31 protein-coding genes and 1 other RNA gene (1 of these 32 running past the window's edge) are annotated in these 57,671 nt (G+C 33.3%); 16 read left to right on the forward strand and 16 right to left on the reverse strand.

The genetic code is table 11. From position 1 onward, the window contains the following. Nucleotides 1–548: 548 nt before the first annotated feature. The 10 genes from Q4Q35_RS04360 (at nt 549) to Q4Q35_RS04405 (ending at nt 29,429) form a co-directional block, all read left to right on the forward strand. On the forward strand, nt 549–995 hold the full coding sequence (locus Q4Q35_RS04360) for a hypothetical protein (RefSeq protein ID WP_303276719.1): 447 nt from the start codon (nt 549–551) through the stop codon (nt 993–995). A gap of 424 nt (nt 996–1,419) precedes the next feature. Next, on the forward strand, nt 1,420–2,727 hold the full coding sequence (locus tag Q4Q35_RS04365; RefSeq protein ID WP_303276720.1) for a beta-helix domain-containing protein: 1,308 nt from the start codon (nt 1,420–1,422) through the stop codon (nt 2,725–2,727). Nucleotides 2,728–2,927: 200 nt separating this feature from the next. Beyond that, nucleotides 2,928–4,373 (forward strand): T9SS type B sorting domain-containing protein, encoded by a 1,446-nt coding sequence (locus Q4Q35_RS04370; protein ID WP_303276721.1) that lies wholly within the window; start codon nt 2,928–2,930, stop codon nt 4,371–4,373. Nucleotide 4,374: 1 nt separating this feature from the next. Further along, complete coding sequence (locus Q4Q35_RS04375) at nt 4,375–7,227, forward strand: PorP/SprF family type IX secretion system membrane protein (protein ID WP_303276722.1); 2,853 nt, start codon at nt 4,375–4,377, stop codon at nt 7,225–7,227. Between the two features lie 94 nt (nt 7,228–7,321). Continuing rightward, entirely contained in the window at nt 7,322–20,518 is a 13,197-nt protein-coding gene (locus Q4Q35_RS04380) for a T9SS type B sorting domain-containing protein (RefSeq protein WP_303276723.1), read from the forward strand. A 33-nt stretch (nt 20,519–20,551) separates the two neighbouring features. Beyond that, nucleotides 20,552–21,538 carry a PorP/SprF family type IX secretion system membrane protein gene (locus Q4Q35_RS04385; protein WP_303276724.1) on the forward strand — a complete coding sequence of 329 codons (987 nt, stop codon included), beginning with the start codon at nt 20,552–20,554 and terminating at the stop codon, nt 21,536–21,538. Nucleotides 21,539–21,968: 430 nt separating this feature from the next. After that, nucleotides 21,969–24,833, forward strand: a complete 2,865-nt coding sequence (locus Q4Q35_RS04390) for a M16 family metallopeptidase (RefSeq protein WP_303276725.1) — start codon at nt 21,969–21,971, stop codon at nt 24,831–24,833. Between the two features lie 181 nt (nt 24,834–25,014). After that, complete coding sequence (locus Q4Q35_RS04395) at nt 25,015–27,501, forward strand: protein-disulfide reductase DsbD family protein (protein ID WP_303276726.1); 2,487 nt, start codon at nt 25,015–25,017, stop codon at nt 27,499–27,501. Continuing rightward, nucleotides 27,501–29,012, forward strand: a complete 1,512-nt coding sequence (locus tag Q4Q35_RS04400; protein ID WP_303276727.1) for an aminotransferase class V-fold PLP-dependent enzyme — start codon at nt 27,501–27,503, stop codon at nt 29,010–29,012. Before Q4Q35_RS04395 ends, Q4Q35_RS04400 begins: the two co-directional genes overlap by 1 nt. Before the next feature lie 114 nt (nt 29,013–29,126). Next, nucleotides 29,127–29,429 carry a GIY-YIG nuclease family protein gene (locus tag Q4Q35_RS04405; RefSeq protein ID WP_303276728.1) on the forward strand — a complete coding sequence of 101 codons (303 nt, stop codon included), beginning with the start codon at nt 29,127–29,129 and terminating at the stop codon, nt 29,427–29,429. A 124-nt stretch (nt 29,430–29,553) separates the two neighbouring features. On the opposite strand, the gene Q4Q35_RS04410 is transcribed toward Q4Q35_RS04405, so the two are convergent. After that, a complete protein-coding gene (locus tag Q4Q35_RS04410) occupies nt 29,554–30,591 on the reverse strand; it encodes a glutaminyl-peptide cyclotransferase (RefSeq protein WP_303276729.1) in 1,038 nt (345 codons plus the stop codon). A gap of 88 nt (nt 30,592–30,679) precedes the next feature. Here Q4Q35_RS04410 and ffs point away from each other — a divergent pair. Both ffs and Q4Q35_RS04420 read left to right on the forward strand, forming a co-directional pair. Next, nucleotides 30,680–30,778: signal recognition particle sRNA small type (gene ffs, locus Q4Q35_RS04415), an RNA gene on the forward strand. Nucleotides 30,779–30,907: 129 nt separating this feature from the next. Continuing rightward, nucleotides 30,908–31,711 carry an SDR family oxidoreductase gene (locus tag Q4Q35_RS04420; protein ID WP_303276730.1) on the forward strand — a complete coding sequence of 268 codons (804 nt, stop codon included), beginning with the start codon at nt 30,908–30,910 and terminating at the stop codon, nt 31,709–31,711. 36 nt (nt 31,712–31,747) lie between these two features. Here the strand turns inward: Q4Q35_RS04420 and Q4Q35_RS04425 are convergent, their stop codons facing one another. Further along, nucleotides 31,748–33,169, reverse strand: coding sequence for a TlpA family protein disulfide reductase (locus tag Q4Q35_RS04425; protein ID WP_303276731.1), 1,422 nt, complete (start codon nt 33,167–33,169; stop codon nt 31,748–31,750). 286 nt (nt 33,170–33,455) lie between these two features. On the opposite strand from Q4Q35_RS04425, the gene Q4Q35_RS04430 reads away from it, so the two are divergent. Both Q4Q35_RS04430 and Q4Q35_RS04435 read left to right on the forward strand, forming a co-directional pair. After that, nucleotides 33,456–35,081, forward strand: a complete 1,626-nt coding sequence (locus Q4Q35_RS04430) for an ABC-F family ATP-binding cassette domain-containing protein (protein WP_303276732.1) — start codon at nt 33,456–33,458, stop codon at nt 35,079–35,081. 42 nt (nt 35,082–35,123) lie between these two features. Further along, the gene (locus Q4Q35_RS04435) at nt 35,124–35,528 is read left to right on the forward strand and encodes a DUF3995 domain-containing protein (protein WP_303276733.1); all 405 of its coding nucleotides are present in this window, start codon (nt 35,124–35,126) and stop codon (nt 35,526–35,528) included. Between the two features lie 19 nt (nt 35,529–35,547). Here the strand turns inward: Q4Q35_RS04435 and Q4Q35_RS04440 are convergent, their stop codons facing one another. Then, a complete protein-coding gene (locus Q4Q35_RS04440; protein ID WP_303276734.1) occupies nt 35,548–35,787 on the reverse strand; it encodes a putative signal transducing protein in 240 nt (79 codons plus the stop codon). A 293-nt stretch (nt 35,788–36,080) separates the two neighbouring features. Between Q4Q35_RS04440 and Q4Q35_RS04445 the strand changes: the two genes are divergently transcribed. Then, complete coding sequence (locus Q4Q35_RS04445) at nt 36,081–36,857, forward strand: phage tail-like protein (protein WP_303276735.1); 777 nt, start codon at nt 36,081–36,083, stop codon at nt 36,855–36,857. A 181-nt stretch (nt 36,858–37,038) separates the two neighbouring features. Here the strand turns inward: Q4Q35_RS04445 and Q4Q35_RS04450 are convergent, their stop codons facing one another. From Q4Q35_RS04450 to uvrA, 10 genes are all read right to left on the reverse strand, one after another. Continuing rightward, complete coding sequence (locus Q4Q35_RS04450; RefSeq protein ID WP_303276736.1) at nt 37,039–37,911, reverse strand: phosphatase PAP2 family protein; 873 nt, start codon at nt 37,909–37,911, stop codon at nt 37,039–37,041. Beyond that, entirely contained in the window at nt 37,895–40,321 is a 2,427-nt protein-coding gene (gene pheT / locus Q4Q35_RS04455; protein ID WP_303276737.1) for a phenylalanine--tRNA ligase subunit beta, read from the reverse strand. The genes Q4Q35_RS04450 and pheT overlap by 17 nt, the downstream gene beginning before the upstream one ends. A gap of 218 nt (nt 40,322–40,539) precedes the next feature. Continuing rightward, on the reverse strand, nt 40,540–41,454 hold the full coding sequence (locus tag Q4Q35_RS04460; RefSeq protein ID WP_303276738.1) for a helix-turn-helix domain-containing protein: 915 nt from the start codon (nt 41,452–41,454) through the stop codon (nt 40,540–40,542). 14 nt (nt 41,455–41,468) lie between these two features. Next, entirely contained in the window at nt 41,469–42,230 is a 762-nt protein-coding gene (locus tag Q4Q35_RS04465) for an SDR family oxidoreductase (protein ID WP_303276739.1), read from the reverse strand. 97 nt (nt 42,231–42,327) lie between these two features. Continuing rightward, nucleotides 42,328–43,215, reverse strand: a complete 888-nt coding sequence (locus Q4Q35_RS04470) for a dienelactone hydrolase family protein (RefSeq protein ID WP_303276740.1) — start codon at nt 43,213–43,215, stop codon at nt 42,328–42,330. A 244-nt stretch (nt 43,216–43,459) separates the two neighbouring features. Next, nucleotides 43,460–43,930 (reverse strand): hypothetical protein, encoded by a 471-nt coding sequence (locus Q4Q35_RS04475; RefSeq protein WP_303276741.1) that lies wholly within the window; start codon nt 43,928–43,930, stop codon nt 43,460–43,462. Between the two features lie 82 nt (nt 43,931–44,012). After that, complete coding sequence (locus tag Q4Q35_RS04480) at nt 44,013–46,424, reverse strand: alpha-ketoacid dehydrogenase subunit alpha/beta (RefSeq protein WP_303276742.1); 2,412 nt, start codon at nt 46,422–46,424, stop codon at nt 44,013–44,015. A 163-nt stretch (nt 46,425–46,587) separates the two neighbouring features. Next, entirely contained in the window at nt 46,588–49,419 is a 2,832-nt protein-coding gene (locus Q4Q35_RS04485; protein WP_303276743.1) for a gluzincin family metallopeptidase, read from the reverse strand. Between the two features lie 126 nt (nt 49,420–49,545). Continuing rightward, entirely contained in the window at nt 49,546–50,235 is a 690-nt protein-coding gene (locus Q4Q35_RS04490) for an LOG family protein (protein WP_303276744.1), read from the reverse strand. 156 nt (nt 50,236–50,391) lie between these two features. Then, entirely contained in the window at nt 50,392–53,223 is a 2,832-nt protein-coding gene (gene uvrA, locus Q4Q35_RS04495) for an excinuclease ABC subunit UvrA (RefSeq protein WP_303276745.1), read from the reverse strand. Between the two features lie 338 nt (nt 53,224–53,561). Here uvrA and Q4Q35_RS04500 point away from each other — a divergent pair, with 338 nt between their 5' ends. Next, a complete protein-coding gene (locus tag Q4Q35_RS04500) occupies nt 53,562–54,086 on the forward strand; it encodes a DUF8685 domain-containing protein (RefSeq protein WP_303276746.1) in 525 nt (174 codons plus the stop codon). A 54-nt stretch (nt 54,087–54,140) separates the two neighbouring features. Here Q4Q35_RS04500 and Q4Q35_RS04505 read toward each other — a convergent pair whose 3' ends face one another. The 3 genes from Q4Q35_RS04505 to ggt form a co-directional block, all read right to left on the reverse strand. Further along, entirely contained in the window at nt 54,141–55,454 is a 1,314-nt protein-coding gene (locus tag Q4Q35_RS04505; protein WP_303276747.1) for a phenylacetate--CoA ligase family protein, read from the reverse strand. A gap of 1 nt (nt 55,455) precedes the next feature. After that, nucleotides 55,456–56,175 carry a hypothetical protein gene (locus Q4Q35_RS04510; protein ID WP_303276748.1) on the reverse strand — a complete coding sequence of 240 codons (720 nt, stop codon included), beginning with the start codon at nt 56,173–56,175 and terminating at the stop codon, nt 55,456–55,458. Nucleotides 56,176–56,248: 73 nt separating this feature from the next. Continuing rightward, nucleotides 56,249–57,671 carry the 3' portion of a gamma-glutamyltransferase gene (gene ggt / locus Q4Q35_RS04515; protein ID WP_303276749.1) on the reverse strand. Its footprint extends 266 nt past the window's final position, so the window shows 1,423 of its 1,689 coding nt (coding positions 267–1,689); the start codon falls outside the window, past its right edge — the gene reads right to left on this strand; it ends in the stop codon at nt 56,249–56,251.

Consider the following 57,671-nt stretch of genomic DNA (forward strand, 5'->3'; position numbering starts at 1 on the left):
TGGCAGACTGAAAGTCTGCTTCGTGAAATATGGTAAAACTGAATTCGTGTGAATTCGTGAAATTCGTGTCAAAAGTTTTTAGAAGCTGAAAGCGACATGCACTAAAGTACATAGTTTTAACTCCATTTGAGACCAATAAAAGATTGTCAAAATATTATAGAAGGGACTTACAATATTATTAATAGAAAACAATAAAAGAAGAGTTTCGTCTTATACACATTAACTTTCAAAAGCAAATACAATAAGTTTAATATTTGCTTACCCCTTGCACCTTTCAACTAGAATTTTTTACAAATAACATGAGATACAAAAGGAATAACAAAATTTCTAAAGATAGCTATTTGTTATTTTTTTACAGTAAAAAGCTACAAAAAACAGTATTCAAACAGACCAATTATAATTTTTGTTACATTTTATTCAATTGTAACTCACTGCAATACCACACTTTTTTTAAAAATATAGGATAAAATGCAAAAAAATCGGTCAAAATGTTGTTTTTTAAGATAAATTGCATAGTTTTGTCATTAAGAATCAAGAAAATTTGTAAAATGAAAATAAAAATTATTTTATTTAGCTTTAGTTTATTTTTAATAACCGGAGCTAGTTTTGCCCAAAAAAAGGATGCTCCCAAAAGTATCATTAGTGATAAAGTACGTATAAGTAAATATCACGACAAAGATGAGTTAGACCGTATGCAAAAAGGACAATTGCTAGAGCTTTACATAGAGCGTATAAAGCTTCTGGTAAAAACATTGCCTTATATAGCATTCGCTACAAAACCTGGAGTTACAATGTCTACTTTAGGTATTCCAAATACAAAAGATAATAGATCTATTTTAGATGATGAGATTGAAGCCTCCGATGCTTTTCTGGAAACAACACTTAATTTCCAAAGGACCATGCTGCCATACTCAGATAAAAGTAATCTAATAGCAGCTATTATATTTTATGAAGATACAATGAAAGCAATACATCAATATAGTGAATTTCATTGATCTAGAATTGACTTAATATTTACTTATTGTTAAATAATTTATTAAAATATTTTAATAAATTATACAAAGTTTGATAAATTAAGCTAAAATATAATAAGTTTTCTATTGCATCTTTTTTTGTATAAGAATTAGAAGAATACTATAATAATTTGGACAAAATTATTATAGTGTTTTTTTTATTTCTATCCTCTAAATTTTCGATTTTTAAATAAAATGTTTCTGAATATACAAATCAGTATATATTAAAATTTTGGATATACAGAATACAGATAATATTTATGCATTATGTCGAACAATTTTGTAAGATAAAACCTATTTAAAAGTGTATTTCATCGAATATATTCGCTTTTTGTGGAATTTTGTTATAGATTAGTTGTAAATTTGAATATTGAAATTAAGTACAAGCTGATAATATAAAATCGTTATGAAAAAAATAACCTACATGATATGGATGCTTCTTTTGGTAATAGGAAGCTCATATGCGCAACAAGAAAAAGGAATAGTTGGTTCAGATAACTGGTTAGATAACTGGACAGATTTTAATCCTAAAACTGCAGACTATGGAGAACCTAGTCAAATACTAACAGGGAACATTACAAAAGACACTAAATTGTCTAAAAGAGACACATACCTATTAATGGGTAATGTTTTTGTTACAGACAGTGTTACACTTACAATAGAACCGGGAACTGTAATTATTGGAGATTTTCAATCAAAAGGAACTTTAACTATTAGTAAAGGAGCCAAGATAGTGGCAGAAGGATTAGAAACAGACCCTATCGTTTTTACTTCAAATAGAAGTGTGAAAAAAGCTGGCGATTGGGGTGGTATAATTATACTAGGTGAAGCTCCAACTAATAAATTTGGAAATTCTTCTATATCATCACTTTACGGAAACCTAGACTCATCTTCTTACAGATATACTAACTATGGAGGTACAAATACTAATAGTAATTCTGGTGTATTAAGGTATGTGAGAATAGAGTATGCAGGAAAAAAACTAAAAGATAGATCAAATTTCAGCGGATTATTATTAGCTAGTGTAGGAAACGAAACAGTATTAGAAAATGTAATGATTAGTTATTGCGCAGGAGATTCTTTTAGAATAATAGGAGGAGAAGCTAATTTAACAAAAGCAGTTTCTTATAGATCAAGCAAAAATGATTTTAAGTTCAATTATGGAGCACAATCTCAATTAACTAATTCATTAGCAATTAGAACACCATATATATCTAGTAGTAAAAAAGCTAGATGTTTAGAGATTCTTTCATATAGTAAAAAAGAAGAAATCGATTTTACAAAGAAAGGAACTACAGTACTTGCTAAAAACTTAACATTATTAAATAGCAGTAACGATTTAAACGAACATATTAAATTAGGCTTGATTAAAGAAGCTATTTTTATAGGAGAAAGCGCTTCGCTTGATATTAATAAAAGTGTTATTTCTGGTTTTAACCCAGCAGTAATACTAGATGATAAAATAATGATTAATCAAGAAAATTTAGAAAAAATAAAATTTGTTGATATGTATTTCAACAATTGTAATGGAAACATATTTAAAGAATACAATACTAATAATGAAGACTTAGAAAATTGGTATGGTAACAGATCTTTTTATAATGTGTATGCAAAAAGTCAAAATTCTGAAACGTTTATCGATATGAAGAGCGAAAAAAGACCAGACTTTAGATTGCGTATTAATAAAATAATTGCTGCTAATGGCAAAAATTAAATAGCATTGAAAGAAAAATAAATTTTATGATTTCTTTATAATAATAAATAATAGAAAGTTATTTTATTAAACCGATAAACAAACTTAACCAATCTCTCAACCAACAAATTATTATAAAAGTGATTTTGAATTCTGGTAATATAATTATTAGAGCGATAGTTGTTTTTAAAAGTTTTGTCAACTAAAGAGAATGATGTCGTATGCAAAATTTTACTATAACTAACATAATTGTCTTTATTTTTCTGTTCATAACGGGTAATGCTTGTGCGCAAATAGAAACACCTTCTTTAGGTTTTAGTCAAGCTTGTGCGAGTCCTATTTTCAATACGTATGGAGTATCGTTTTCATTTACCGGTTCAGAGTTGGGTGGTTCTAATCAATTTATAGTAGAACTATCTGATGAGACTGGAGACTTTTCGAATCCAACAGTACTTCATACAACGGCCGTTGGTGCCATTACCACATCACCGGCCATAATTAATGTTTCTATGCCAACTACAATAGCTGGCGAGGCATTTAGAATACGAATTAAAGGTACCGACCCAGTTGCAACGAGTGTACCCTCTATGGCTTTTCCAGCATATTACAAAATTCAGGATGAACCTTTTTCTATTAACAATTTAGTTTCAACAGGCGTGTATTGCTCCGGTGGTAGTTATTTACTAACTATAGATAATCCCGGAACAGGAGATAACGATTCGCCATTACAATACCCTTCACTCACATTCAATTGGTTTAGAGCAACAGGACCAACCACGGAAGTTTTTGTTGCTTCAGGACCAACTTTAGAAGTTAGTGACCCTGGAATATATTTTGTTGCAATAAATTATGGACCATGTACGTCAGTAAATACAAATACTTCAAATAAAGTAACAATAAGCGAAGCATCATCAGGAGGATCCAGTACTATAAGTTCCAGTTTAGGTAACCCATATTGTGCCAGCCAAGGTTTAACAACTTTAAGTACAGTTTCAGCTAATAGCTATCAATGGTTTAAAGATGGAAATGAAATTACAGGAGCTACAGATCAAACATATATAACAGATGAGTCTGGAACATACGCCGTAAATATTACTTTAAATGGTTGCTCAACAAGTGCATCAATCGATTTAGACGCCAATCAATTTACAAGTAGTATAGATGTTTCTGAAGCTCCGGCAGAAAATCTGATGCCACCTGAGGGGACCTTAATAGTGACTCTTACAGATACGGCAAATACGCCAGAATATGAATGGTACTTAAATGATGTTTTAATTGCTGGAGCAAATAGTGCAAGTTATGAAGCAACAGAAATTGGTAACTATAAAGCTGTTATTTCTCAAACGGTAGGATGTATATCGTCAAAAGAATTTCTTTTTACAATAGGCGAGACTTTTCCAAATGTTGAAAACATACCTAATTTAATAAGTCCGAATGGTGACGGTACAAATGATACTTGGGTAATTCCTCAAGCATATGTAAGCGGAACAAATGCAGAAGTTATAATAATAAGTTCTCAAGGAGAAATAGTACTACAAACTAATGATTATCTGAACAATTGGCCACAAGAAGAATTAAATTTTAAAGATGTAAACCCAGTTTACTACTATATAATAACAACTCAAGATAATAAAACACGAAAAGGATCAATAACAGTTGTAAAATAATATGAAAAAGTACCTGTTACATATCATTTTATTTTTTTGCTTTACGCAATTATTCAATTCTCAAGAAGGAGATGGAGTTGTTTCGTTTATATTACCTGTTAGAAATTCTTTAAAGTTTAATAGATATGCTATAAACCCAACCTTTAGTTTTGTAAGAGAACAAAATAAATATGTTAGTTTTAATAATAAGAGACAATGGGTACAATTTGATGATGCACCACAAACATATTTATTAAGTTATTCTGGAAGATTTAGAGAAAACATAGGAATTGGTGTTGGATTATTTCAACAAAATTATGGTGTATTAACTACCTTTGGAGGTGTTTTAAACTTTGCTTATAATGCTGTTTTAAACCGAGATAGCAACCTAACTTTTGGTATCAATCTGGGATTTTATAAAAGTGGGTTAAACGATGGTAAAATCATAACAAATTTCCCTGATCCGTCCTTAGAAAACATACCTTCAAATTCATTATTAACAGTAAACCCCGGAATAAATTACGGAACTGGTTTTGTAGATTTTGGCGTATCACTTAACAATATATTTCTATATAATTTGAATACATCAAAAATGGTTGAAGATGACCCGGAAAAAGGTGTTCAAGCACATGTTATGTACACGGGGTATGTAAATAGCCGCGATTTTTTTGATGAAAGTAAGTTTTCAGGTTTAATAAGGTCTGAATTCAAGAAAGAAAAAACCGTGATTTCCGGAATGGCTATGCTAACCGTTCCTAAAGGTATTTGGGCGCAAGCAGGTTATAATACATTATATGGTTTTTTTGGTGGTTTAGGCTTAAACATAAGTACCCAAATTTCTATAGAATACAGTTATGAAAAAGCTATGGGAGATTTATCCAATTTTGGAAGCTCTCATGATATTACTTTAGCTTATAAATTTAAAAATAGATACAGATATAGTTATAGTGGTGATGATGAAGAGGAGTCTATGATTATTCCTTCTAAGAGAACAAGACGAACTATAGCTAGGAGAAGAACACGTTCTAAGCCTTCTACAACAACTGTTGAAAGAAAAACAGCTGCACAAATAAAAGCAGAAGCCGATGCTAAAGCTAAGTTACTTGAAGAAACCAGAGCTAAAGAATTAGCAGAGAGACAAGCTAGAGTAGCTGCTACAGAGGCTGCAGCTAAAGCTAAAGCAGAGGAAGACGCACGATTAGCTGCCGAAGCTGCTGCCAAAGCCAAAGCCGAAGAAGATGCTAGATTAGCTGCCGAAGCCGCAGCCAAAACAAAAGCCGAAGAAGATGCTAGATTAGCTGCCGAAGCCGCAGCCAAAACAAAAGCAGAAGAGGATGCTAGATTAGCTGGAGAAGCCGCAGCCAAAGCCAAAGCCGAAGAGGATGCTAGATTAGCTGCCGAAGCTGCTGCCAAAGCCAAAGCCGAAGAAAATGCAAGATTAGCTGCCGAAGCTGCTGCCAAAGCCAAAGCCGAAGAAGACGCTAGATTAGCTGCCGAAGCTGCTGCCAAAGCCAAAGCAGAAGAGGATGCTAGATTAGCTGCAGAAGCTGCTGCCAAAGCCAAAGCCGAAGAAGATGCAAGATTAGCTGCCGAAGCTGCTGCCAAAGCCAAAGCCGATGAAGACGCTAGATTAGCTGCCGAAGCTGCTGCCAAAGCCAAAGCCGAAGAAGATGCAAGATTAGCTGCCGAAGCTGCTGCTAAAGCCAAAGCCGAAGAAGATGCAAGATTAGCTGCTGAAGCTGCTGCTAAAGCCAAAGCCGATGAAGACGCTAGATTAGCTGCCAAAGCTGCTGCCAAAGCCAAAGCTGAAGAAGATGCAAGATTAGCTGCCGAAGCTGCTGCCAAAGCCAAAGCCGAAGAGGATGCTAGATTAGCTGCCGAAGCTGCTGCCAAAGCCAAAGCCGAAGAAGACGCTAGATTAGCTGCCGAAGCTGCTGCTAAAGCCAAAGCCGAAGAGGATGCAAGATTAGCTGCCGAAGCTGCTGCTAAAGCAAAAGCTGAAGAAGAAGCTAGATTAGCTGCTGAAGCTGCTGCCAAAGCTAAAGCTGAAGAAGAAGCTGCAATTAAAACACCTGTAGATAATATTACTAAATCAATGAATGATTTATTAACAAGATTAGAAGAAACGGTAGCTAGCAGAAATCAAGACCTTAAGGATTTAAAAGAAGAAAATGATTTAGGAGAACAGGGCATTGTTACAGCTCCTAAACCTTTTAAAAGTATAAGCGCCGAAAATGCAGCGTTAGCATCCTTACAAACAGAACTTGAAGGTGTTATAAACACTCGAGATAAAGAAATTACAGCGTTAGAAAAACAATATAAAAACTCTATAGACCCAACTAAGTTAAAAACGTTAGATAGGTTAAAATTAGAACAAGCAGAGGCCTTAAAGTCGAGAGAAAATTTAATAGCAACATTAGAAAAAATTAAAGTAGCTACAGAAATAGAGAGAAAACGAAGAATTAAGCGTGCCGCTTATGATAATGCAGATGATAGATATTCAAAAGATATGGCAACATTAAATAGAATCAAACAAAGCACACCTGTAGGCTCAGTGCCTCCTAAAAAGGAAGATTTCGATTTTGGAGAAGAGCAAAGTAGTAACATACGAATTGTGAAAGATGTCAAGCATGCAGATAGTGGTTATTATTTAGTAGTTGCTGTACATAGCGATGTTGATAAAAGAGATGAATTTTTAAGAAAGGCAATATCTGCCGGACAATCAAACATTAACTTCTTTTATAATGAAAGTACAAGTCAATATTTTATTTATTATGAGAAGTTCGATAATATAGGACAAGCCACAAATGGTTTACAAGCTAAAGGAAGTAAGCCTTATAATGGAAAAATGTCTATGGTTAAAATAGAAAACTAAACATATATATGTAACAAAATTAATAAGCCTAGCTATTCTTTATCTGATAAATGACGCCCCATTGAGGATAAAGGAGCACCAAATATAAACTATCATGAAAAAACCTACTATTTTTAAAACCGAACTTATAGTTTTTCTGCTATTTTTCAGTTTACAATTGTTTGCCCAACAAGTACCATTTACCCCTAGATTTAATCAGGATATAAAAGGAGATATCTTATTAATTGGTAATAATATTTTAGGACCAAGCAATAACGCCTTCAATGATAACAGTGCATATAACAATGAGGTTAATATGCAATATATAGATATTGACGGAGACCCCACAACGTTCAGTTCGTCGAGTGCAGATTTGGAAATTCCTAATCCAAATTGTTACGAAATTATACATGCGGGTCTGTATTGGGGAGCTGTTACAGCAGATAGTTCGAGACCCATAACCGATATAAAATTTAGTGGTCCGTCAGGAGTATATAATGATATTGTAGGTACTGTTCTTTTTGATAATACAGGAGGAACATCTGTAGATGGTGGCAATAGTTTTCCTTATGCTTGTTATGCCGATGTTACAAACATAGTAAGAGGGATGGCAAGTACTATAGGAACGTATACAGTTGCTAATGTATCGTCAGCCCGAGGTGAAACAGATACTTTTAATCCAAGGAATGGTACTGGATATTCAGCAGGTTGGTCTTTATTTGTAGTTTATGAAGATCCGACATTAACAGGTAAATCGATTACCAGTTTTGATGGATTTAGTGCTATTAGTTCTTCTAACAATGCTAGCGATGATATCACGGTTTCAGGATTTAGAACAATCCCTACAGGACCAGTTAGAGCAAATTTTGCATTTGCTGCTTTAGAGGGAGATAAGCCTATTACTGGCGACCGTTTAAGAATTAATGGAACAAGATTATCTGCAACAGATCGTGGCAGAAATAACTTTTTTAATAGTTCGGTAACAGATTTAAGTGCCACGCCTGTTAATAACAGGAACCCTAATAGTACTAATACTTTAGGATTCGATACAGGGGTCATGGTAGTTCCCAATCCAACAAACACTGTAATAGCTAATGATGATACATCTGCGGTAGTTCGTTTAGAAACTGGAGGAGATACGTATTTTCCATATTTTTTCGCATTTGCTGTTGATATTATTGCACCTAATATAGTCTTAACAAAGACGGTTGAAGACCCTTTAGGAAATGATATTGGGGGTCAATTAGTAGGTCTTGGTGAAGAATTAAATTATGTTATTGGTTTTCAAAATACGGGGAATGATGATGCTATAGGCCTTACCATTAGGGATGTGCTCCCTGTAAATATCGAATTTGACTACCCTGCAGACATGGGCTTACTACCTTCGGGCGTTACGGTACAAAGTTATGACCCAATAGCTAGGGAAATTATTTTTGTTGTTGATGACTCTGTAGTCGAGGAAAATGATCCTGTACTGGAAATACGTTTTAAAGTGACAGTTGTGAGAGAATGTAGTCTGTTAAATAATGCATGTGACAATATTGTAAGTAATCAGGCATTTTCAGAATATGAAGGTAGGTTAGGTGGTCTAGTGATAGAAGACGAAGCCAGCTATAACACTAACACAGGCTGTTTACTTATACCAACAGCGACTAACTTTTTGGCAGATATAGATTGTACGTTTGAAGAAGATGTGATACTCTGTGGTAATAACGTCGAATTAACGGCTGGTGATGATTATGATTCATATTCATGGTCTACAAGCCCATCAGGAACCCCAGTTATAGGAACAGATCAATCTATAAGAGTTTCAACGCCAGGGACTTATTATGTTCGTAATACAGCAACAGCTCCTTGTCAATCTATCGATCAGATATTTAATGTCATTACTTTTGGTGCTGGAGTTACTAACCCGATAATCCCATTTGCAGATCAGGTCGTTACTTGTCCTAATGATGGGAAAGAATTACCTAACATATTTATGTGTGGGGCTACCGATACCAGGTTTATTGATACTAACATTACCGATGCAGACACCATAGTTTGGGAAAGACTGGATGAAACAAGTTGTACAGCCGTTAGTAACATTGATTGTGCGAACGAAGATCCTTCTTGTACATGGAATCAAGTAGCAACCGGACCTGATTATCTGATAGATACAGCAGGTCAATATAGATTGACGTTAAATTATACAGGAGGTTGTTTTAATCGGTTTTATTTTAATGTTTATGAAAACGTATTGGTGCCTACAGCGACACCAAGAGATATTATTTGTACAACACCAGGAGAAATAACTGTAGGAAATGTTCCGAGTGGCTATGAGTATAGTATTGATAATGTAACTTATCAAGCAAGTAATGTTTTTTCTATTCCTACAGCTGGTATTTATACTGTTTATGTTAGACAAATAGGTGTAACACCTAACCCTTGTGTCTTTACGGTACCAAATATTCAAATAAGAGAAAGAAATTTTACTGTTTCAACAGCCATTACACAACCTTTTTGTAATGGCGATCAGGGAAGTGTTTTAGTCGCTGCTAATGATGTGCTTCCACAATATTACTTTTCAATTTCAGATAGTGGTGGATTAATAAATAGCGTAGGCCCGATAATGGCTAATAATTATACGTTTTCAAATTTAAATCCAGGAGTATATACCATTGATGTATCAACAGACGATGGTTGTGTTTATACAGGGAATATAACAATAATTAACCCGCCGTTGTTAACAGCGACTTTAGCATTAACAAATCCTTTAACGAGTTGTCCGCCTACGCCTGCTCCAGATCCTGCTGATGACCCAATACCAGAAACTGGAGAAATTACAGTATATCCGGTAGGAGGTACAGCGCCTTATGTGTATTTTGTAAACAGTACAACTGAATTTCAATCTGCACCTGAAATTGAGGTATTAACCCCTGGAACATATAATATTAGAGTTGTAGATGTTAATAGCTGTTTTGTAGATTTATCGCTCGTAGTAGATCAAATACCGCTCCCTGATTTTAATATTACTAAAACCGATATTTTGTGTGCAGGTTCTGGTAATGTAGGAGAAATAAATATTAATGTTACGAATCCTAACGGAAATAGTTTACGATATAGTATAGATAATGGAGTAACATTCTTTAACTCACCTACTTTTACAGGGTTAGGTGTAGGTAGTTATGAAGTTGTGGTTGAACATACTGCAGGACCGGATGTTTGTGCTACGGCACCTCAAACTATAAGTATTGTAGAACTTTCAGCAATTACAGGAACAGCAACATTAACAACACCATATACGTGTACTACCAATGGCGAAATAACAGTTTCTGGAGTTTCGGGAGGTACGTCACCTTATACATATAGTATTGATGGAATTAATTTTCAATCCGGACTTACATTTTCAGGATTAACAGATGGTACTTATACAGTAACTATAAGAGATGCAAATAATTGTACGTTTGTAGCGCCACCTATAATTATAGATCCATTAGATCCACCAACAGATTTAACATTTAGTAGTACAGCTTTAACCTGTCCTTTAAATACATCAGATGTTACAATTACCGGAACCACCGGAGGTGTTGGAACGTTAGAATATCAAATAATAGCGCCGGCAGGATCAGCTACGCCATATCAAACATCAACTACTTTTTCAGGATTAGCACCAGGAACTTATACATTTCAAGTAAGAGATGCTAACGATTGTACATATAGTGAGTCTTATAATATAGCGCCTCTGCCACCATTAGCGGTAGTAGGACAATTAATAAATAATATTACTTGTGTAGGTGCTTCAGATGGAGCAGTTCGATTTACGGTTTCGGGAACAACAGGCTTTACTTATACGATTAATGCCGGAGCTTCAACACCGGGAACATCTCCTATCGACCTAACAGGTTTAGCAGCAGGAACGTATACTATTCTTGTAACAGATACAGCTACTAATTGTCAGGAAACAGCTTCTGTAACGGTAAATACACCGGCAATAGCGTTAAGTGTTACAGCTACAGAGTCTCCTATTACTTGTGATGTAGATGGAAGTGTTGTTATTAATGCCGTAGGAGGTTGGGGAGGTAACACCTATACACTTACACAACCAGATGCAACTGTTTTAGGACCTCAGGGAAGCAATACTTTTGCCGGTTTAACACAGGCAGGAACTTATACAGTTACGGTTACAGATGCGAATGGATGTACAGATACGGATACATTTACTTTAAGTACCCCAACACCACCAACGGCTTCTATAGATGTAACATCAGATTTATGTTATGATGTGACAAATGCAGCAACGCTTGTGGTAACAGCATCTGGCGGACAAACACCTTATGAATATAATATTAATGGCGGACCGTTTGGAACGAGTGATACGTTTGCTAATTTAACACCGGGAACTTATACTATTATAGTAAGAGATGCATATGGATGTACCGTTACTTTACCGGCACAAACTATTGCACCACAATTAACAGTAAGTACCGTTTTAACAAAAGATATAGATTGTACAATTACACCAGATGCTTTAATTACAGGTACTATTACTGGAGGTACAGCACCATATGATTACGAAGTATCCTTAAATAATGGTGCGTATGTATCAGGAGGTACAGGAACCCCGTTTAATCATTTAACGGCAACACCGGGAGATTACCGATTTAGAATAACCGATGCGCAAGGCTGTCAAGCAGAATCTAATGTGGTTACTGTTAACCCATCAATAAACCCAACAGCTACTGTTACTTCGGTAGATCCTACTTGTAATGGTAGTGCAGATGGTTCAGTACAGATAATACCAGCAGGAGGTACAGGGTCTTATACTTACAGCTTTAACGGAAGTGCTACTTTTATAGGAACATCATTATACACCGGGTTAAGTGCAGGTACATATACATACCAAGTAAGAGATAGTAATGAATGTCTCTTTAATGGTACGGTAACATTAACAGAACCTACAGCTTTAGCTGCAACACATTCAGTAACACCATTTAGTTGTAGTGTTACAAATACAAGCCAATCGGCAACAGTAACGGTAACAGCTACAGTAGGAACTGGTACTGCAGGATATCAATATAGTTTTAATGGATCTGGTTATAGTGCTACAAATACATTAACAGTAAATGATAATGGTTCAGATCAAACGATTAATTATTCAGTACGAGATGCACAAGGTTGTACTTTTAACAGTTCGGTTACGATAACAGCATTAAACCCACCTACATCTGGTACTATTACTAGTACCCCTGTTACATGTATAGCTACAACAAGTACAGTTACGGTAACTCAGGCAGGAGGAACTGGAGTAGGTACATTAACTTATGAAATTATAGCTCCAGCAGCTTCTGCAACTTCAAACGCTACAGGTGTTTTTGCAGGGTTGGCACCAGATACTTATATTTTTAGAGTAACAGATGCAGATGGTTGTTATTATGAAGAAACTTATACCGTAGATCCTGTAATAAATATTGCAGTTACAGGGCTATTGGTTAGTGATGTAAGCTGTAATGGAGGTAATGATGGTGCAGTAGATTTTACAGTGTCTGATTTTGCAGGGACGTACAGTTATACAATTAACGCAGGAACTGCAGTAACCGGTCAATCTGCTACAACAATTAATCAAACCGGATTAATTGCTGGTAGTTATACAATAATTGTAACAGATGAAACAACCGGATGTACAGACACATTTGCTGTAACAGTTAATGAACCAATAAATCCATTAACATTTACAGAAACCTCAACAAATATATTTTGTACTAATGATGAATCACAAATTACTGTTACAGCAGCAGGAGGGACACCAAATTATACCTATGCCGCTGTTATAAATGGTAATCCAGCACCCGGAGTTGGTGCTTATGATCCTAGTAATATTGTAACAGTTGATACAAATTCAGGTGCAGACCTTGTTTGGGATGTATATGTAAGAGATGCGAATGATTGTATTGAGATGAATACCGTTACTATTACTAACGATGCTTTACCTACAATAAACCCTGTTGCACAACAATGTTATACAGGTAGTCCTTTAAATATTACGTTAACAGGAACAACATTTAATGGTTCGGCAACCTATAGTATAGGAAGTAGTTTTCAAGCAAGTCCAAACTTTACAATAAGTACACCAGGTACTTATAATTTAACTATTCAAGATGATAATGGTTGTACTGCAACAACAACTTATACTGTTGAGCCACAATTGTTGGCAGATGCGCTTTTAACCAAAAATTTAACGTGTTCTTTACCAGTAGAAGCAACTATTGATGTAACGATATCTGGTGGAACAACTGCTTATACAACTTATCAGGTTTCTACAAATGGAGGAGCGACTTATTCAGCAGTTTTACCGGCACCAGTAGGCGCTTCTTTTACATATTCGACTGCTGTAGCAGGAACCTACCAGTTTAGAATTACAGATTCACAAGGTTGTACAGTAGAAACGAATGCTGTAACAGTAAGTACACCGGTAAATCCGGATATAACTGGTATAGCTCAAACACAAGCTATTTTATGTAATGCAGAATCAACTGCAACTATAGATATTACTATAGATACGACACAAGGGTTAGCTCCTTTTACTATAAATGTTAATAATGATACTACTACAACAAACTATGGTACGCAAACCAGTGGTTTACCAGCAGGAACCTATACTATAACTGTAACAGATGCTAATGGGTGTACAGATACCGATACTATTGTGATTAGTGAACCGGCTGCTATTAATACGACTTTTCATGCTGTACCTATTACTTGTTTTGGTAGTGGCATATCTAGCGGATCTATCGTAGTTGATGGTGTAACTGGAGGAACTGCACCTTATAATTATTATGTTACAGGAACGAATGGCTATTCTAACTCTGAACTTAATGCTACAGGTTCTATGTCTGTTAGTTTTGATGTCGTTGATTTTGGATTGTATCAAATTCTTATAGAGGATGACAACGGTTGTACTCAGTTAATTCAAGATGTATTAGTTGCATCTCCGCCAACCGATTTAGATATTAGTGTAAGCTCTCCACCAACACTTTGTTCTGCTGGAGGAACAGCTATAGTAACTATAGGGGGAACATTAACAGGAAATGGACCATACCATTTTGCTATTTATACAGGCCCGGGAATGACTTATACAGCTCCAACTGCTGCGCCATGGATAGATGAAGATGCACTCGGAAGTGAGACAGGAACGTTTAACAATTTATTACCGGGAGTAAGTTATACGTTTATTATTTATGATGAACTTACACAATGTTATTATTTTGAAACATCAACTGTTCCTGTTCCAACAAACTCTACGTTAACAACGAGTGCGATAGTTGAAAATAATATTACTTGTACAGGAAGTGCTGATGGAAATGTAAGCTTTGATATAACAAGTAGTTATCTGGCTACTACAAATGTTACCTATACAATATATGACTCACAAACATTAGTCGCTACGGCTATTTCCGGAACAGGAACAGTTCCTGCTAGCGGAACATTATCGGTGTCTAATTTGGGACCATTACCTGTTGGGAATTATTTTGTTTTAGTAGAAGAAGATCCGGGAGCTACTAATGCGGGATGTAGTGTTACAACAACAACATTTAGTATTACAGAATCGGTTGCTTTATTAACTATTAATGCTTCTGTTTCAGCAAATGCGAATTGTAATGATCTGGGTACTATTACCGCAATTGCACAGAATGGAACAGCACCTTATGAATATCAGGCCGTAGTGACAGGAGCACCTGTAGTGCCAGGTAACTGGGGGAGTGCAAATACGTTTAATTTAGCTGGTAGCATTACTTACGATATATATGTAAGAGATGCCTATGGTTGTGAACAGCTTCGTACTATAGCTTTACCAACCGATCCTATTCCAACAATAGATCCAGTAACACAGCAATGTTATGTAGGAAGCCCATTAAGTATCACCTTATCAGGAACAACATATAATGGAGCAGCGACATATAGTATAGGAGGTGCTTACCAAACAAGTCCAACATTTACAATAAATGCGCCAGGAACCTATACAGTTAGTATACAAGATGATAACGGTTGTATAGCTACAACGACTTACGATGTAGAACCTCAATTATTATTAAATGCTAATTTAACACAAGACTTAACATGTACGGTAGATGCTAGTATTACGATAACCCCTTCGGGAGGAACAGGAACATACGGAGCTTTAGAAGTTAGATTTAACAGTGGAGCGTTTGGTCCTGCAGCATCTCCTTATATAACCAGTACAGATGGAGACTATGAATTTAGAATTACAGATTCACAAGGATGTCAAGTGATATCTAATACCATTACAGTAACACCAAGAACAACACCAACACTTACAGAAGTGCATACGGATGTAAGTTGTAATGGAGGAGCAGATGGTAGTATCGTAATAACCGCAGCTAACGGAATATCACCATACCAATATAGTATTGATAACGGAGGAACGTTCCAGGCATCTAATGTATTTACGGGACTAAATGCAGCCGGAAGCCCTTATAATGTGGTCGTGAGAGATGCTAAAAATTGTGACTCAGCAATAACAATTGTAAATATTACAGAGCCTAACAATATTACAGGAACCTTAGATTTAACTCAAGGATTAACATGTGGTGTATCTAACGCAACACAAGATGCAATTTTAACAGTTACAGGAGCAACTGGGGGAACAGGGGCGTATACCTATAGTTTTGATGGTGGTTTAAATTTCACGTCAAATAATACGTATACAACTAATACTCCAGGACTAGTATCTGTTATAGTTAGAGACGCAAATGGATGTTTAAGTGGTGCAATAACACAAACAGTTCCAGTATTAGACCCACCAACAGATTTAGATTTCTTATCTACACCAATAACATGTTCAGCATTAACAACTAATGTTACTTTAACAACAACAGATGGAGTAGGTACATTATCCTATGCGATTTTATCGCCAGCAAGTGCTACAGGAAATATTACCGGAGCAGCTAGTGGAATATTTACAGGTTTAACCCCAGATATTTATTTATTTGAAGTAACTGATGCTAACGGTTGTACATACCAAGAGTCGTACACGATAGACCCAGTAACCAATATAACAGTAACAGGAGCATTGGGTAATGATGTTAGTTGTAATAGTGGCTCAAATGGAGCAGTAAATTTCACAGTTGGAAATTTTGCAGGAACATATAGCTATACTATTAATGCAGGTGTGCCAGTTGTAGCCCAATCGGCAACAACCATTAATTTAACAGGATTATCGACAGGAAATCAAATTATAGTTGTAACAGATGAAATAACAGATTGTACAGACACATTTACTGTATTTGTTGATGAACCAACCCAAGTAACGCTTACAGAGACAATAAATATAAACGCGAATTGTAACCTTAATGCCCAAGTAACGGTAGAAGCAAATGGAGGGACAACAGGTTACACTTATGCTTTTGTTCAGGATGGGGCTACCCCAGTAGCAGGAGATTATGGAAATAGCCCTAGTGCTGTTTTAGATCCAACTGTAAATACAGATTGGGATGTTTATGTACTAGATGCTAATGGGTGTCCAGCACAAATAGATGTTACTATTGCCACAGATGCATTGCCAACAGTAACAGTTCCGGCATTGGCTTCAAATCAATGTAACTTAAGTGGAGACCCATATACATTTACAATAGCAAGTAGTTCTGGAGTAGGGCCTTTAGAGTATTCTATAGGAACCGGTTTCCAATCTAGTGGAACGTTTACGGTTTCTGCACCAGGAACATATTTTGTAACAGTAAGAGATGATAATGGTTGTACAGCTGTTAGTCCGACTTCTGTAACTGTTTATGAGCCTTTAGGCATAACACCAACTATAACAGCGTTACCAACATGTTCTAATGATGATGGCGTTATTGTAATAAATGCTACAGGAGGATCAGGGCCAGGGTCTTATACCTATGCTATAAGTCCGAATCCAGCATCAATAAGTTTAGCCGGAAATGTATTTTCTGGTGTACCATCTGGAACTTATACTGTTACAATAACAGATGCAACGACAACATGTACAAATAATGTTTCAGTAACCTTATTGGCTGCTACACCAGTAACATTTACAACGTCTGTGGTAGATGTAAGTTGTAATGGTGGCAGCGATGGTGTAATAACTGTAAACTTACCTATAAGCAATGATAATCCAGTTTACACTTATGAGCTTATAGCACCTTCACCTATGGTGAGAGCTGCACAGACCTCAAATGTTTTTACTGGGTTAATAGAAGGAGATTATACAGTATTAGTAACTTCTGGTAGAGGGTGTTCTGACACTCAAGTAGTTAATGTTTCAGAACCTTCACTTTTAACAGTTACGGGAACAGCAACAGCATATACCTGTGCACCTGATAATTCTGTAAATACATCAACACTTACTATTACCGAAGGAGCAGGTACAGGAACTGCACTATATGCTTATAGTATTGATGGGACTAATTATTTCCCTACGAATACATTTGATATAATTGATACAGGAAGCCCACAGGTCATTAATATATTTGTAAGAGATGATAATGGATGTATAGCAACTAATACGGTTAATATTGCACCATTACCAACCTTAACGGCAGCTACAGTAGCTGTAGTAACACCTATAGATTGTGATGGAACTGGTTCGGTTGATATAACAGTTACTGGAGGTTCTGGTAACTTTGAATTCGTTATGTTACCAAGTGGTACGCCTCAGGCTTCAAATATATTTGCTATAACAGCTCCTGGAGATTACTATTTCCAAGTAAACGATTTAACTACGGGTTGTACTATAGCAACACCACGATTTACTGTAGCACCTTTCGATACGATTGATGCAGTAATAACTCCAACAGTAGCTGTTACTTGTTTTACAGATACAAATGGTGAATTTGAAATTAATGTAACTGGCTATACAGGGCCTTATACTTACGATATATTAGATAGTTTAGGAGCTTCAGTAAGAGGTATTACGGCTGCTAATACATCAACAAACCCTGAAGTAGTAACGGGAATGACGGGAGGTAATTACACGGTAGTAGTAACAGAAACAGCAAGTCCGTTCTGTACAACAACATCGAATGTGATTACTATAGATTCTCCTGCCTCACCATTAACAGTGACAGCTACAGAAACAGCTAGTGTAACCTGTGATAATAATGTAGGAACCATTACAGCAACTGCCAGGGGAGGAAGAGGATCTTATGAATATGAATTAACAGGAGCCGCTACGGTTGCGTATTCACCAAATGGAATGTTTAGTAATTTATCGGCAGGTTCTTATATAGTAAATGTTAGAGATGCAGGAGGTTGTATTGCTTCCGATCCGATTACTCTAAATATCCCAATACCAATTACAGCTACAGTAACACCAAGTACAAACTTATTATCTTGTTTTGGTGATACTAATGCTAGTATAACAGTAAGTCTTGCAAATGGTGGACAAGGAAGTAACTATTCTTATACACTTAATATGGTGTTACCAACAGTAACATCGTCTGGTCCTCAAGCATCGCCTGTATTTAACGATTTAGGAGCAGGGACTTATAATGTTACTGTAACCGATGGCTACAATTGTGTGTTTAATTCACCTAACATTGTTATAAGTGAACCTACTCAAGTACAAACAACGTTGGCATTGAGTACGTCGTTAACCTGTACAGCTAGTGCAGAATTAACATTAAGTGCCACAGGTGGAACAGGACAATATACATACAGTGACACCCCTAATTTTGTAACAACATTAGGAGCGTTTGCAACATCAACAACATTCCCTGTAACAACAGGAACACATGCTTATTATGTTAGAGATGCCAATGGTTGTGATGCGAATATTTCCAATGAAGTTACTATAGACCCACTTCCTGCTTTAGTAGTTAATTTAGATTCTACGAATCCAACTATAAATTGTGCAGGTGATGATACAGGAGTTATAACCGCAACAGCTCAAGGAGGTTTAGGTAGTTATATTTATACCTTACAAGATACGTCGGGAACTAATATAACACCAGTAACACAAAATAGTCCAGGTGTTTTCACCAATCTTGTTGCCGGAAGTTATCAGGTAAGAGTAGATAGTGGCGATTGTTTAGTTACTTCAGCAATAATTAATATTACTGAGCCTACTGCACCGTTAACAGCAAGTTTTGTGACAAACGATGTAACCTGTCCGGGTATTAATGACGGTACTTTACAGATAAATGCATCTGGAGGTACAGGAATTATTAGATATGCTATTTCGCCTAGATTAGATCAGTTTTTCGAAACATCTTTGTTTGAAGGTCTGGCTCCGGGTAGCTATCAAGCTATAGCGCAGGACGAACTAGGTTGTTTCATCTTTGATGATACCATAGTTATTGGTTCTCCAGTTCCTGTTACGTTAAGTATTGTTCCCGGTTCAATGATACCTGAAATTTGTGAAGGTGATTTAGACGGAGAATTTAGTGTAGATATTACTGGAGGTACGTTACCATATAGTGTTACTTTAGATGATATTAATGGTGTTTATACAACAGGAACTGCACTTCAAACGCAATTCGACTTCACTGGATTAGGTGGAGGAGATCATATCGTTTATGTTCGAGATGCGGTAGGTTGTGAATCTGCATGGAATATTACATTCCCTGTATCGGTAAGAATTAACCCAGAAGCTATTGTTGAATACGGTTGTGCGGGTAATATATCTACCAATACTGTTACCGTAACAATAGATGACAGTATAACAAACCCTGCAGATATAGATTACTCTTTAGATGGAAGACCATATCAAGCCAGTAATGTATTTGTTAATGTACCGGCAGGATTAGATCATTATATAGATGTAAGACACACGAACGGTTGTACACAAAGAACCGAAACTTTCGATATTTCTCAATTTGACCCATTATCTCTTGTTTTAGAAGATGGGGGATTAAATGAAATCGTTGCTGTAACTAATGGCGGTGCTGCTCCATACGAATACACACTTAATGGTGAGGCTTATGGAGATACAGATACGTTTATTATTTACGAATCTGGAGATTATACAGTTACTGTAACAGATAGCAATGGGTGTGTGATTTCGGCTACTAGATATTTCGAATATATTGATGTATGTATTTCTAATTACTTTACTCCAAATGGAGATGGTGACCAAGACGAATGGGGACCAGGTTGTACATCGCAATATAAAGATCTTACTTTCGATGTTTTCGATAGATATGGCCGAGCAATAGCAACATTACGTGTAGGAGAAAAATGGGATGGTAAATATAATGATAAGGAACTTCCAACAGGAGATTATTGGTATATTTTAAAACTTAATGATCCAAAAGATGATCGCGAATTTGTTGGACACTTTACACTTTATAGATAATGAAAATAAAGCATTATGATAATGAAAATTAAAATGATACGGATACAAAAATTATTCATATATGTATTTCTCTTGGTTATAGCTAATAGCTATAGCCAAGAGTTAAACTTGCCTGTATTAACACAATATTTGGCAGAAAATAATTTTGTAGTCTCTCCGGCTTATGCAGGAATTGGAGATAACCTAAAGGTCAGAGCTAACGGATTAACACAGTGGGTCGGTATAAAAGATGCCCCACAGAACCAATCTATTTATGCAGATTTTAGAATAGCGGACCGCTCTGGGATAGGAGTATCGTTTTATAATGATAGTAATGGAAATACCATCCAAAAGGGTGCTAAATTCTCGTTTGCGCATCATCTTATTTTAGATTATTATGCTAAAATGTATTTATCGTTTGGTATTTCTTATAACCTAAATAGTTTTAGAATTAATGTAGAGAACTTTGTAAATAATGGAGACCTAGGCGGTAATATTCCAACAGATGACAGAGCAATTACAAATAATAACTTTGATGTGAGTGCCTTGTATCGATTTAAAGGATTTTTTATGAGCTTTAATGCCAATAATATTTTAGGTAAGGGTGGCAGTTTTGAAGAAACAATTAGAGCTTTGGATGAACCTAACTTACTTTTAAATTTTCAAATTTACTCAGGATATACCTTTAGAGGTCCTAAAAAAAGTGGTTTAGAATACGAGCCGTCTGTTTATTATCAATTGTTTAGTAGTGATGGTAGATCAAGTACAGATGTAAATTTTAAGTTTAGAAAATTTAATAGAAAAGAAGACTATTATTGGGCAGGAATATCATACCGTTTTCTTAACGATCAATTTTTTAAACCTTTAAATATTGGCCCCATGATCGGTTTTAAAAAGTCCATATTCTATATGGGATATGCCTATCAAATAACAACGAATAACTTATCTGGTTTCAACTCAGGAACACATATGATTACTATTGGTTTTGACTTTTTACGTGGTATTAGTAACTGTCCATGTACGCAAAGTCCAGTACATTAATTATTATGCAGAATATGTTGTTTATTTAAATTGCTATTAAGACAACATTAAAAGTAAATTAAAACTATTTACTTTCTCTCACACTATACACTTTTTATCAAATTTCTTAAAGTTTTAAATAGAAATTTATTAGGGTTTTAAATAACCTATACTCACTTTATTCAAAACAAATTTTTCTTTTATTTATAGCTTTCGTTACGATAATAAGTCTGGTAAGAAGACTTCCATAAATTATCTGTTCAGATAAACCAATTTAATCGAAACGATATATATATTCCTTCATTTTGTTTTTTCATAACGGTTTACACATTCGTTATGTGTAATTTTGTAAATAATTAATATATAACCCACCCTCTAGAGCTTTTTGTTGTTAATTTAAAATAGGACTTTCATTAAAAACACAAAATATAAAGAGAAAATAAGATAAAATATGTACTTAAATAAATATAAAAAGCGATTAAAAATTAGTAAAAAGCATATTAAAGTAATTACATTTTTACTTCTAATAACAAGTATAAAAACTAGTTTATTGGCGCAGAATGTAACAGAAAATATAGATTTAAGTGCTGTATTACCAGTAGACCAGAGTATTAAAAAAGGTGTGCTTCCTAATGGTTTAACCTATTATCTAAAAAGTACAGATGTTACTAAAAATGTAGCGAGCTATTATATTATCCAAAATGTAGGCTCTGTTTTAGAAAATGATGACCAACAAGGTTTAGCTCATTTTTTAGAACATATGGCATTTAACGGCACCCAAAACTTTGAAGGGAAGGGTATTTTAAACACGATGCAAAAACAAGGGTTGGTTTTTGGAAAAGATATTAATGCCTATACGTCTTTTGATGAAACAGTATATAATATAAATAACATTCCTACTACACCAGAACTCATTGACACAGGCTTATTGATATTGCATGATTGGTCAAACTATTTATTGCTTACAGATGAAGAGATTGATGCAGAAAGAGGTGTTATTAAAGAAGAATGGCGAACAAGACAGAGTGGGGGCATGCGAATTTTACAAAAAAATATAGGAACTATGTTTAATGATTCAAAGTATGCACAACGCTTACCAATTGGATTAATGAACGTTGTTGAAAATTTTGAATACAAGGCACTACGCGATTTTTACCATGATTGGTACAGAACCGATTTACAAGCTATTGCTATTGTGGGAGATATAGATGTTAACCAGGTTGAAGAAAAAATCAAGACCTTATTCTCAAAAATCCCAGCAGTAAATAATCCTAAAGAACGTTTTATTGTTACTATTCCAGATAATGATACTATGCTATATTCTATGGCTATGGATGAAGAAGTTTCTACATCCGGTATAAGTTTTGGAATAAGACATCCGAAACCTTTAAAAGAAGAGACAGTAGCAAGCTTAAAAGTGTCTTTGTTAAACAATATGGCTATTAGTATGCTATCTGCAAGAATTAATGAACTATCTAAAAAACCAGACGCTACATTTTTGGCTGCACGTATCAATTATGGAAGCCATTCAAGGTCAACAAAGGCCTTTAATGTATCTGTGTATCCAAAACCAAATCAACAACATGCTGCGTTTAAATCAGTTTTAACAGAAGTTAACAGAGCAGTAAAATTTGGCTTTGCTAAAGCAGAGGTAGACAGAACCATTACAGATTTTATAAGTTATTACGAAAATCAGATTAGTAAAAAAGAAGATATGTCTCATGGACGTATTGTTAAATTAATTCAAAATGATTATTTGAATCATATAACCATTACAGATATTGAAAAGGAATTTGAGGTTGTAAAAACAATTTTTAATACGTTAAAACCTAACGAAATTCATGAGGCAATAAAAGAATTATATACCAATAAAAACAGATTTTTAACAGTAACAGGCGTAGAAGGTAATAATAACCTAACAAAAGAAGATGCTTTAGGCATTATTAATAATGTAGAAAATGATATTTCAATAGAAGCCTATACAGATGAATTTGGAGGAAAAACATTAATATCTGGTATAGAAATAAAAGGCGGTACTATTATTTCTGAAGAAGAAAATAAAACATTAAACTCTACAACTTTTACTTTAGATAATGGTATTAAAGTGCATTACAAATATGCCAACAAAAATGCTAATGATGTCAAATTAGAAGCTATTAGTAAAGGAGGTACTTCTTTATTGAAAGATGCCGATTTACCTTCAGCAGATTTATTAGGGAATGTGATTCAATTTTCTGGGTTAGGGGATTATTCTGCTACAGATTTACCAAAAGTACTAGCAGGTAAAACTGCGAATACCTCTATTAGTGTTTCAGGTCTATCAGAAAAAATTTCAGGGTCGTCTGTAACAAAAGATACAGAAGCGATGTTACAAATGGTATACCTTCGTTTTGTGAAACCTCGTTTTGATGAGGATGGATACAATGTAATTATGCAAAATGTAGAAAACTACAAAATAAGAAGAAAGGAAAACATTGCCGAGAAAATGAAGGATAGCATGACGGTTACTTTGTATGGGGCTAATAATCCTAAACGTCGCATATTTAACGATAATTTTATAAAAGATATCTCTTTTGATAAAATAAAAACTATTTATAACGATCGATTTGGCAATGCGGCAGATTTCGAATTTTTTATAGTAGGTGATATTCAAAAAGATGCTTTAAAGCCTTTATTAGAAAAATATATAGCAGGTATACCTACCAATAATATAAAAGAAGTTTGGAAAGATAATTCTACAGCATGGTTAAGTGAAAAGATAGATAAAGACATTTATCTAAAAATGGAAGATCCAAAAAGTTCGGTAAGAATATCATATAAAAATGATTATAAATATAGCCTAAAAAATGCATTGATAGCTCGTACATTAGGAGATATGTTACAGTTAAGATATACAGAAACTTTAAGAGAAGAAGAAGGAGGGACTTATGGAGCGAGTGCTAGAGCTAGTTTGTCTAAAAGGCCATTACAGAAAGGCTCCATTTCTGTAAATTTTGATTGTAATCCAGAAAAAGTAGAAACGTTAATAGCCATTGTACATGAGGAAATAAAAGAAATAGCAGAAGGGCGTGTTATTCAAGTAGATTTAGATAAAACATTAACAAATTATTTAAAGGAAAGAAAACAGCAAAAAGACTACAATAGTTATGATATGAGTTTGTTAAAACGTTTTTATCGTGAAGATTATAATATGAACGATTCTAAGAATTTTGAAGATATTATTAATAACATAACGATTAAAGACATTCAGAATTTTGCTAAAAACTTTTTAAAAGATTCAAAATCATACGAAATTGTATTCAAACCAGAAATTTAGAGTGATTTTTAATAGTTAAATAAAATATAAAATTAAAATATAGAAAAATCTTTCTTGATACTTTTGTTTTTGTGTTAATTATATTCGAGTTAGTCATTTGAAATATAATATTTAAAAGAAAGATAACAAAAAGGGGCGTTTTTATAAAATAGCCCTTTTTTAAAATACGTTAAAAAATATTATGAAAAAACTTGTCCTACTTTTAGCCTTATTTTCTTTAAACATGGGGAATTCTCAAATTTTTGAGCCCGTAAAATGGATCACTTCGGTAGAGAAAATATCTAATAACAAATATAAATTAATCTCCAAAGCAAGTATAGAGTCTGGTTGGCATTTGTATTCTCAAGATGTTCCTGAAGACGGTCCTGTTCCAACAACATTTACATACGATGATAAAAATGGAACTTTTAAAATAATAGGTAAAACCTTAGAAGAAGAAGGGCATACTATAGATGATCCTATTTTCGGGATGAAAATAAAATTTTTTGAAGACCAAGCAGTTTTCGAGCAAATAGTAGAGGTATTAGCCGATGAAAGAACAGTTAATGCTACGGTTGAATTTATGGTATGTGATGATACCAAGTGTTTGCCTCCTACAGAGGTAGATTTGGTGTTTAATTTACCATCTAAATCATTAAGTGTACCTGTTAAAACGGAAAAAAATGAGCCCGCTAAAACTAAAAATGCATCTACTAGTACAAATGCACAAGGGATATTAGATCCAGTAAAATGGGATTTTCAGACTAAAAAGATTGGAGATAAAGAATACGAGTTAATATTTGTTGCTAATATTGATGAAAATTGGGCATTATATTCTCAGTTTATTGAAGGAGAAGGACCTATACCGACTACATTTACTTTTCAAGAGAATAATGATTATATTTTAGAGGGAGATGTCATAGAAAGTGATAAAAATAAGGTCACTAAAAAAGAACCATTATTTGATAATATTAAAGTAGGAAAGTTTTATAATCAAGCAGTTTTTACCCAAAAAGTAAAAATCGATAATATTAATACTGTTATAAAAGGTAACCTTCAATATATGGCTTGTGATGATAGCAAATGTATATTCCCGCCAGAAGAGCCTTTTCTATTTAATTTTACTAAATTAGAAATAGATGTTTCAACGAATAAAGGTTTTGAAAACAATAATTCTTCGGTGAACAATTTATTATATGGAATGTCTACTGAAGATTTAAAGAGGTCTGAAATAGAATGTGATAATGAAGCTGTTAATAACGCTTCTGAAGTAAAAAATAGTAGTAATTCGCTGTGGCGTATTTTTGGATTAGGTTTTTTAGGAGGTTTATTGGCATTATTAACCCCATGTGTATTTCCAATGATTCCACTCACAGTTAGTTTTTTTACTAAAAAAGGAGGAGAAAGCAAAGGAGCTGGTATTTCGAAAGCATTACTTTATGGGTTTTTTATATTTGCAGTATATATTTTACTAAGTGTTCCATTTCATTTATTAGATTCAGTAAACCCTGACATTTTAAATGAAATTTCTACCAACATTTGGCTTAATGTTATCTTTTTTGTGATTTTCTTATTTTTTGCTTTTTCGTTTTTTGGATATTATGAATTAACATTACCATCTAATTGGACAAATAAAACGACCCAAGGCGAAAACGTAGGAGGTTTAGTGGGAATCTTTTTTATGGCACTAACGTTAGCTTTGGTATCATTTTCATGTACAGGTCCTATATTAGGTTCTTTACTAGCTGGTTCGTTAACTGCTGATGGAGGTGCATGGCAACTTACTGCCGGTATGGCCGGCTTTGGAGTATCTTTAGGTTTACCTTTTGCATTATTTGCAATGTTTCCAAATATGATGAATGCTTTACCAAAATCGGGAGGCTGGTTAAATACAACAAAAGTTATTTTAGGCTTTTTAGAATTAGCGTTAGCTTTTAAGTTTTTATCGAATGCAGATCTAGTAGCTCATTGGGGAATTTTAAAAATAGAACCATTTTTAATTATATGGATAATTGTTTTTGGAGGTTTATCGCTTTACTTATTTGGTAAAATAAAATTCCCTCATGATTCTCCAATTAAAAAGTTGTCTTTTTCAAGAATATCAGGAGGAATATTAGTTGCAGCCTTTACAATTTATTTAGTGTCTGGATTCAGAGTAAACAAAGATACTAAGACTTTTACTCCATTAACCCTATTAAGTGGTTTAGCGCCTCCTGTAGGTTATAGTTTTTTATATCCAAATGATTGCCCTAACAACTTAAACTGTTTTAAGGATTTAAAAGAAGGATTAGCTTATGCGAAGAAAGTTAATAAACCTATAATGATTGATTTTACAGGTTTGGCTTGTGTTAATTGTAGAAAAATGGAAGAACATGTATGGCCATTAAAAAAGATCGATAATTATCTTCGAAATGATTACGTCCTTATCTCGCTTTATGTTGATGATAAAAAAGAATTACCAGAAGCAGAGCAAGTTGAAGTTACAAGAATAAATGGAGGGACTAGAACTCTTAAAAATTATGGACATAAATGGGCGCATTTTCAAACTCAATTTTTTCAAACAAATTCTCAGCCATATTATGTTCTACTTAGCCCAAATGGGAAGCAAATTTTAAATCAGCCTGTTGGTTATACTCCAGATGAAAATGAGTATGCAAAATTTCTTGAATGTGGTTTAAAGAAAGAATAATGATTAAGACTATAAAAAATAAGTTAACACCTAAAACTAACGATTCCACTCTAGAAGATTATTTCAAGTCTTTTAGAAATAATATAGTTGGTAACAACGAATCTTTTGAGTCTCCTTACGGTAAGCAGAAAATTATTTATGCCGATTGGACAGCTAGTGGGAGGTTATATAGACCGATAGAAGAAAAGTTACTCAATGAGATTGGTCCTTTTGTCGCCAATACACATACAGAAACCTCTATAACAGGATCTGCGATGACTCTAGCATATCATAATGCCAGAAATATTATAAAAAAGCATGTAAATGCATCAGAAGAGGACGTACTCATTACGGTTGGAACTGGAATGACAGGTGCGATCAATAAGTTTCAACGTATTTTAGGTTTAAAATTAAACGAAAATTTAAAAGATCACACTCAAGTTCCCGAAGCCTTAAAACCAATCATTTTTGTATCACACATGGAGCATCACTCTAATCAAACATCTTGGTTAGAAACCATTGCTAGGGTTGAAGTTATACCTTCAAACGAAGTAGGTTTGCCATGCGTAAAAAATTTAAAAAAGCTCATTGCAAAGTATCAAGATTGCCCGATAAAAATAGCCGCTATTACTGGATGTTCTAACGTAACAGGTATTAGAACCAATTATCATGAAGTCGCCAAAATTATGCATCAGAACAATGGATTATGTTTTGTGGACTTTGCATGTTCTGCACCTTATATAGATATAGATATGCACCCAAAGGACGAAGAAACGTACTTAGATGCTATTACGTTTTCTCCTCACAAATTCTTAGGAGGACCGGGAGCTTCTGGTGTGCTGATTTTTAATAAAAAATTATATAAAAATCTGGTTCCAGATAATCCGGGAGGAGGCACCGTTTCTTATACGAACCCTTGGGGAGATCATGATTATATAGATGATATAGAAACTAGAGAAGATGGCGGAACGCCTGGCTTTTTACAAGCTATAAAAATAGCACTATCCATTGAGCTTAAAGAGAAAATGGGTGTGATAAATATTTTGGATAGAGAACACGAGTTAAATGCCATTATTTTTGACAAGCTGAGAGCTATAGAAAACCTTACCATACTAGCACCAGAGCATACAGATAGGTTAGGTGTATTTTCTTTTTATATTGAAGATGTTCATTATAATTTAATTGTTAAGTTGTTAAATGATCGCTTCGGAGTGCAAACCCGAGGAGGCTGTTCTTGTGCTGGAACTTATGGACATTATTTACTAAATGTTGATGAATCTACCTCTAAATCAATAGAACAAAAAATATTAGAAGGTTGTTTAATTGAGCGACCAGGATGGGTAAGAATGTCTATACATCCTACCATGACCAATGAGGACATTCATTTTATCTGTGATGCTATAAAAAAAGTTGCTGAGAATTATGAAAGTTGGGGAAAAGATTATGAATACAATGCCATTAAAAATGAATTTATTCATAAAGGAAACTACAATATTGAAAAAGAAATAACAGAAGACTGGTTTAAGTTATAATCCATTTTCGATGTCATTTTAACATAGAAACTCATACTAATTTTAATGCACTTTGCATAGCTTGATAATTACTACTTTGTCATTCTGCGCTACGACGCAGAATCCATATAGATAATGAGAGGGAACTATCATCAATACTATGTATATATTCTATCTAATAAGAAAAACGGAACATTATATATTGGAGTAACTAATGATTTAGAACGAAGGATTTTTGAACATAAACGAAAAATGATTTCAGGTTTTACATCAAAATATGACCTAAATAAATTAATGTATTTTGAACAATTTCAATATGTAAATGATGCTATTAAAAGAGAAAAGCAATTAAAGAATTGGAACAGACAATGGAAAATAGATTTAATTGAAAAAACTAATCAAAATTGGATAGATTTGTCAATAGATTGGAAATATTAATGGATTCTGCGTCGTAGCGCAGAATGACAACATTGCATATATTGAATACACATTTTGAACATAGGCATTTTTAAATGGAACTCACGCTATTTAAAAAACCAAGAACAGCCCTTTACACCAAAGTTTACTGCTCAAGAATTTCCACTTCAAATAATTTATCCCAATGCTTGCCAGTTACAAAAATGGTATTGGTTTTTGGGTTGTAAGCAATGCCATTAAGCACATCTAATGTTTCATGCTGGGTGACAAGCTTTTTAAGAGGAGAAAAATCAATAACACCTATAACAGCACCATTTTTAGGGTTAATAATAGCGACACCGTCTTTCGTCCAACGGTTTGCATATATTTTACCATCTACCCATTCCATTTCATTGATACCTACAATTTTTCCTTTATTGGTAAATACTTGAATAAACGATTCTTCAACTAAAGTTTCTGAGTTTAAGAGCCATATTTTTTCGGTACCATCACTTTTATAAATGTTATTTTCGTTGTTGCATAGTCCCCAGCCTTCTTTACTGTTTCCATACTTGAAACTACTTATTTTATCAAACGAACTCACATCATAAACAAAACCGATATCTTCTCTCCATGTTAGTTGATATATCTTATCATTTAAGATAGTTAATCCCTCTCCAAAATATTCGTCTGCCAAGTCAATGTTTTTTATAATTTTCCCAGTTTTATAGTCAATTTTTCTAAGTTTAGATTTTTTATATTGACCAGAACTTTCATATAGCGTATCATTGAAAAACTCAATCCCCTGAGTATATGAAGTGATATCATGCGGGTATTCATTTATTATTTTATAACTATAAACTTTTGGAGGTGCATCATTTAATATGGTAACAGTTGTACTAACTGTTTCTTTTTCATCATTATTAAAGTATACAGTAGCTTTTATAGTTTGTTTTCCTAATTTAAAATTAGTTAGTTGGATAGTATCATCAACCTTAATAGCATCTAAAGTATAAGATACAGAATCTATAGTATGTTTTTTTTTGTTTTCTAATGATAGAGATAAGGTCGTGTTTTTAGAAATATTTCCTTTATTGGCGTTTGTTTTGATAGAAAATATGCTTTTATTTTTACCAGAATTAGGGCCACAAGAAATAATTGAGGCACCTAAAAACATGATTAATAGATATTTGAATATGCGCATAGTTAGTTTTTAATTTGAAGCAAGATATTTATTTAAAATCAGTTTAAAAAATCATTGTGAAAATTTTAAAAGATTGTATCTTTGCACCCGGCAAGTCCTACACAACCAGCTCCTGTTGAATCCTCCAGGTCGGGAACGAAGCAAAGGTAAATGGTCGTAGCGGTGTGATGTAGGTAGCTTGCCTTTTTTTGTACAATAAACTTAAATCTTGAAAGCTTTAGCAAATCAAGATTTTTTTAGTTTAATGTATTCCTATGTAGATGGGAATCTTTTAATTTTAATTGTATTTTTGATACTTCAATTATTTTAATACTATATGTCTAAAGTCGTTTTAATTACTGGTGGTTCCTCAGGAATCGGAAAATCTATTGGAGAATATTTAATACAAAAAGATTTTAAAGTTTATGGGACTAGTAGAAATCCAGATAGATATAAAGATAGCAAGTTTCCTATTTTAGCTTTAGATGTTAAAGAGAATAATACCATTTTAACAACAGTTCGTACTATTATAGAAAATGAGGGCAGATTAGATGTCGTTATAAATAATGCAGGAGCTGGTATTACCGGACCTATTGAAGAAATACCAGAGGTAGAAATTAAAAACAATTTTGAAACTAATTTTTTCGGACCTATTAATGTTATAAAAGCAGTATTACCACAAATGCGTGTACAGCAGTCCGGATTAATTATAAATATAACCTCTATTGCAGGTTATATGGGGTTGCCATATCGAGGTGTTTACAGTGCTAGCAAAGGCGCTTTAGAACTTTTAACCGAAGCTTTTAGAATGGAACTTAAAGGTTTTAATATTAAAATGACCAATGTAGCACCAGGCGATTTTGCTACAAATATAGCTGCGGGCCGTTATCATGCACCACTTCTTGAAAACTCTCCTTATAAGAAAACGTATGGAGATACTTTAAATTTAATGGATGCTCATGTAGATAATGGAAGTAACCCAAACTTAATGGCATTGGCAGTTTATAAAATTATAAATACACAAAATCCCAAAGTACATTATAAAGTTGGGGAGTTTATGCAGAAATTTTCAATTGTTTTAAAACGAATATTACCAGATAAAGTTTACGAAAAACTATTGATGAACCATTATAAGTTATAAGCTTATTTGACCATATAAACTGTTTTAGGTTACCACTTATTTGTTTATTAAACCTAAAAGCTGTTGCTCGAATTTTTTAGAAAAAATGTTAGTCTGGTTATTTACTATTTTTTTATTTCTGTCTACTATAATTGCTTTAGTTATAGGATGAATAGCCAGAGTCTCAATAGCTTCTTTCGGGTTTTTAAACACATAGCCATTTTCATAAGGAAACCTGTTTGTTTTTAATGATTTTTTTGATTTTTCTAATCCATAATCATCAATATTAACAGTTATAAACACAATTTCAGGGTATTTTGCTTTTAAGGTTTTTATCTCTTTATGGGCATCTCTAAAGTGTTCGTGGTATTTATGAGACCAGAAAATTATAACAGATGGTGCCTTTATTATTGAATTCATTTCAAATTCAACATTGTTATAATTAATAAGTTTAATAGAAGGCATATTTGCCCCTTCTTTTAAATTATTTATTGAGTTCGCGAAACGGGTTATTTTCTTTTTGCCTTTTTCATTTTCGCTTTTGCTTAAATAATATTTTAGAATAACATTGTTATTTTCTGCGTTTTTGCTTTTAGATATGTAATTTATTGCAAATTCATAAAGCAAATTATCTTTAACAGAAGTATTTGTTACCAAACTATCAATAAGCTTTAATCTATCTAAATTATAGCATAATGAATACCTGTTAAAATGTGGGCTGTCAGAATGAGTACAGTGCTTTGTTAAAGACATATTACTAAAACTGTACCTTAAAAGTTTATTATATTTATAATAGCTGCTAGAAAGGTTATTATTATAATCTATATTTTTTCTATAACTGTAAAAATCTTCTGGAAGTGATTCTATAATAATTCTTTTATTCTTCTCATGATGTACAAATGGGTATACTTCTTTACTAGAAAAATAACTATAATCTATATTGGCTTTCGCAATTCTATTAAAAGTAGCAGATGTCTCATTTTTTCTCTTAAAAGCCTCAAATCTTTTAACTTTAGTATTCTTTAAAGAATCTATACAATTTTGATAAAGTGTCGAAGTTAATTGACAAAGCTTAAAAATATATTTTTCTTCGTGTTCGTTTTCTAAAAACTCATTTATTAAGTAATTATTTTTTTTAGCACCTTTGCCAGTAAAAACTAGAGATTCATCAAAATCTAAAGTATTTATTCTAAGAAGAATACTGTCTTGAGGTTCTAATAATATCATTTGATGTTTATACCCATGCTTAAATGAATACAGACCTGTTTTTAAATCATTAACTTTATATAAAAATCTGTGTCTGCTATCAAGTTCAATAGTATCGACAGTTGTTTCAGATTTAAATAACACGACATAATTTGCAGTTGGATTAATAATTTCCCCTCCAATATAAGCGTAATTAATTTCCACGTCACTTTTGCTCTTTTTACAGCCTAAAAGTGTTAATAGAACCAATAATATTGAAACATATAACTTCATAAATCCCCCTGATTGTATTTATATTAAAACACAGATTATTATACAAAAATATGTGTTGTATTCATAAAGTGCTGTTAATGCGTTGTTAAATATTATTATAACAGGAAATAACGAAGTTTTTTTTACTTAAAAGGGTATGGCTAAGTTTCTTTGTACCATTTGAATTATTTACTTTTGCAAAAGTTATACAATTGTAGGGTATGTCAAGGAGTAACCTTTACAAATTTGTAAGTCGATGTATACATACTTAATGAATAAAATATCTGAATAAATTAAAATAGCCTTTATGTTATCAGTATCAAATCTTTCAGTTCAATTTGGAAAACGTATTCTTTTTGATGAAGTAAACACAACCTTTAATAATGGTAATTGTTACGGAATTATTGGAGCCAATGGTTCTGGAAAATCAACATTTTTAAAGATTCTTTCGGGTAAGCAAGAGCCAACATCTGGTCATGTTTCTTTAGAATCGGGAAAACGTATGTCTGTACTAGAACAAAATCATAATCTATATGATGACCATACTGTTTTAGAAACTGTTTTAATGGGGAATAAACCTTTGTTTAAGATTAAATCTGAAATAGATGCACTTTATGCAGATTATTCAGATGAAAATGCAGAAAAAATAGGGGAGCTTCAAGTACAGTTTGAAGAAATGAATGGATGGAATGCCGATAGCGATGCAGCTGCTATGTTATCTAATTTGGGTATTAAGGAAGAGTTTCATTATACCTTAATGAGCGATTTGGACGGAAAACAAAAGGTACGTGTCTTATTAGCACAAGCATTATTTGGTAATCCGGATGTCTTAATTATGGATGAGCCAACCAATGATTTGGATTATGAAACCATTTCATGGCTTGAAAACTTTCTGGCAAACTACGATAATTGTGTTATAGTAGTGTCGCATGACCGTCACTTTTTAGATGCTGTATGTACCCATATTTCTGATATTGATTTTGGAAAAATAAATCACTTTTCTGGAAACTATACCTTTTGGTACGAATCCTCTCAATTAGCAGCTCGTCAACGTGCACAACAAAATAAAAAGGCAGAAGAGAAAAAGAAAGAATTAGAAGAATTTATTAGACGGTTTTCTGCCAACGTAGCAAAAAGTAAACAAGCTACTAGTAGAAAAAAGATGATTGATAAGTTAAATATTAACGATATAAGGCCAACGTCTCGTAGATATCCGGCTATTATTTTTGAACGTGATAGAGAAGCTGGAGATCAAATTTTAAATGTAGAAGGTTTAGCGGCTATGGCTGATGGAGAAACCTTATTTAAGAATATCGATTTAAATCTAGCAAAAGGAGATAAAGTGGTTGTGTTTTCAAGAGATTCCAGAGCAACTACGGCGTTTTATCAAATAATAAACAATAAAGAAAAGGCTGATGCTGGTAAATTTGCTTGGGGAGTAACAACAACACAGTCGTATTTACCATTAGATAACAGTGAGTTTTTTAATAATGAATTAAACTTGATTGACTGGTTACGTCAATGGGCACAAACAGAAGAAGAAAGAGAAGAGGTTAACATTCGTGGTTTCTTAGGAAAAATGATTTTTAGTGGAGAGGAAGCATTTAAAAAATCTTCAGTATTATCAGGAGGTGAGAAAGTGCGCTGTATGTTATCCAGAATGATGATGACAAGAGCCAATGTACTTCAATTAGACGAACCTACAAACCACTTAGATTTAGAGAGTATTACAGCTTTTAATAATTCGTTAAAGAACTTTAAAGGTACCGTTTTATTCACCACACATGACCACGAGTTTGCACAAACGGTTGCTAATAGAGTGGTAGAACTCACACCAAACGGAGTTATAGACAGATATACAACGTTTGATGAATATATGCAAGATGCTAAAATTAAAGAATTGCGTAATAAAATGTATGCTGTTACGGTTTAATAATTAAACGTTTATAACTTGTACATAGGTTTATCCCTAATATTGAGCTTAGTTTTTTTTATCTTAGGAATTATTCATTTAAATTTGGTTGTAGGAGGAACATTCGGATTTGCAGAATCGTTACCTACTAAAGAAACAGGAGAACGTGTTTTGAATCCAAAAAAGATAGATAGTGCTATAGTTGGGTTAGGACTTATGTTTTTTTCCTTCTTTTATTTAGTAAAAGCTGATTTTATAAATTTTAACTTTCCCGATTGGGTTTTGAAATATGGAAGTTGGGTAATACCTGCCATATTTATTTTAAGAGCTGTTGGTGAATTTAAATATATTGGCTTTTTTAAAAAAATAAAGCATACAACTTTTGGAACGTTAGATACAAAAATCTACTCACCCTTATGTTTTTTTATTAGTATTACTGGAATTTTAATACAAATATTAAGAGGGTAAAAAAACATAACTTTATTTTTTAATCCTGTAAATCGGAAGTCATTTTTTCGACAATGATAACCGCTTTGTCAAGTTCGTCTTTATTAACGAAAACCTCTTGAAAACCAGGTATTATGCCGCCGCCAAAACCAGCTAATCGTGCAGATTCGGTAGCATCTTTAACAATAGGATTAATGTTAATAATTTCTAACTCATTAACTATACGTTGTACAATTATTAGGTTTCCTGTAAATACTTTTATATAATTTGAATCTGCCATCGATGAAAGGATATAGGTGTTTATTAAAGATACAAAATTATTTCATCATATAAAAATGAAATACAGTTAACTTATTGATAATAATTATTTTAAATGTTATTCTTTTAAGGTTTGTAGCTCTTTTTAAATAGGTAAATACGTTTAAAAAACGTTTTAATTTTCCTCGTTTTTATGTAAAATAAATAATATTAGACAAACGAATGCACTTTGACGTATTTATTATCCGTTAGTTGTTCTGTTTTTTTTTTTTTTTTATAATTGTTCACCCTTTATTAACCCTAAATAAAATTATAATGAAAAAACCTACTCTAACCTTTATTTTGTATTGTTTTATTTCAATGACTTATGCCCAAGTTGGTATTGGAACTACAGAGCCAGACGGCTCTTCAATTATGGATGTAGAAAGTACAGATAAGGGTCTACTAATTCCACGACTTACCAATGAACAGAAAAATGATATTGTTAACCCAGCAACTGGACTCATGGTATATGATTTAACCAATAAGTGTACATCTGTAAATATTGGTCTCCCTTATGCACCTAATTGGGAGTGTTTAAATAAGACGGACAATTCAACAATACCTACAGTTATTGTTTCTAGTACCTCTTTGGCGATTAATGCAACAAATGATGAACAATGGCTTGATGTACCAGGCTTAAGTTCTACGTTTACACTTTTAGAAGATGAAACCATTAAAATAGATTGGACTTTATTTTCGGGTCAAATCAATGCAACAAATACTGTAGGTGGAGCTCAAATGTTTACTGTTTTAGAAATTAATGGGGTTAATGATGCAAATTCATCTAATTATTTACTAATGACTCATAGTCCTGGAGTTAATCAGGATTCGTATTTTTATTTAATGAATAATTCTACATTTTCGCATGCTGTTAGCCTTAACGCAGGAACTTATACCGTAAAGGTAAAAGTTTATGTAGGCTCTTTTTTGGGTTCTACTACAGGAGTATCAATAGGCTTTCGTACTACTGGCTGGGGAGGTGGAGATAATATGACTAATAATGAAAAAAGAAATGCCGCATCAAACAAACTACTAATTACCTTTTTATAAAGTGACTATAAAATAAGAAAGCAACCAGATAAAGTAAATTATAACTTTTTTGGTTGCTTTAACTTCCAATTTCCCATAGGAAAAACTTAGTGAGTAACTTGTTTTAGAGTTCAAGAATTATAGGTAATGGTTGAAAATTACTTTTTATAGCCCCATTAATAATTATGGAAAGCAAGAACAGTTAAAATGTACCTGCAACACCAATAGTATTTCCCGAAAAACAGAGTTTCCAGGAAATATGTTTCTTTTCTTTTAAAGAGTTGTTATAAGCGTTTGTATTAAACAGGAACTTGTCTATAGAATCAACAACAACAATACTTAAAGCGGCTCCTAAAGCAACATCTGTAAGCCAATGAGCTCCTGCAAATAATCTTGAAATTGGAGCTACAGAGCCTAATGTATATACTGTAACTTTAGACCATACATTGTCAAATTGTTTAGCAATGGCATGGGCCATAGTCATAGACAAAACGGTATGTCCTGATGGGAATGAATGAAATTCAGGTTCATTTGACCAAAATCTAAATTCTGTACTTTTATAACCATTCCCTGGGCGAGCTCTACCAAAAGCAGTTTTGCTTACACTTTGAATTAGCCCTGTTGTAAATGAAGATGAAATAATTAATACACTGGTCTTTCTAATCTTTTCATTTTTAGTTAATAAACCGAAACCATATAGCCCTGCATTAGCAATAAAATAAACCTGTGGGCTTCCAAATCGTGTACCAGCTTCTTGAAATATGTTTGGTACATCTGGTTCTTGACGAATAAAAAAAGCACTACTCTCATCATCTATAGTAGAAAGTGCAAGAGCTCCCAATGCAATAGTTCCTAAAGTTGTAAAATCCTTTTTTTTCCAATGAAAAGGCCTCGAAAAAGCATGTTTAACACTTAAAAAAGCATGTTTTGCATCATAGACAGCTAATTGCCCTATTGAAGCAGTATCTTTTGTTTTTTCTAGAGATATGTCCTGTGCGCTTAATTTAAAAGAAACTAGGAATATAACTATTAGAAAAAAGAATTTTAATCCAGTTTTATTATCGCAGTTCTGCACCAAGTTGTTTCTCGAAATTAGTTTGTAACTTATTCATTATTTTGTCTATTTGCTTGTCGGTAAGGGTTTTGTTTTCGTCTAATAAAGTAAAACTAACAGCGTAACTCTTTTTGCCTTTTGGCAGGTTTTTACCTTGATACACATCAAAGAGGTTAATATTTTTTAGTAATTGTTTTTCACTTTGTTTTGCTATTTTATAAATAGATTCAAAAGAGACTTTTTCGTCTAGCAATAACGCAAAATCACGTCGTACTTCTGGATATTTGGGAATCGCTTTAAATTTAATTCTGTTATGTTTAACTAAATCCAAAATGGCATCCCAATTAAAATTTGCAAATAGGACTTCTTGAGAAATATCAAAATGTTTTAGTATTGGTTTTTTGATTAATCCAAAGTCAACCAGTTTCGTTTTCCCTAAGCTCAATTCCAAGCCTTCACTAAAAAAATCGTTGTTTACAGGGCTTTCGTTAAATCTTGAAATACCCAAGCGTTGAAGCACAGCAATAATATATCCTTTAACAAAAAAGAAGTCGCTTTTTTTGTTTGTATTATGCCAATTTTCTGGTGTTTTGTTTCCAGTTACAAAAAGCGATAAATGTTTAAATTCTTCTCTTTTATCACCAAAACCATGATATGTTTTACCATATTCAAACAGTTTTAAATCGGCGCGTTTTCTATTAATGTTAAATGATATAGCTTCTAAACCAGAAAACAATAAAGACTGTCTTAAAACAGATAAATCGTTACTTAAAGCATTTAATATACTAATATTATGTTCGTCCTTTAATTGTTCACTTAGCGTAGTGTAATCTGGAGTTGTTAATGAATTAGAAAGAATTTCATAAAACCCTTGCGAGGCTAATTGATTGCCTATAATATTTTGTAGTTTATAATCTTCAAACCTTGATGTAGAGGAAATGGAGGCATTTAATTTTTTAGTAGTTTTAATATTGTTGTATCCGTATACACGCAATATTTCTTCAATAATATCTGCTTCTCGTTGTACATCATTTCTATAAGCAGGTACTGTTAAACCTAACCCTGTTTCTGTAACGTTATTTACTTTGATATCTAATGATGCTAAAATACGTTTGATAACCTCTTTAGGAATCTCTTCGCCAATTAGTTTTTTAGCATTATCAAAACTTAATCGAACCTCAAAATCTTTGATTTTTTTTGGATAAAGATCAATTAAATCACTAGTAATTTCACCACCTGCTATTTCCTGAATCAATAGGACAGCACGTTTTAATGCGTATTCTGTAATATTTGGATCGATACCACGTTCAAATCTAAAAGAGGCATCGGTGTTTAATCCATGTCTTTTAGCCGATTTACGAATACTAACCGGATTAAAATAAGCACTTTCTAGAAAGATGCTGGTTGTTGTTTCTGTAACCCCGGAATGAATACCTCCAAAAACACCTGCTATACACATAGGTTTTTCGGCATCACAAATCATTAAATCATCTTCATGTAATTCACGTTCTATACCATCAAGAGTAGTGAATTTTGTTCCTGTAGCCAGTGTTTTTACTTCAATTTTGTTGCCCGAAACCTTTACAGCATCAAAGGCATGTAAAGGTTGGCCTAAATCGTGCAATACATAGTTTGTTGCATCAACAATATTATTTATTGGACTTAAACCTATAGCTTTTAGGCGGTTTTGTAACCAAGCGGGAGATTCTTTAACTTTTAAACCGGATATGGTAACACCACAATAACGGGGTGCTAAATCTTTGTTCTTTACATCAATATCGATTTTCAAGGTGCGATTATCTACCTGAAATGCACTTACCGATGGTGTTATAAGTTCTAAATTAATATCTTTTTGTACCAGTCCGGCTTTTAAATCGCGGGCTGTTCCAAGATGACTCATTGCGTCTGCTCTATTAGGGGTAAGCCCAATTTCGAATACATGATCGTTTTCTATGTCAAAAATATCGGCAGCAAGTGTTCCGACTTTAGTGCCAGCATCTAACACCATGATACCATCATGAGATTTCCCTAATCCTAATTCATCCTCGGCACAAATCATTCCATGGCTTTCTTCACCACGTATTTTACCTTTCTTTATAGTCCAAGATTCACCTTCTTCAGTATATAAAGTCGTTCCAATGGTAGCAACCGGTACTTTTTGTCCAACCCCTACATTAGGGGCACCACAAACTATTTGTAAAGGAGAAGAGTCTCCTATATTTACTGTAGTTATTTTTAGCTTATCGGCATTAGGGTGTTTAACACAGGTTAAAACTTCTCCAACTATAACCCCTTCAAGACCTCCTTTAACAGATTGATAGGTTTCAATACCTTCTATCTCAAGCCCTAAATCTGTAAGTAATTCACTAGTCTGTTCTGGTGTCCATTCAGTTTTTAAAAACTGTTTTAACCAATTGTATGAAATCTTCATAAACTATTGCTCTTTTAAGGGTGCAAAGATAAAATATTGAAGTTAGCATTCAAACATTGCTTTGTAATATATAAAGTAAAAAGCTGTTTTTGTTATAAATATAAAAATGGACAATACATAGTTGTAGTTACTTAGAACATACATCATAGATAAAAATTAACTTTAATGTACTATTTTAAAGAAATGATTTTAAGATTTTGTTTAGCGTATTGTTTTAATCAATTGAAAGAAGCTCTAAATTCGGTAGGTGAAATATTTGTTTTTGATTTGAACAATTTACTAAACGACTGTGAATGTTCAAAACCAAATTCATAAGCAATTTCACTAACAGATAAATTAGTAGTTGATAATTTTTCTTTCGCTTTTTCGATAAGTATTTCGTGAATATATTGTTGTGTATTTTGTCCTGTTAAGTTTTTAAGTAAACTACTTAAATAATTAGGAGATACATGTAATGTTTCTGCCACATGTTTAACAGTTGGTAAACCCTTATCAATTAAATTTTCGTCATTAAAATGCTTAGTTAAAATTTCTTCTAGACGACTTAAGATTTTATGATTGCTCTTCTTTCGTGTAATAAATTGTCGTTGATAAAATCTTTCAGAATATTGAAGTAGTAATTCAATTTGAGCAATAATGATGTTTTGACTAAAAGGGTCAATATTGGTTTCTATTTCTTGTCTGATATTTTGAAAAATTCCTTCAATAATAAGCTCTTCTTTTTTAGACATGAAAAGCGCTTCGTTTATTGAATAATTAAAAAAATCATAATGTTTAATTGTTTTTGCAAGCGAAGTGTTCCAAATAAAATCTGGATGTATAAGCAATAACCAACCTGAAGATTTTAAACCTGCTTTAGTATTTGGTTCAATACTCAATAGTTGTCCAGGTGCAATAAAAGACATTAGCCCCTCATTGAAATCATATTTTTGTTGGCCATAGCGTAATGTTCCAACATGGCGTTTTACCCCAATAGAATAAAAATTAAAGTGCCAATATTCACCGATATGTTCTGAAAGTATTTTTGTCAGTCCATAATCAATTAGACTCACTAATGGATGTAGTGGGCTTGAAAGCCCTCTTATTTTATGAAAATCATGTATGGTTTCTATTTTACGAATGTTGTTTTTCATTACTCTTTTTTCATTTATAACATAATACCTCCTGATGCTTCAATGCGTTGCCCATTGATCCAACGAGCTTTATCTGTGCATAAAAAAGCAATAATACCACCTATATCTTCTGGATTGCCTATCCTGTTTAAAGCCGTTAAACTAGAAACTATATTTATTTTTTGTTCGTTATTTTTATTTTCTCCACCTCCAAAATCTGTAGCAATAGCTCCTGGCGCTACAACATTGGCTGTTATTTTTTTATGTCCAAGCTCTTTTGCTAAATAACGAGTAAATATCTCAATAGCTCCTTTTACAGACGCATAGGCAGAAGAATTAGGAAAAGAAAATCTCGAAAGGCCAGATGAAATATTGATAATTCGGCCACCATTATTCAATAAAGGAATTGCCTTTTGTGTAAAAAAATAAACACCTTTAAAATGAATATTGACCATATCATCAAATTGTGCTTCGGTAGTTTCCATAAAAGGTTTATAAATTCCTGTTCCTGCATTGTTTACAAGAAAGTCAAAGTTTGGATTTCCATATTCTTTTGTTAGATACGAGGAAACTTGACTAAAAAACGTATCAAACATTTTAGTATCACCTATGTTTAATTGAATTGCTTTGGCTTTCTGCCCAATTTTTTCAATAGTCTTAACCACGTCATCTGCAGCTAATTGGTTAGAATGATAAGTAAAGATGATATCAATACCTTTTTGTGCTAGATTTATAGCCATATCTCTACCTAATCCACGACTTCCACCTGTTACTAATGCGATTTTATGTTTTTTCATTTTGTAAAAATTTTTATTTCTACAAAGTTTCACAAAAGCTAGATTATGGGTGTAGCCAAATCTAAGAATATGGTAGTTGAATTCAGGGTTTTTATTACTAGCTTAGTTTTTCTTTAAAAAAGTCTATAGTTCTACTCCAAGCTAAATTCGCAGCTTTTTTGTCATAACGAGGTGTTGTGTTATTATGAAACCCATGATTTACACCGGGATAAAAATGTGCTTTATAGTCTATATTATTGGCTTTAAGCACAGCTTCAAAATCTGACCAACCAGCATTAACTCTGGTGTCTAATTCAGCATACTGCAATAGCAGTGGTGCTTTTATTTTGGCAGCATCTTCATCACTAGGTTGTCTACCATAAAAAGGAACTGCAGCTAAAAGTTCGGGAACTCTAACCGCCAGCATATTGGAGATCCAACCACCAAAACAAAACCCGACAATACCAATCTTTCCATTACAGTGTTCATGAGACTTTAAATACTCAAAGGCAGCAATAAAGTCTTCGAGCATCTCATTTCGGTCACGCTTTTTTTGTAAAGCCCTGCCATCATCATCATTTCCCGGGTAACCGCCTAATGGTGTTAAAGCATCTGGAGCCAGTGATATAAACCCATCTAAGGCAGTGCGTCTGCCTACGTCTTCGATATACGGATTTAGACCTCTGTTTTCATGAACCACAATAACACCGGGAAATTTGGTGTTTGTATCGTTGGGTTTAGACAGTAACCCACGAATTGAACCTCCTCCTTTTGGAGACTTGTAGGTAATATAATCCGAATGTAACCTTGGATCATCCTGTTTTACTGTTATGGTATCTTTGTAATTAGGCGACATAAAGCTTAAAAGTGATGCGACTGTAATACCACCTATGGCGTAAGTAGATAATTTTTCTATAAATTGACGTCTTCCAATTTCGTTATGTGCATAGTCATCATATAAATCAAAAACTTCCTGACTTATAGCTTCTTTTTTTAATGGTTCCATGGGTATTTGTTTGAGTGAGCAACTAATTTAGTAAATAAAAATGAACTTGTCTGTTAACAAGTATAAAATATATTGGTGATTATGAGTGCTGGTTAAAAGGCGTGGTTTATGCTAATTTAATTTCAATTTGGTAGGAGGTCGGGGTTATAGCTGGTTAAATTCAGACCTACCACGTTTTTTAAACCTTGCAGGTCTAGTTCGTATTAATTATTTGTAAATTTATTTTATAACCTAAGGCTTAAATTTATAGACCATCTATCATGACATTATAATCATACTGTAAATCTTCATGTAATTTTGAGATGATCTTTTTAGAAAGTAGTAGTTGCCTGTTGTACATATTTTCTAACTGAACGCTTCTTTTTATACTTGGTTTGAAGTCTTTTAGTTTTTTACAAAAGTAGAGGAGGAGTTCTATTTCGGTTTCTTTGTTTTGTGAATAACGAATGTACTTTTTTATATTTCTTAAAATTTTCCTTGTACTTTTTCTAATATAAAAATAACTGTCTCGGTTAATTAATTCAAATTCATCATCTATATAGCTTTTTACACTTTCTATATAACCAGATTCGTTGTGAGATTCGAATAGTAAATAGGTGAGGAGTTCTTTGTTTTCTTTTTTAAATCTTGCTAAACGCAGGCAAAGTTCCTGAGTTTCTTGTGTTGAAAGCGTGTTTAATTCCTTTTTAATCTCTCTTAGTGTTACTGCTTTCATTGAAAATATAATGATTGGTCCATAAATATATAAAAACCATTGCAGGTGCAACGGTTTATATAATTTTTATTAAAAAACAGTGTTATCGCAATTTAGGAAAATCTGTAGGATTTAATTCGTGCATCATCTCATAAACAGCTTCAAAAATATCTTCTGCTGAAGGTTTAGAGAAGTAGTCACCATCATTTCCGTATGCAGGTCTGTGTGCTTTTGCAGTTAGTGTTTTTGGTTGGCTATCTAGATGCTGGTAAGCATTTTGAATATTTAGTATTTCGTTTAATATATATGCTGAAGCCCCACCAGGAACGTCTTCATCTATTATTAGAAGACGGTTTGTTTTTGCAACACTCTTTACAATATCTTGATTTAAATCGAAGGGTAATAATGATTGTACGTCTATAACTTCTGCGTCTATACCAATAGCTAAAAGGTCTTTTGCTGTTTGCTCGACTATACGTAAAGTTGACCCGTAAGATACTAAAGTAATATCGGTACCTTCTTTAACGGTTTCAACAACGCCTATAGGTGTTTTTATAGCGTTTAAGTTATTTGGCATTTTTTCTTTTAGCCTATACCCGTTAAGACATTCTACAACAATGGCCGGATCGTCTCCTTGTAAAAGTGTATTGTAAAAACCAGCAGCTTTGGTCATATTTCTTGGCACTAAAACGTTTACTCCTCTTACTAAATTTAAGATACCACCCATTTGTGAGCCGGAATGCCAAATACCTTCAAGTCTGTGTCCTCTGGTTCTTATTATTAAAGGTGCTTTTTGTTTGCCTTTTGTTCTGTAGTGTACTGTTGCCAGATCATCACTAATAATCTGTAATGCATATAAAATATAATCGAGATATTGAATTTCTGCAATAGGTCTTAAGCCACGTAAAGACATGCCAATACCTTGTCCAATAATGGTAGCTTCTCGTATACCTGCATCTGCTATTCGTAATTCACCGTGCTTTTCTTGTAATCCTTCTAAACCTTGATTAACATCACCTATATTTCCAGTGTCTTCACCAAAAACAAGTGTTTCTGGGCGGTTACTAAAAATGGCATCAAAATTATCGCGTAGAATAATACGGGCATCAACCAATGCAGCATCGCTATCGTAAGTTGGCTTTACTTCTTTTACAAGTGTGTTAGATGTATTGGTTTCTGAATATAAATGCGAACTAAATTCTGGTTGCATTTTTTCAAAAATGTTATTAATCCAATCGCCAAGTTCTCGTTTCTCTTTAGATGTTTCTCCTATAAGATACCTTAAGGCTTTTCTTGCTCCTGATAAGATGTCTTTTCTGGTAGGCTCATCGATAAGAGCCAGGTTATCTTTTATTTTAGAGATAAATACACCATTAGGACTCGATGAAGCTACTTTTGTTAATATAGAAATTAATTCTTTTTTCTCTTTTAAAATGGGTTTTAAGAAAATGTTCCATGCATTTTTCTTGGCTTCTCGTACTTCCCTTTTAATAGCTCTTTCAATCTCTGTAAGTGCTTCATGGGTAGAAATACCACTTTCTATAATCCATTCACGCATTTTTAAATTACAATCATGTTGCGCTTCCCATTCTAAACGTTCTGCATCTTTATATCTTTCATGAGATCCGGAAGTTGAATGTCCTTGCGGTTGTGTTAATTCTAATACATGAATAAGTACGGGTACATGTTCTTCTCTGGCAATTGTAGAAGCTTCTTGATATGTTTCTATAAGATTAGGATAATCCCAACCTTTAACACGTAGTATTTCGTAACCCTTGCCTTTATCGTCTCGCTGAAATCCTTTTAAAATTTCAGATATATCTTCTTTTGTTGTTTGGTGTCTGGCATGAACCGAGATACCATATTCGTCGTCCCAAACACTTATAACCATTGGGACTTGCAATACACCTGCAGCATTAATAGTTTCAAAAAACAACCCTTCACTGGTACTGGCATTTCCTATGGTGCCCCAAGCGACTTCATTCCCATTAATAGAGAAGTTGGTTGCATTTATATTATTAACATTTCTGAATATTTTTGATGCTTGTGCTAAACCTAGCAAACGGGGCATTTGCGCTGCAGTAGGAGAGATGTCCGCACTGGAGTTGTATTGCGCTGTAAGGTCTTTCCAATTGCCATCTTCATTTAAACTGTGCGTTACAAAATGACCTCCCATTTGTCGACCGGCAGACATGGGTTCCAGTTCTAAATTAGTGTTAGCATATAAACCAGCAAAAAATTGCTCGATAGTTAATTCGCCAATAGCCATCATGAATGTTTGATCTCTATAATAGCCAGATCTCCAATCGCCTTTTAAAAAAGCTTTAGCCATTGCTAGTTGAGGAACTTCTTTGCCGTCCCCAAAAATTCCAAACTTTGCTTTACCGGTTAATACTTCGCGTCTACCTATTAGGCTACATTCACGACTTTTAACAGCAATTTTGAAGTCGTTAATAACTTCTGCTTTAAAATCGTCAAATGATATGTCTTTCTTTGAATTTTGGATAGTTTGCATTTAGCGGTGCCTTTTGCTCGTGCAAAAGTAGTAAATCTTTATCGTTTTTGCAATTATATTGTTGCTTAAATACTTGATGTATATTTAATAATAAACAAAAAAACAATTAAAAAATACGAATTATTCAGTAAAAAAGGTAAAAAAATAATTATTATTCAAAATATTAATACCATCTTCTTCTAAATAAGCCTAAAAGGATTTGTGGGTCTACAGTAAATTTAAATCTGATTTTTTCATCATATTTACGTTGGCCTATTTCCCAACCTAAGTTTGAATATACAGGAAAGTAAATTTCGAAATAATCTGTAACCAAATTAACCCGTACACCGGAATCGTATACGAAATGTGGATCGTCAAACTTGTTTTTAATAAATCCAATGTCGCCATATGCCAATATGTATTTCCATAATGTTGTACTGGCATTAAGAGTTGTAATCCATTGGTTGGAAAAAGGGGTTTCTAGCTTAGATTTAAATCCGCCTTCTGCGTCTATATATTGCTGACTAAAGATACCTGATGATTCAGAACGTCCTAAATAAGGGTAATCGAACATGTAATCTGTTGGCCTGTCTAAAGCAAAACTAAAATAGTCTGAGTTTATATCTGTTTTATTCTTTATAAAAGCACCTGCAAATACACGCAAGTTTAATTGCCTATTACTTTCAAATAAATACCTGTATTCATAATTAAAGGCTATTTTACTGAACTTTTCTCCAATTTGAAAATCGGTATACCATTTATTAAAATGTATTAGATTGTCGTTAGAGTTTCTATAGCGGATATTGAAAACTTTATAATTGGGCCTAGAGGTAGGAGAGATATTATTTACATCTTCATCTCTTTTTATATCTAAATACCTAAAGGTTAATATTTGTCTTTTGTTTGAGCGAAGATCGTTACTTCTTCTAAAATATAGTGATATTGAGGGCTCTATTTGTCTAACAAATAAGTCTTCTGCATAAGATGTATAGCTTCCCCCAATTCCGTATTTTATGCTATATAGATTGTTGTTTTCGAAATAATGCGTTTTAGATAGGGAAGCAGAACCTGTTATAGTTTTGGATTTGAAAGCGTATGATGGTTCTATTTTATATTTAAATAGTTTTCTTAAGATAGTCGTGTTATAGGCTCGCATTCCTAAGGTTAATCCATCATAAATATTATTAAACTCCACAATAGGCATAAGGAATACCTGGTTATAGTAAGGGTCTTCTATATCTTTGAAAAGTCTAAATTGTAATGGTTTGTTGTTAAAAAAGAACCCTTTTAATGATTTCCAATTATCTCTGGTATTGATTTCCGGAACGAATTTTTCGTAATTTAAAACGAGCTTATTTGTATTGTTTTTAGGTATTGTAAGGGTTTTGTTTTTTGTAATGTTTTCTACCCACGTTTTAGATATAATACTATCATTATTTAAAGCATATAAGGAAATAGGCATGCTATTATTTTGCTTATTCTTTATTGTAAGTGTTATGGAGTCTTCTGTTTTAATTACTTTTTTTATTTTGAAATCTATTTTTTTACGAGTGGCTATATATTCGTTAAAAAACCAATCGATGTCTTTGTTTGTTTTAGATTTTAAATAGGTTTCAAAGTCTTTAGTTGTGGTGTATTTTAATTTATTATTGGATAAAAACGAGGTGATGCTATTTTCTAATATTTGACCGTTTATAAAATCATCTAAATACTTGAACCCAATACCTGCTTTGTATTTACCGGCAATATTAACATTAAATTTTAGTAGAGAGTCTTTTTGCATGGCAAGCGGCTGGTCTCTGTTTGTTCTTGCCGAAGACATGGCAGCTAATGTATATTTATCATTAAATTTAGTATCTGAAATATGAAAAGATCTAATTCCCCAAATCTTAGCCAAAGTTCCAAGGAATTTCATGTCTGGATAGTGTATTTCAACATATTTCATTAAATAATATATTTGGATACCATCCATTAGCCATTGTTCTTTTCTTGGATTTACCAGTAGTGTATTTTCTAAATAATTTTGTAGCGCAACTTTTAATAATTTAAGTTCGTATTGAAAATGCCTTGGGTAAGTTCTTATGAATTTTGGTAAAAAATTTAAGCCATAAACTGGTGCTTTTACATTATCAATTTCTGTTAATAAGAGCTTTTTATGCGGGTATTCTCCAAAGTTATTTTGAATGAATTTTGTGATTTTCTCTGTAATTAATACTTTGTCTATCACTTCTAGCCCTTCGTCATCTATGTTGGAAACTATGGCGAAATCTTCAGATTGGATGGTGTTGAAATCTGATCTTTTACTTAAAAATAATTTGTTGTTATTTCTGTTTTTTCCTTTTAACTTAACTATTTGTTTATCTGGTAGTTGTGTTTTATTAATTAAATCTAATTCTGAAGTTAAAACATAAGCGTTTGGATGCTCTATTTCTAATGAAATATCTGATTTAGGAATGAATAAGTCATCTAAATTTTTATTGCTATAATATTGCCATTCACCATTGTAAATAGCTGGTGTAATATACCAGTATCTTAAATTTACATCGCCAGAATTTGTAATACCATAGCTTGTAAATTTGGCATTTGGGATTTGAGCGATATATTCTAACTCAATTGTATAAGAATCGTTAGGTTTTAAAGGGGCACTTAATTCCACTTTAACAATATCTATTTGACCTTTGAGTTGCTCAAATACTAAATCGTGATTATCTTGTTTAATGGAAGTAATAACAGAGAAGCCCCTGTCTTTATTTTTTGCTAAATGAAAGACATTTTTGTATTCGTCTGCTAACCGGATGGCTAGGGGTGTTTTTTTTGTTGCGTAACTATTATTCCAATCGTTTAAATAGATTGTTTGCAACTCATCTTGCGTCGTATTTTGATATTGAATGGTTTGAGATATTTTGATTTGTTTGTTCTCAATATCAAAAACCGCCTTTACGTCAATCTTATTTTGACTGAAGCTTGTGAAGCATATTAGTGCATAAATAATACAATTAAAAAGGCGTAATTTCAATTTACTGTTTAACATTTAAAGGTTAATGATTCAATATAAAGGCATTGCAATATAACAAATATGGTGTTTTTAAAACTCACCAATGTTTTTGATTCTAAACTATTAGTCGTAAAAAGATTGAAAAATTTAGAAGTTAGGACTTAATCCAGATTCTTTATAGAATGAGTCAAGAATAGTTATGACTTCTTCTTCGGTATCTACTAAATGAATTAAATCCAGATCTTTTGCACTGATATTTGAAAATGAATCTAGCAATGTTTTTTTTATCCAGTCTAACAGACCTTCCCAAAAATCTGTTCCTACAAGTATAATTGGAAATTTACCTATTTTATGTGTTTGTATAAGGGTTAAGGCCTCAAACAGTTCATCTAAGGTGCCGAATCCACCAGGCATAACTACAAAACCTTGAGAGTATTTAACAAACATGACTTTGCGAACAAAGAAATAATCGAAATCTAAGCTTTTATCATGGTCTATATATGGATTGTCGTGTTGTTCGAAAGGTAAATCAATATTTAGTCCAACAGATGTACCGCCTCCTAAATGAGCTCCTTTGTTACCCGCTTCCATAATTCCGGGGCCACCACCAGTTATTACACCATACCCTGCTTCTACAATGTTTTTTGCGACTTTTTCTGCTAGTTTATAGTATTTGTCTTCTGGTTTGGTTCTGGCCGATCCAAAAATAGACACACAGGGGCCTATTTTACTCATTTTTTCAAATCCATTAACAAACTCGCCCATTATTTTAAAAATAGCCCAGGAATCGTTTGTTTTTATTTCATTCCACCCTTTATGATGTTGTTCTTTTCTCATATATAAAAATTTATATGTTTATTCGTATGTTTTATTTTTATTGAATAAGCTTAATATCATTTTTTCAAATGTAACTATTTTTTCACTCGATTTCCTACAAACTACTTTCGCTTACTGTTTGCTGTCTACCAACCACTGCTTTCTGAACCAAACCCATTAACCCAGTTCTTTTTTAAGAAACTTAGCGGTATAACTTTTTTTATGTTTAATAACGTCTTCCGGTGTTCCCTCAACAATAATTTGTCCGCCACCTTGTCCTCCTTCATACCCAATATCTATAATGTGGTCTACGGTTTTTATAACATCTAAATTATGCTCGATAATAAGTACTGTGTTGCCTTTATCTGCGAGTTTGTTAAGTACAATCATAAGCACTCGTATATCTTCAAAATGCAAACCTGTAGTTGGTTCATCAAGTATATAAAAGGTATTTCCTGTATCTCGTTTGCTTAATTCTGTAGCAAGTTTAATACGTTGTGCCTCTCCACCCGAAAGCGTTGTGCTTTGTTGTCCTAAAGTGATATAGCCTAAGCCTACATCTTTAATGGTTTTTAATTTGTTATAGATTTTGGGAATGTGTTCAAAAAACTCGACAGCTTCATTAATAGTCATGTTTAATACATCACTAATAGATTTTCCTTTATAACGAATTTCTAATGTTTCTCTGTTAAAACGTTTACCTTGGCAGGTTTCGCATTCTACATATACATCTGGAAGAAAATTCATTTCAATAACACGTAATCCACCACCTTGACAGGTTTCGCATCGTCCACCTTTTACATTAAAACTAAAACGTCCAGCTTTATACCCACGTATCATGGCTTCGGGTATTTTAGCATATAAGGCTCTAATTTCACTAAAAGTGCCTGTATATGTAACCGGGTTGCTTCGTGGGGTTCTTCCAATGGGGGATTGGTTTATATCAATCACTTTGTCTATATGCTCTAAGCCTTTAATACTTTTGTATGGCATGGGTATTTTTACACCATTAAAATAATGAGCATTTAAAATAGGGTAGAGGGTTTCGTTGATTAATGTTGATTTCCCACTACCTGAAACTCCTGTGACTCCTATCATTTTTCCTAACGGGAATTTTACGGATACATTTTTTAAGTTGTTTCCTGTACAGCCTTTTAGTTCTAAAAAGTTGCCGTTACCCGTTCTGCGTTTTTTTGGGATTTCTATTTCTTTAGTACCTTTTAAATAATCGGCAGTTAAAGTATCATGTGTTTTTAACTCATCAGGATTACCTATGCTAATTATTTCACCACCATGTTTTCCGGCTTTTGGTCCGATATCAATAACATAATCAGCACGTTCGATCATGTCTTTGTCATGTTCTACTACGATAACCGAATTTCCTATATCTCGAAGTGATACTAAAGAGTTAATGAGTTTTTCGTTATCTCGTTGATGCAATCCAATACTGGGTTCGTCTAAAATATATAATACGCCTACTAATTGTGAGCCTATTTGAGTAGCCAAGCGAATGCGCTGTGCTTCACCACCGGATAAGGACTTAGAACTTCTGTTAAGTGATAAGTAATTTAATCCTACGTCTAATAAAAATTGCAGTCTGGATTTTATTTCTTTTAAAATTTCTTCGGCAATCTTAAGTTGTTTTTCCGATAAATGTTCGTGTAAATTGTTAAACCAGGTTGCTAGTTCAATAATATCTGTGTTTGCAAGCTCTGCTATATTTTTATTGTTTATTTTAAAATAAAGGGACTCTTTTTTTAATCTGGAGCCATGACATTCCGGACATTCAATTTTGTCCATATACTCTTTTGCCCAACGTTTTAAAGAGGTAGATTCGGCTGTTCTATATTGATTGTCAATAAAATTAGCAACACCTTCAAAATCTATTTTATAATCGCGGGTAACCCCAAGTGTTTTGCTTTTTACTGAAAATTTTTCGTTTCCGCCATACAAAATCATTTGTTTGGCTTCTTCGGGAATATCTTTATAGGCATCTGTGAGTTTAAAATTGTAACGCTGTGCTATGGTTTCAAACTGTTTAAATATCCAACTGTTCTTTTCTGGTCCATGAGGCGCTAAGGCACCAGCTTTTATTGACAAGCTATTGTCTGGAATAATTTTATTTTCGTTTACTTGGTACAACTCTCCAATACCATTACAATTTGAACAAGCTCCTTTAGGGGAGTTGAAAGAGAAATTATTTGGCTCCGGATTTGGATATGAAATCCCGGAAGAAGGACACATTAGGTTTCTACTAAAATAACGCGTTTTGTTAGTATCCTGATCGATAACTAAAAGGACATCATTACCATGATACATAGCGGTATTAATGGTTTCGTTAAGACGTTTATCATTATCTGCCGACTCATCAATAACCAACCTGTCAATTACAATTTCTATGTCATGTGTTTTATAACGGTCTAATTTCATACCCTTTGTAAGGTCTTTAATGTCACCGTCTGTTCGTACTTTTACAAAACCTTGCTTCCCAATTTGTTCGAATAATTCGCGGTAATGTCCTTTACGAGACCTTACTACTGGAGCTAGTATATTGATGCGTTTTCCACTAAAATCACTAATAATGAGTTTTTTTATTTGCTCATCACTATAGCTTACCATTTTGTCTCCCGTATTGTAACTATAGGCATCACTCGCTCTCGCAAATAACAAACGCATAAAGTCATAAATCTCTGTAATAGTTCCAACGGTAGAGCGTGGTGATTTACTGGTTGTTTTTTGTTCGATGGCAATAACAGGAGATAGCCCGTCAATTTTATCAACATCCGGCCTTTCTAAACCACCTAAAAATTGTCTTGCATAGGCCGAAAATGTTTCAATGTAACGTCGTTGTCCTTCGGCATAAATAGTATCGAATGCCAGCGATGATTTCCCACTACCAGATAGTCCTGTTATAACAACAAGTTTTTCTCTTGGGATAGATACATCTATATTTTTAAGATTGTGTACGCGGGCACCTTTTACTTCTATAATATCATCAAATTGGCTCATAAAATCGCAAAATTGCGAAGTTACGATTTTAGATGTTAATTTCTTGTGAAGTTTTATCCCAGATTTGTTATAATTGTAGTGAAGAAAAATTAAATAATTTTCTTCTTTATGAAAATGATTAAAATTTTGTTTAACATTGAACTCGTTTAAACTTTTTCAATTTGCTAAAAAATTGCTGTTTTCAACTCTGTTTTTGTCTTTTTTTCCTTCCGTAGCTCAGCTATGCAACTCAAAAAAGCCTTCAACAGAACTAAAAACTTCTAATTTTCGCTTAAATCCAAAAAGTTTAAACGAGTTCGTTAATAAATTCCTTCCTTCGAGGGAATACTATATTATTTATGAAATTATTAGGAATAGGCTCAAGGATTAATCACCCGGAATATGGGAAAGGTGTAGTAACCAATGTAACGACTCAGCATTATTGGGTAACGTTTATTGACAATGGACTGGAGACGATTGATTTAGATAGTGAATTTGAGGTTATTGAAGCTGCCGACGGTGATGTGGATACGGTTAGTTTTTTTGATGTTGAAAGTAGTTTGGTAAGCATTTTAAAGAAATGGAGTGATGCTAGTGAAGTGGTGCCTATTGCAGATAAATACAAAGGCGGAAGGCTCATTTTAGAACCGGCTGATGCTGGTTTAAAATCTTATGAATTACCAATAGATACGTTTTTCCATAAAATAACGATGGTTAGAGATCGATTGCGTGTTATGGAGCAACGTATAAACTCAAGCGATTTGGATGAACAGGGTAAAATAGATTTACAACAATATATTACCAGAATTTATGGTAGTTTGACTAGTTTTAATGTATTGTTTAAATCTGATACACATAAGTTTGTAGGGCAGAGGAGTAAGTAAATTTATAAAAGTATATACAAGGGTAGTTTGATAATGTGCTTATCTTTAAACAATTTAGTTTGATAAGGTTTTTATATAGTTATTGATGGCAGATTTTCTTTTTCCAGAAGATAATATCGGAATTTCATCAACGTATTCTATTGTTATTAGAGCGTCTTCGCCTAGATAGCTTTTAAACTCTTTAATAATTTTTACTTCACCTTTAAATTCATCAGTTATATTTAACTTTAAAGTATATTCTTTTTGCGTTTCCTGAATGAGTTGGCCTTGTATTATTCCTTTATATGAAGAGACATTTGCTATAATAAAACTGGTTACTATATCTCCTTTAGTATTTAATATAATATCTGTTTTTCTCCCTTCAATTTTTTTAAAGGTTGGAGGCGAAACATTATAGTTTATAGAACCGATATCTCCGGTGTCGTATCTAATCATTGGCATCGAATAGTTAAATAGGTCTGTAACAACAATTCGTCCTATTTCTCCAGATTTTGCTGATAGGTCTTTGTCAAATTGTAATACTTCTATATAGTAACTTGCCCAGTTAATAGTAAAATCATCATTTGTTTCATTGAGCTGTTGTGCAATTATCCCGTTTTCGGTATTTGAATATCTTGAAAAAACAGGTGCATTGAAATATTTTTTGATGGATTGCTTTGTGTAAGTGTTAATTTGTTCAGAAACAGTAATTATAGATTTTATATTAGCATGTATTGGGCTGGCGTTGTTTTTATCTAAATACTTACAAATTAATTCAAAACCAGAAGGGTATCCCTGCCAAATTTTAGTAGAGGAATCGTTTTTGATTTTATTTATTGTGTTAGAAATATATGCATCACTTAAATTCAACACTTCTAATTCGACTATATTATTCTTCCAATTGACTAATTTTGTTTTTCGCAAATCATCATCCCAATGCCTAAAAAATAATATTTGATAACCAATTTTAAAACCAACTAATCCGGAAAAGTATATTACATCTGCAAAATTTCTAAGGATTTTATTTTTATTATGTTCAATTTTGAGCACAGCTCCGGTAGACCCACTTGTGCTTGCTGTTTTCGTTTTACAATTTATAAAGGAAACAGATTTAAACTGATTAATGTTTTCGTTTATAGTACTTTTATTTATTACCGGAAAGTCTTTTATATCGGTATAATTCTTATATTTTTTATAAAAAGGGGTGGTTTCTACAGCATGTTTTAATATATTATCGATGCTTTTTTTTCTTATAAGTTTTGCCTTTGGGTTGGAAAAATTTTCTAAAACAAAAGTTATGTTTTTTACATGGTTTTTTATTTTTGATCCTTTTAAAAAATCGAGAAACCAAAAAGTTATGTATCGCGCATATTCTAATTGCTTTTTCATTTTACTCACTTTTAATATGGTTTATCTCCAATCCTAAAATAAGTAGTTTATGAAATGTTGGTAATTGGGCACCACTTTCTGTAGTCATCCAATCGCTCCATGTAGCCTTTAAACCATCAATAGGAAGCTTAGATGTCCACATTTTAAAGGCAGTTGGTTTTCCAGAATTATCAAGTAACCATAAATAGGAGTCCCCTGGGGCTAATCCTCCAGAGGAGAAAGTAACTAAAAGTGCTTGATCCCCATTATCAAGTATTACAAGTCTACGTTCAGCATCTTTATTAAATACTCTATAAGGCGCAACCAACCAAAACGAATCATTCTTAAAGTATTTGGTTGCCTTTTTTATGAGGCCTTTAGATATATCACTTTCAGCTTTAAAGCTATGAACAAAAGCTTTATTTTGAGTATGGTCGTTTAAATCTAAACTAACCTTGAAGTCTTCCCAATAAACTTCACAGATGTTGTTTACTTTGTCCCATTGGTAGTGATGTCGCTTCTTGAATGTCCATTCAATATAATCGGTGTTATTAAAAGCTTCATAATCTAAAGCCTTTAACATTTTATAAGCTAACGCATCTGCTTCTTTGCCTTGAACACCATTAGGCAAATCTTCATCATACTTAAAGAAAAGGAAAGCAAAGAATAGCAAACTAGGCAAAGTGAGAAATATAAATACCCCAGATACTATCTTAAATACTTTTTTTGATTTTTTCTCCATAAAATTGCTAAGTAACTTTTAACAAATAGAGTTCTAAATTATTAAATACTAACGGAGTAATAAAAGAAAAACTTTAAAAACCGATAGCTGTATCATCCCCTCGATAATCTGCACCACCCTCTAGCGATTCATCATCTAAAACAAGTATTCCGTCGACCTTGCCAATTACGGGTGAATCTTTTTCATTTATAGAATACCCTAGTTTTTCAAGTTGAAGTATTAAAGTAGCTTCGAATGAATTTGGTTCCATTCTAATGTCATCTGGTAACCATTGGTGATGAAAACGCGGTGCATCTACAGCTTCTTGCATGGTCATATTATACTCATGCACATTGAGTATGGTTTGTAAAACAGATGTAATAATGGTAGACCCTCCCGGAGTTCCTACTACCATGAATAGTTTTCCTTTTTTTTCAACAATAGTCGGTGTCATGGCGCTTAACATCCGTTTTTCAGGGGCTATACTATTAGCAATACCTCCTATAAGTCCAAACATATTTGGAACACCGGGTTTGCTACTAAAATCGTCCATTTCGTTGTTTAAAAAGAATCCTAAATCAGAGCAGTATAGTTTAGATCCGTAAGCACCATTTATCGTGGTAGTTACAGATACAGCATTACCAAATTGATCGACGATAGAGTAGTGGGTGGTTTCATCACTTTCTATTACTTGCACATTGCCATGTGATACATCTTTAGATGCTGTCGCTTTTTCGAAAGAAAAAGAATTCATTCTATCTTTTAGATAAGATTTACTTATTAATGTATCTCCCGGGATGTTAACAAAATCGGGATCTCCTAAATAAAAGCTTCTATCTGCATATGCACGGCGTTCTGCTTCTGTTATAATCTGAATCGATTTAACCGAGTTGTGTCCAAATTTATCTAAATCATAAGGTTCAATCATAAGCATTATTTGTGCTAAGCAAATACCTCCACTGGAAGGCGGTGACATAGATATAATTTTTAAATCATCATACATAAATGTAGTTGGAGTACGCCATTTAACAGTATAATTTGCTAAATCTTCTTCGGTTATAATACCACCATTTTCTTGAACAAACTTTGCCAGTTTTTTAGCGGTTTCACCTGTGTAAAATTCATTTTTTCCATATTGTAAAATACGTTCCAGTGTTTTTGCTAGTACCGGATACTTTATGGTATCACCGGTTTTCCATTTTTTACTAAATAGAATGGAATCTTTATTAGCTTTTAAGAAAAGTGGCTGGTATTTTTTTATCCTGGCCTCTTGCTTCTTTGTTACTATTATGCCTTTGTAAGCCAGATTAATTGATGGGTTTATAATATCTTCTATAGGCAGGCTTCCAAATTTTTCATGAACAGCAAAAATGCCAGCTACAGACCCGGGTACGCCAACTGCCATACCTCCTAAGGTGCTTTTTTCGGGTATAACATCCCCATTTTCATCTAGGTACATATCTTTTGTAGCTTCTAATGGTGCTTTTTCTCTATAATCGAGTGCTCCAATGTCGCCA

Origin of the sequence: Flavivirga aquimarina, assembly GCF_030540835.1 — a bacterium.
GTDB lineage: Bacteria > Bacteroidota > Bacteroidia > Flavobacteriales > Flavobacteriaceae > Flavivirga > Flavivirga aquimarina.

Coding starts and splice junctions, on each gene's coding strand:
- Q4Q35_RS04385 (WP_303276724.1), top strand. CDS start 20,552: ATGATACGGATACAAAAATTATTCATATATGTATTTCTCTTGGTTATA.
- Q4Q35_RS04395 (WP_303276726.1), top strand. CDS start 25,015: ATGAAAAAACTTGTCCTACTTTTAGCCTTATTTTCTTTAAACATGGGG.
- Q4Q35_RS04360 (WP_303276719.1), top strand. CDS start 549: ATGAAAATAAAAATTATTTTATTTAGCTTTAGTTTATTTTTAATAACC.
- Q4Q35_RS04465 (WP_303276739.1), bottom strand. CDS start 42,230: ATGAAAAAACATAAAATCGCATTAGTAACAGGTGGAAGTCGTGGATTA.
- Q4Q35_RS04400 (WP_303276727.1), top strand. CDS start 27,501: ATGATTAAGACTATAAAAAATAAGTTAACACCTAAAACTAACGATTCC.
- Q4Q35_RS04405 (WP_303276728.1), top strand. CDS start 29,127: ATGAGAGGGAACTATCATCAATACTATGTATATATTCTATCTAATAAG.
- Q4Q35_RS04420 (WP_303276730.1), top strand. CDS start 30,908: ATGTCTAAAGTCGTTTTAATTACTGGTGGTTCCTCAGGAATCGGAAAA.
- Q4Q35_RS04380 (WP_303276723.1), top strand. CDS start 7,322: ATGAAAAAACCTACTATTTTTAAAACCGAACTTATAGTTTTTCTGCTA.
- Q4Q35_RS04440 (WP_303276734.1), bottom strand. CDS start 35,787: ATGGCAGATTCAAATTATATAAAAGTATTTACAGGAAACCTAATAATT.
- Q4Q35_RS04375 (WP_303276722.1), top strand. CDS start 4,375: ATGAAAAAGTACCTGTTACATATCATTTTATTTTTTTGCTTTACGCAA.
- Q4Q35_RS04410 (WP_303276729.1), bottom strand. CDS start 30,591: ATGCGCATATTCAAATATCTATTAATCATGTTTTTAGGTGCCTCAATT.
- uvrA (WP_303276745.1), bottom strand. CDS start 53,223: ATGAGCCAATTTGATGATATTATAGAAGTAAAAGGTGCCCGCGTACAC.
- Q4Q35_RS04505 (WP_303276747.1), bottom strand. CDS start 55,454: ATGAAAAAGCAATTAGAATATGCGCGATACATAACTTTTTGGTTTCTC.
- Q4Q35_RS04480 (WP_303276742.1), bottom strand. CDS start 46,424: ATGCAAACTATCCAAAATTCAAAGAAAGACATATCATTTGACGATTTT.
- Q4Q35_RS04425 (WP_303276731.1), bottom strand. CDS start 33,169: ATGAAGTTATATGTTTCAATATTATTGGTTCTATTAACACTTTTAGGC.
- Q4Q35_RS04460 (WP_303276738.1), bottom strand. CDS start 41,454: ATGAAAAACAACATTCGTAAAATAGAAACCATACATGATTTTCATAAA.
- Q4Q35_RS04445 (WP_303276735.1), top strand. CDS start 36,081: ATGAAAAAACCTACTCTAACCTTTATTTTGTATTGTTTTATTTCAATG.
- Q4Q35_RS04510 (WP_303276748.1), bottom strand. CDS start 56,175: ATGGAGAAAAAATCAAAAAAAGTATTTAAGATAGTATCTGGGGTATTT.
- Q4Q35_RS04390 (WP_303276725.1), top strand. CDS start 21,969: ATGTACTTAAATAAATATAAAAAGCGATTAAAAATTAGTAAAAAGCAT.
- Q4Q35_RS04370 (WP_303276721.1), top strand. CDS start 2,928: ATGCAAAATTTTACTATAACTAACATAATTGTCTTTATTTTTCTGTTC.
- Q4Q35_RS04365 (WP_303276720.1), top strand. CDS start 1,420: ATGAAAAAAATAACCTACATGATATGGATGCTTCTTTTGGTAATAGGA.
- Q4Q35_RS04430 (WP_303276732.1), top strand. CDS start 33,456: ATGTTATCAGTATCAAATCTTTCAGTTCAATTTGGAAAACGTATTCTT.
- Q4Q35_RS04475 (WP_303276741.1), bottom strand. CDS start 43,930: ATGAAAGCAGTAACACTAAGAGAGATTAAAAAGGAATTAAACACGCTT.
- pheT (WP_303276737.1), bottom strand. CDS start 40,321: ATGAAGATTTCATACAATTGGTTAAAACAGTTTTTAAAAACTGAATGG.
- Q4Q35_RS04490 (WP_303276744.1), bottom strand. CDS start 50,235: ATGAGAAAAGAACAACATCATAAAGGGTGGAATGAAATAAAAACAAAC.
- Q4Q35_RS04470 (WP_303276740.1), bottom strand. CDS start 43,215: ATGGAACCATTAAAAAAAGAAGCTATAAGTCAGGAAGTTTTTGATTTA.
- Q4Q35_RS04500 (WP_303276746.1), top strand. CDS start 53,562: ATGAAATTATTAGGAATAGGCTCAAGGATTAATCACCCGGAATATGGG.